General features: G+C 71.1%; 54 protein-coding genes and 1 tRNA gene (1 of these 55 running past the window's edge). 34 read left to right on the top strand and 21 right to left on the bottom strand.

What is annotated here, in order from left to right:
• The 6 genes from ABZ671_RS21275 to ABZ671_RS21250 form a co-directional block, all read left to right on the top strand.
• On the top strand, positions 1-265 hold the final stretch of the coding sequence (locus ABZ671_RS21275; RefSeq protein WP_357860666.1) for a YdeI/OmpD-associated family protein. The gene continues 341 nt to the left of window position 1, outside the view; 265 of the gene's 606 nt are visible here — the last part of the coding sequence; its start codon lies off the left edge, out of view; its stop codon occupies positions 263-265.
• Positions 266-635: 370 nt separating this feature from the next.
• Entirely contained in the window at positions 636-899 is a 264-nt protein-coding gene (locus ABZ671_RS21270) for a DUF6244 family protein (RefSeq protein ID WP_357860663.1), read from the top strand.
• 318 nt (positions 900-1217) lie between these two features.
• Complete coding sequence (locus ABZ671_RS21265) at positions 1218-1664, top strand: hypothetical protein (protein ID WP_357860660.1); 447 nt, start codon at positions 1218-1220, stop codon at positions 1662-1664.
• Positions 1665-1669: 5 nt separating this feature from the next.
• A complete protein-coding gene (locus ABZ671_RS21260; protein WP_357860657.1) occupies positions 1670-2101 on the top strand; it encodes a hypothetical protein in 432 nt (143 codons plus the stop codon).
• A 170-nt stretch (positions 2102-2271) separates the two neighbouring features.
• A complete protein-coding gene (locus ABZ671_RS21255) occupies positions 2272-2448 on the top strand; it encodes a hypothetical protein (RefSeq protein WP_357860654.1) in 177 nt (58 codons plus the stop codon).
• 343 nt (positions 2449-2791) lie between these two features.
• Positions 2792-3601: an alpha/beta fold hydrolase gene (locus ABZ671_RS21250; protein ID WP_357860651.1), complete on the top strand. Its 810-nt coding sequence runs from the start codon at positions 2792-2794 to the stop codon at positions 3599-3601.
• Positions 3602-3704: 103 nt separating this feature from the next.
• Here the strand turns inward: ABZ671_RS21250 and ABZ671_RS21245 are convergent, their stop codons facing one another.
• On the bottom strand, positions 3705-4922 hold the full coding sequence (locus ABZ671_RS21245) for a low temperature requirement protein A (RefSeq protein WP_357860647.1): 1218 nt from the start codon (positions 4920-4922) through the stop codon (positions 3705-3707).
• A gap of 203 nt (positions 4923-5125) precedes the next feature.
• Positions 5126-5749 carry a hypothetical protein gene (locus ABZ671_RS21240; protein WP_357860644.1) on the bottom strand — a complete coding sequence of 208 codons (624 nt, stop codon included), beginning with the start codon at positions 5747-5749 and terminating at the stop codon, positions 5126-5128.
• A gap of 32 nt (positions 5750-5781) precedes the next feature.
• Between ABZ671_RS21240 and ABZ671_RS21235 the strand changes: the two genes are divergently transcribed.
• The 4 genes from ABZ671_RS21235 to ABZ671_RS21220 all read left to right on the top strand — a co-directional run bounded on the left by ABZ671_RS21235 (position 5782) and on the right by ABZ671_RS21220 (position 9128).
• Positions 5782-5946 (top strand): hypothetical protein, encoded by a 165-nt coding sequence (locus ABZ671_RS21235; protein WP_357860641.1) that lies wholly within the window; start codon positions 5782-5784, stop codon positions 5944-5946.
• Positions 5947-6196: 250 nt separating this feature from the next.
• Positions 6197-7645, top strand: coding sequence for a pyruvate kinase (gene pyk / locus ABZ671_RS21230; RefSeq protein ID WP_357860638.1), 1449 nt, complete (start codon positions 6197-6199; stop codon positions 7643-7645).
• Positions 7642-8523 carry an acyl-CoA thioesterase II gene (locus ABZ671_RS21225; RefSeq protein WP_357860635.1) on the top strand — a complete coding sequence of 294 codons (882 nt, stop codon included), beginning with the start codon at positions 7642-7644 and terminating at the stop codon, positions 8521-8523. The genes pyk and ABZ671_RS21225 overlap by 4 nt, the downstream gene beginning before the upstream one ends.
• An 89-nt stretch (positions 8524-8612) precedes the next feature.
• A complete protein-coding gene (locus tag ABZ671_RS21220) occupies positions 8613-9128 on the top strand; it encodes an Rrf2 family transcriptional regulator (protein WP_357860632.1) in 516 nt (171 codons plus the stop codon).
• Between the two features lie 139 nt (positions 9129-9267).
• Here ABZ671_RS21220 and ABZ671_RS21215 read toward each other — a convergent pair whose 3' ends face one another.
• Positions 9268-10701 (bottom strand): pyridoxal-dependent decarboxylase, encoded by a 1434-nt coding sequence (locus ABZ671_RS21215; RefSeq protein WP_357860629.1) that lies wholly within the window; start codon positions 10699-10701, stop codon positions 9268-9270.
• A 206-nt stretch (positions 10702-10907) separates the two neighbouring features.
• Here ABZ671_RS21215 and ABZ671_RS21210 point away from each other — a divergent pair, with 206 nt between their 5' ends.
• Positions 10908-13172, top strand: a complete 2265-nt coding sequence (locus ABZ671_RS21210; RefSeq protein WP_357860626.1) for a cellulose binding domain-containing protein — start codon at positions 10908-10910, stop codon at positions 13170-13172.
• A gap of 183 nt (positions 13173-13355) precedes the next feature.
• On the opposite strand, the gene ABZ671_RS21205 is transcribed toward ABZ671_RS21210, so the two are convergent.
• Positions 13356-14366 carry an LLM class flavin-dependent oxidoreductase gene (locus tag ABZ671_RS21205; protein WP_357860622.1) on the bottom strand — a complete coding sequence of 337 codons (1011 nt, stop codon included), beginning with the start codon at positions 14364-14366 and terminating at the stop codon, positions 13356-13358.
• 37 nt (positions 14367-14403) lie between these two features.
• Positions 14404-14883, bottom strand: a complete 480-nt coding sequence (locus ABZ671_RS21200; RefSeq protein WP_357860618.1) for an Lrp/AsnC family transcriptional regulator — start codon at positions 14881-14883, stop codon at positions 14404-14406.
• Between the two features lie 102 nt (positions 14884-14985).
• On the opposite strand from ABZ671_RS21200, the gene ABZ671_RS21195 reads away from it, so the two are divergent.
• Entirely contained in the window at positions 14986-16143 is a 1158-nt protein-coding gene (locus tag ABZ671_RS21195; RefSeq protein WP_357860615.1) for an aminotransferase class I/II-fold pyridoxal phosphate-dependent enzyme, read from the top strand.
• 47 nt (positions 16144-16190) lie between these two features.
• On the opposite strand, the gene ABZ671_RS21190 is transcribed toward ABZ671_RS21195, so the two are convergent.
• Together ABZ671_RS21190 and ABZ671_RS21185 are read right to left on the bottom strand one after the other, a co-directional pair.
• Entirely contained in the window at positions 16191-16691 is a 501-nt protein-coding gene (locus tag ABZ671_RS21190) for a hypothetical protein (RefSeq protein ID WP_357860612.1), read from the bottom strand.
• A gap of 281 nt (positions 16692-16972) precedes the next feature.
• Positions 16973-17049: transfer RNA gene (locus tag ABZ671_RS21185), tRNA-Leu, on the bottom strand.
• Between the two features lie 93 nt (positions 17050-17142).
• Here ABZ671_RS21185 and ABZ671_RS21180 point away from each other — a divergent pair.
• The 11 genes from ABZ671_RS21180 (at position 17143) to polA (ending at position 29660) form a co-directional block, all read left to right on the top strand.
• The gene (locus ABZ671_RS21180; protein ID WP_357860609.1) at positions 17143-17763 is read left to right on the top strand and encodes a response regulator; all 621 of its coding nucleotides are present in this window, start codon (positions 17143-17145) and stop codon (positions 17761-17763) included.
• A gap of 53 nt (positions 17764-17816) precedes the next feature.
• A complete protein-coding gene (locus ABZ671_RS21175; protein WP_357860606.1) occupies positions 17817-19016 on the top strand; it encodes a hypothetical protein in 1200 nt (399 codons plus the stop codon).
• Between the two features lie 262 nt (positions 19017-19278).
• Positions 19279-20439 carry a branched-chain amino acid ABC transporter substrate-binding protein gene (locus tag ABZ671_RS21170; RefSeq protein WP_357860603.1) on the top strand — a complete coding sequence of 387 codons (1161 nt, stop codon included), beginning with the start codon at positions 19279-19281 and terminating at the stop codon, positions 20437-20439.
• A gap of 101 nt (positions 20440-20540) precedes the next feature.
• Positions 20541-21491: a branched-chain amino acid ABC transporter permease gene (locus tag ABZ671_RS21165; protein ID WP_357860599.1), complete on the top strand. Its 951-nt coding sequence runs from the start codon at positions 20541-20543 to the stop codon at positions 21489-21491.
• Positions 21488-22597, top strand: coding sequence for a branched-chain amino acid ABC transporter permease (locus ABZ671_RS21160; protein ID WP_357860596.1), 1110 nt, complete (start codon positions 21488-21490; stop codon positions 22595-22597). Before ABZ671_RS21165 ends, ABZ671_RS21160 begins: the two co-directional genes overlap by 4 nt.
• A gap of 7 nt (positions 22598-22604) precedes the next feature.
• Positions 22605-23423, top strand: a complete 819-nt coding sequence (locus ABZ671_RS21155; RefSeq protein ID WP_357860700.1) for an ABC transporter ATP-binding protein — start codon at positions 22605-22607, stop codon at positions 23421-23423.
• Complete coding sequence (locus ABZ671_RS21150; RefSeq protein ID WP_357860594.1) at positions 23413-24123, top strand: ABC transporter ATP-binding protein; 711 nt, start codon at positions 23413-23415, stop codon at positions 24121-24123. The genes ABZ671_RS21155 and ABZ671_RS21150 overlap by 11 nt, the downstream gene beginning before the upstream one ends.
• A gap of 30 nt (positions 24124-24153) precedes the next feature.
• On the top strand, positions 24154-25047 hold the full coding sequence (locus ABZ671_RS21145) for an ABC transporter substrate-binding protein (protein ID WP_357860591.1): 894 nt from the start codon (positions 24154-24156) through the stop codon (positions 25045-25047).
• A 6-nt stretch (positions 25048-25053) separates the two neighbouring features.
• A complete protein-coding gene (locus tag ABZ671_RS21140) occupies positions 25054-26031 on the top strand; it encodes an amino acid ABC transporter permease (RefSeq protein WP_357860588.1) in 978 nt (325 codons plus the stop codon).
• Between the two features lie 53 nt (positions 26032-26084).
• Complete coding sequence (locus tag ABZ671_RS21135; RefSeq protein ID WP_357860697.1) at positions 26085-26837, top strand: amino acid ABC transporter ATP-binding protein; 753 nt, start codon at positions 26085-26087, stop codon at positions 26835-26837.
• A gap of 123 nt (positions 26838-26960) precedes the next feature.
• Positions 26961-29660 carry a DNA polymerase I gene (gene polA / locus ABZ671_RS21130; RefSeq protein WP_357860585.1) on the top strand — a complete coding sequence of 900 codons (2700 nt, stop codon included), beginning with the start codon at positions 26961-26963 and terminating at the stop codon, positions 29658-29660.
• 33 nt (positions 29661-29693) lie between these two features.
• Here the strand turns inward: polA and ABZ671_RS21125 are convergent, their stop codons facing one another.
• From ABZ671_RS21125 to ABZ671_RS21105, 5 genes are all read right to left on the bottom strand, one after another.
• Entirely contained in the window at positions 29694-30110 is a 417-nt protein-coding gene (locus ABZ671_RS21125) for a MerR family transcriptional regulator (RefSeq protein WP_357860582.1), read from the bottom strand.
• Between the two features lie 105 nt (positions 30111-30215).
• Positions 30216-30965: an SDR family oxidoreductase gene (locus tag ABZ671_RS21120; protein ID WP_357860579.1), complete on the bottom strand. Its 750-nt coding sequence runs from the start codon at positions 30963-30965 to the stop codon at positions 30216-30218.
• Between the two features lie 44 nt (positions 30966-31009).
• A complete protein-coding gene (locus ABZ671_RS21115; RefSeq protein WP_357860577.1) occupies positions 31010-31489 on the bottom strand; it encodes a DUF3140 domain-containing protein in 480 nt (159 codons plus the stop codon).
• Positions 31476-31697, bottom strand: coding sequence for a DUF2945 domain-containing protein (locus tag ABZ671_RS21110; RefSeq protein ID WP_357860574.1), 222 nt, complete (start codon positions 31695-31697; stop codon positions 31476-31478). Before ABZ671_RS21110 ends, ABZ671_RS21115 begins: the two co-directional genes overlap by 14 nt.
• Positions 31698-31768: 71 nt before the next feature.
• On the bottom strand, positions 31769-32572 hold the full coding sequence (locus ABZ671_RS21105; RefSeq protein WP_357860571.1) for a class I SAM-dependent methyltransferase: 804 nt from the start codon (positions 32570-32572) through the stop codon (positions 31769-31771).
• 367 nt (positions 32573-32939) lie between these two features.
• Here ABZ671_RS21105 and rpsA point away from each other — a divergent pair, with 367 nt between their 5' ends.
• The 4 genes from rpsA to ABZ671_RS21085 all read left to right on the top strand — a co-directional run bounded on the left by rpsA (position 32940) and on the right by ABZ671_RS21085 (position 39251).
• Positions 32940-34424 (top strand): 30S ribosomal protein S1, encoded by a 1485-nt coding sequence (gene rpsA / locus ABZ671_RS21100; protein WP_357860568.1) that lies wholly within the window; start codon positions 32940-32942, stop codon positions 34422-34424.
• Between the two features lie 194 nt (positions 34425-34618).
• Entirely contained in the window at positions 34619-35797 is a 1179-nt protein-coding gene (gene coaE / locus ABZ671_RS21095) for a dephospho-CoA kinase (protein ID WP_357860565.1), read from the top strand.
• 305 nt (positions 35798-36102) lie between these two features.
• The gene (gene uvrB, locus ABZ671_RS21090; protein ID WP_357860562.1) at positions 36103-38211 is read left to right on the top strand and encodes an excinuclease ABC subunit UvrB; all 2109 of its coding nucleotides are present in this window, start codon (positions 36103-36105) and stop codon (positions 38209-38211) included.
• Positions 38212-38312: 101 nt separating this feature from the next.
• The gene (locus tag ABZ671_RS21085; RefSeq protein ID WP_357860559.1) at positions 38313-39251 is read left to right on the top strand and encodes a helix-turn-helix transcriptional regulator; all 939 of its coding nucleotides are present in this window, start codon (positions 38313-38315) and stop codon (positions 39249-39251) included.
• Between the two features lie 111 nt (positions 39252-39362).
• Here the strand turns inward: ABZ671_RS21085 and ABZ671_RS21080 are convergent, their stop codons facing one another.
• Positions 39363-39656: an antibiotic biosynthesis monooxygenase gene (locus tag ABZ671_RS21080; protein ID WP_357860556.1), complete on the bottom strand. Its 294-nt coding sequence runs from the start codon at positions 39654-39656 to the stop codon at positions 39363-39365.
• Positions 39657-40067: 411 nt separating this feature from the next.
• On the opposite strand from ABZ671_RS21080, the gene ABZ671_RS21075 reads away from it, so the two are divergent.
• Entirely contained in the window at positions 40068-41066 is a 999-nt protein-coding gene (locus ABZ671_RS21075) for a TerC family protein (RefSeq protein ID WP_357860553.1), read from the top strand.
• Between the two features lie 39 nt (positions 41067-41105).
• Here the strand turns inward: ABZ671_RS21075 and ABZ671_RS21070 are convergent, their stop codons facing one another.
• From ABZ671_RS21070 to typA, 4 genes are all read right to left on the bottom strand, one after another.
• The gene (locus ABZ671_RS21070; protein ID WP_357860550.1) at positions 41106-42035 is read right to left on the bottom strand and encodes an NlpC/P60 family protein; all 930 of its coding nucleotides are present in this window, start codon (positions 42033-42035) and stop codon (positions 41106-41108) included.
• Positions 42036-42078: 43 nt separating this feature from the next.
• A complete protein-coding gene (locus ABZ671_RS21065) occupies positions 42079-43176 on the bottom strand; it encodes a dipeptide epimerase (protein ID WP_357860547.1) in 1098 nt (365 codons plus the stop codon).
• A 56-nt stretch (positions 43177-43232) separates the two neighbouring features.
• Positions 43233-44099, bottom strand: coding sequence for a serine hydrolase (locus tag ABZ671_RS21060; RefSeq protein ID WP_357860544.1), 867 nt, complete (start codon positions 44097-44099; stop codon positions 43233-43235).
• A gap of 119 nt (positions 44100-44218) precedes the next feature.
• Positions 44219-46087, bottom strand: a complete 1869-nt coding sequence (gene typA, locus ABZ671_RS21055; protein WP_357860541.1) for a translational GTPase TypA — start codon at positions 46085-46087, stop codon at positions 44219-44221.
• Between the two features lie 478 nt (positions 46088-46565).
• Here typA and ABZ671_RS21050 point away from each other — a divergent pair, with 478 nt between their 5' ends.
• Positions 46566-47444 carry a lytic transglycosylase domain-containing protein gene (locus tag ABZ671_RS21050; protein WP_357860539.1) on the top strand — a complete coding sequence of 293 codons (879 nt, stop codon included), beginning with the start codon at positions 46566-46568 and terminating at the stop codon, positions 47442-47444.
• On the opposite strand, the gene ABZ671_RS21045 is transcribed toward ABZ671_RS21050, so the two are convergent.
• The gene (locus ABZ671_RS21045) at positions 47438-49525 is read right to left on the bottom strand and encodes an efflux RND transporter permease subunit (protein WP_357860536.1); all 2088 of its coding nucleotides are present in this window, start codon (positions 49523-49525) and stop codon (positions 47438-47440) included. The genes ABZ671_RS21050 and ABZ671_RS21045 overlap by 7 nt on opposite strands.
• 138 nt (positions 49526-49663) lie before the next feature.
• Here ABZ671_RS21045 and ABZ671_RS21040 point away from each other — a divergent pair, with 138 nt between their 5' ends.
• The 3 genes from ABZ671_RS21040 (at position 49664) to ABZ671_RS21030 (ending at position 52154) form a co-directional block, all read left to right on the top strand.
• On the top strand, positions 49664-50203 hold the full coding sequence (locus ABZ671_RS21040; protein WP_357860694.1) for a MarR family transcriptional regulator: 540 nt from the start codon (positions 49664-49666) through the stop codon (positions 50201-50203).
• A gap of 92 nt (positions 50204-50295) precedes the next feature.
• A complete protein-coding gene (locus ABZ671_RS21035) occupies positions 50296-50865 on the top strand; it encodes a metalloregulator ArsR/SmtB family transcription factor (RefSeq protein ID WP_357860533.1) in 570 nt (189 codons plus the stop codon).
• Positions 50862-52154, top strand: a complete 1293-nt coding sequence (locus tag ABZ671_RS21030) for an MFS transporter (RefSeq protein ID WP_357860530.1) — start codon at positions 50862-50864, stop codon at positions 52152-52154. The genes ABZ671_RS21035 and ABZ671_RS21030 overlap by 4 nt, the downstream gene beginning before the upstream one ends.
• An 84-nt stretch (positions 52155-52238) precedes the next feature.
• On the opposite strand, the gene ABZ671_RS21025 is transcribed toward ABZ671_RS21030, so the two are convergent.
• Positions 52239-52442, bottom strand: coding sequence for a cold-shock protein (locus tag ABZ671_RS21025; protein WP_357860527.1), 204 nt, complete (start codon positions 52440-52442; stop codon positions 52239-52241).
• 169 nt (positions 52443-52611) lie between these two features.
• On the opposite strand from ABZ671_RS21025, the gene ABZ671_RS21020 reads away from it, so the two are divergent.
• Positions 52612-53298 carry a 50S ribosomal protein L11 methyltransferase gene (locus ABZ671_RS21020; protein WP_357860524.1) on the top strand — a complete coding sequence of 229 codons (687 nt, stop codon included), beginning with the start codon at positions 52612-52614 and terminating at the stop codon, positions 53296-53298.
• A 39-nt stretch (positions 53299-53337) separates the two neighbouring features.
• Here ABZ671_RS21020 and ABZ671_RS21015 read toward each other — a convergent pair whose 3' ends face one another.
• Together ABZ671_RS21015 and ABZ671_RS21010 are read right to left on the bottom strand one after the other, a co-directional pair.
• Entirely contained in the window at positions 53338-53991 is a 654-nt protein-coding gene (locus tag ABZ671_RS21015; RefSeq protein WP_357860521.1) for an MBL fold metallo-hydrolase, read from the bottom strand.
• 7 nt (positions 53992-53998) lie between these two features.
• Complete coding sequence (locus ABZ671_RS21010) at positions 53999-54715, bottom strand: maleylpyruvate isomerase family mycothiol-dependent enzyme (protein WP_357860518.1); 717 nt, start codon at positions 54713-54715, stop codon at positions 53999-54001.
• Positions 54716-54890: 175 nt separating this feature from the next.
• Between ABZ671_RS21010 and rsgA the strand changes: the two genes are divergently transcribed.
• The coding region (rsgA, locus tag ABZ671_RS21005) for a ribosome small subunit-dependent GTPase A (protein WP_357860515.1) at positions 54891-56018 on the top strand (1128 nt) is incomplete at its 3' end.

Below are 56018 nucleotides of genomic sequence, written 5' to 3'. Positions count from 1 at the left end.
GGCGGACGGGCGGTGGGCGGCGGCCTACGCCCCGCCGTCGGAAGCCGAGGTGCCGGCCGACCTACTCGCCGCCATCGCCGCCGACCCCGCCGCGCAGGCCATGTTCGACGTACTCACCAAAACCAACCGGTTCGCCCTCATCTACCGCGTCAATGCCGTCAAGCGGGCGCAGACCCGCGAGCGGAAGATCGGCGAGTTCGTTTCCATGCTGGCGCGTCACGAGACGATCTACCCGCAGAAGGCCAAGCCTCCGAACTCGCCGTAATCGGCATCATCATGATCCAGTGCGCTGATCTGGCCGTGATCCGCGCGAAGGCCGTCAAGATCGGTGAGGTCTGTCGCCAGCATGACGTCTCCGCCATCGCTATGCGGCAGGAGATCAACGCGCTCAAGATTGAGGCTTGGTCGAGGGCGTCAGCGGCGTGGGCGTCTTCGTCGCGGAGCGCTGATCTTCGCTTGGCCGACCGCAGATCTTGGAGACTTACCGTTCGCCGCTGACGGTTTCTCTCCAAGATCTGCCGATGTTTGCGTGATCATGTGGTCGCGGGGCGTGCGCAGGTTTCGTAAGCTCCTCTGTGGCCGGCGCCAGTGCGGTGGCGCGGGCCGATCGACGCGGGCGACCCGGGGGAGGCTGTGTGAGCGCGGCGGAAATGATCGCGAGGCTGGCAGCGGCGGCACAGAAGCTGGACGAGGCAAAGGCCAAGACCGCCGCTGCCGCCCAAGACGCCGCCGAGGCGCGAATGCTGGTGGCCGGCGCGCTGGAGGGTGTGGCAGCCGGGCCGCTGATCGGCATGATCGACGCCTACCGGCAGGCGCTGGCCCAGGCCGCCCAGGGCGGGGACCCGGCCAAGCAGCACGTCCAGGAGACGATCGTCAAGGTCCAGGCCCTGGGAAACTGAGCACGGGTGGTGGTAGCGCAACCCACCATTCACCCGGGATACCGGCAACCGCGGCGGTGACCCGCCACAGGCGGAGGCCGTTCAGCCGCGAGAGCAGAGCGACCAACAGGAATGAAGCTCCGCCACCTACTCGACGCGAGAAGTTGAGTTCGGAGGCCATCGCCGCTGGCGGCTCGGCAGCCGCGATGGCGTAGGCGAGCATTGTGGAGTTTCTGCCGGTTCTGCCAAAGACCATCGGTGGCGTAGTACTCGGGGGCGTCGCAACATGGAGTGCCATCAAGGCTTGGCGTGCGAAGAGGAGAGGGAGAGGATCGCAAGTTGAAGATCGATGATCAGGTCGAACAGCCGGTCAGGGATGCGCTGCACTGGATCGTCAAGGAGCAGGAGGACGAGTTCAATGCCGCTCTACAGGCGTTCCCTGACGACGCCTCCCGGCAAGCCGCGCTCGAACTGCTTGTTACCATCGCGCGCTACGTGATCATCGAGGCGTACAGCGGCCCACCGTCGGTCGACGAGGTGCGGGAGCTGGCTGGCGTGATCGTTGAGGCCGAGAGCTGGCTTCCACTGTCCCACTCTGAGGTGGAGCGGTACCTGCAAGCCGTTCTCGCAGGTACGCCGCTGATCGAGCATCTTGAGCCGGAGACAGCCGTTGTGTTGGCTTTTGCCGTCGCGGGGTGTCTGCTTGCCTCCCGTCCCCAGCCGAGCGGTGAGTGGTGGTTCAACTACCTGGACAAGGTGGAGGCGGCGATTGAGGCGGCGGGGTGAGCGACATGGAGACCGTTGAACGCGACGGTGGCGAGCTGGACGGGTTCCACATCGGTCACGTGCCGGACGGCGTCGGCAGGGAGGTGTCGGACTTCGCCACCGAGTGGGAGGACGTCACCTGTGCCACCCGGGTCTGGGAGCGTCAGGTCGACGACGGCTGGCAGGTCGACCTGCGGGTGCACGTACTGCGGGGCGATCGGCTGGCCGACCTTGCCGCGCTGCACGACTTTCTCATCGAGTTTCACGAGCGTGACCCCGCCGGCTGGGAGCTGGCCGAATTCGCGCACCCCGATGGCCCCGGCCTGATCGGCGAGTTCGAGGCGTTCTGGGTGGTCGAGCCGGGCGTCGCGGTCGACGTGCTGGTCAACCCGGCGGACCCTGACACCCAGGCACTGAAGGCCACAGCCGAGGCGGTAACCAGAACACCTGTCGGGTAGCCGATAGTTCCCGGCAACGGGCGGTGAGGCGCGGCTGCGGCCCATGTCCTGACCCGTTCGAGGTCCGGGCGAGGGCGTGGAGAACGTGGATTGGGCAAGGACCGGTCCGAGCGGGTCGAGACCGAGCGGTTCCGCGCCGTCGGCTACGACGAGCTGATCGCCCGCGACAGGTGAACCTCGACATCACCTGGCTCGAGGACGCCTCCCTGGAGGATGCCGACGCGCTGCTGCCACCCGAGGTCATCGCGCAGGAGATCGTGGAGGACCTGGAGGCGGCGCTGCGCGAGTTCGCCGCGATCGCGGAGGCGCTCGGCACCGTCACCAAGGCCGAGGCAACTGACGGGTAGCAGCCGCAAAGCAACGCCGACGAGTCGATCCCGTACGGGGGCGTATCACTGATGAGTGTTATGCCTGAAAGTCATGAATATGCCTCCCAGGCATAACGCTTCTTCATCTTGTCCCTGCCGACTCCCTCGCGCAGCGTGACTTTCGCCGTCCGGCCGCCCGCCCGTCCCGCCAAGGCGCTGCCCGGTATGCCGGATTGCGCGTTTGATGGAACAAGAGTTACCGGCGCGTAACTTTCCATTGACCTACGTGAAATCGGTCACGCATCATCGTTCCCACGATCGATCGGATCCCCCTCGCCCGCTCCCGCCCGGCCTGCCGGGTGCCCCGACCGGAGGTGCAGCCATGCTGCTCCGAAAGATCCTCATTGCTACCACCACCGTTGCCGCACTGCTCGTCCCGGCCGCCGCCGCCCAGGCCGCCACCCCGGCCGGCACCGCCACCGCTCCCGCGGTCACCACCGCCGCCACGGCCGACAGCACTTTCGCGGCCGCTTCCTCGGCCAACCCGGTCATCGTCGTCGGCGGGCTGATCGGCCTCTCCATCGCGTACGAGCCGATCGCCGCCCGGCTGCGCGCCGACGGCTACCGGGTGTCGATCTACCAGTTGCCCGGCCTCGGCACCGGCGACATCCGCGACTCGGCCCGCGCCCTGTCGTCGTACGTGGACCAGGTTCGCGCCAGCACCGGCGCGGCCAAGGTGGACCTGGTCACCCACTCCGAGGGCGGCCTGGTCTCCCGCTGGTACGTCAAGTTCCTGGGCGGCGGCGACAAGGTGGGCCGCTACATCAGCCTGGGCACCCCGCAGTACGGCACCTACGTCGCCAACATCATCAACTTCGTCGGGCTGGGCAGCTGCGTCGGCATCGTCGCCTGTCAGCAGATGACGATCGGCTCGGACTTCCTCGCCACCCTCAACAGCGGCACCCAGGCCCCCGGCCCGGTCCGCTGGACCACCATCCGCACCTGGGAGGACGAACTGGTCCGCCCGGTCGACAACGCGGTGCTCTCCGGCGCCACCAACGTGCTGGTCCAGTCGTGGTGCCCGCTGCGGGCGGTCGGCCACGTCGGCCTGGTCCTCGACGGTACGACGTACACCATCGTCCGACAGGCGCTCACCGACGCGGCCATCCGACCCAACTGCTTCGCCCTCTGACCCGCGTACGCCGACGGGCGGCCACCCCGCCGCCCGTCGGCAATGCATGTCCTACCGGGCCTCCGCCCGACCGGGACCGCGTTGACAGCACCTGCGCGACGCCTCACATCGGTGGTGCTGGCGGCTCGGGCGGCTTGCCTCGTGCCCGTCGCGCGTCGGCGAGGGCGACCCCGGTCAGCACAAGTCCGGCCGAGGCCAGGGCGACCAGCGGCGGTGCCCAGAGCAGCGCGGGAATGAGCGTGAGCAGCAACCCGATGGCGACCAGGCGAGATGGGGAGACCCGGTTGAACACTTCGTGTTCGAACCGGGAGCGGCCCACCAGGTAGACCACGGGCCCGCCGAGAATCACCACGAGCCAGGGGACCGGAGTGTGCCCGGTGGGATGAGTGATCGCCAGTTCGAAGCCGATCGCGGTGATGATCACACCGGAGGTGATCAACAGGTGTGAGTCGGCTGCGGACGAGCCGATGCGGGCTGGTCGGCGGCTCTGCCGGACCGCCTCGGCGAGGATCTGGCCGGCCCGGTAGAAGTAGATCCGCCAGATCAGGATCGACATGGCGATGGTGACCGTGAAGGCGGCTGCCGACGCCGGATTCCGCTGACCGTTGGCATAGGTCAGGCCGGTGACCAGCACCGCCTCGCCCAGGGCCACGAGGAAGAACTGCTGGTAGCGCTCGGCCAGGTGCTCACCCGCGATGGGCCCGCTGTCGGGGACCGAGCGCCCGAGGCCGGGAACCGGCCAGCCGGACCGGTAGGCCACGTACTCGATACCCAGGGCTGGCAGCCAGAAGACCAGCCGGGTGCCGGACCACGCGAAGAAGACGCCGAGGATCCACAAGCTCGCCATCGCCGAGTGCGTGATCAACATTCTCAGCTCGAGCCGCTGCCGCTCGTGGCCGCGAAGCGCGATCGCGAGCAGCAGTGGTCTGCTGAGCTGGGCGATCAGGTAGCCGGCGACGAACAAATCCGCATCGGTGCTGAAGGCGCGGGGGGCCGCCACTCCCATCACCATGCTGGCCACCAGCGTGACCAGCACGATGAGCTGCACGAGCGGCTGGTAGGGGTCGTAGCGGCTGGTGGTCCAGGCGGTCGACTGCCAGACCGCCCAGAGGGTGAGCAGCAGAAATACGGTCTTGGCGGCGCCAGCGAAGACAGCCTCGGGCTGGTGTATGGCGGCCCTGCCGGTGAGATCCTCCACCGCCCGGGCCACCACCCGGGTCAACGCGAAGACAAGCACCAGATCGAAGAAGAGCTCCAGGAACGACGCCCGTCGCGTCGCCTCGCCCTTGTGCAGCAGGCTGCTCGGATCTTTCGGCCACATGGTCCACCTGTCCGCGGTGTTCCCCGCCCGTGCAGTCTTCCCGCACCTCCAGGCCGGCGCAGCCGCAACCGGCAAATTCCGGGCCCGCTTCCCGTCCAGTCCGTGATCGGTGGCAGCTCAGCTGAAGTTGCCCCGGCGTGTCGACTTGCTCAGCCGTCACCGATTCAGGGATTGGCGGAGGTTGAGAACCTGCAGCCGGGCGGTCAGGGTGCGATGTGGACCGCGTGGGGAAAGTCAGCCGGGTCGAAGTGCCGGAACGCCTCGGTGAGCGGGTGGATGTCGAGGTTGAGGGCCGCCAGGATCGCCGCGTGCTGCCGCTCGGCGAACAATCGTGGCGCGTCGTCGAACGGGACCTCGCCACGCAATGCGGCGCCCAGCCGCGCCGGGTCGACCTCGCCGACGCCGACCGGCGCGAACGCGACCGGATCGGCCCCGTCCGGCCCCGGCGGTGGCGGGGCGTCGACCGGGTACAGCGTGCCGTCGAAGCCGGCCAGGAACTCGTTGTCGTCGTTGTCCCAGTATTCCGAGACATAGGACCGGTCGGAGACGTACCCGTGGGTCGCCGCGCCGTCGACGAAGATCCGGGCGCGCAGCACATCCGAGTCGAAGATGTCGAAGGAGACTGCGGGGCTCCCTGTGCTTCTACTGACCAACTCGGCCACCGCGTCCCTGTCGGCCCATCCGAAGTCGTTCTCCTCGCGCGGGACGACCGCCCAGCGCTGTGCGCCGGCCGGGGCGACGTACGCCTCCCACCGGGCCTCCTCCAGCGCGGCCCGGATCCGCGCCAGCTCGCCGGTGGCGAGGACCGTCTGATAGCTCGTGCCCATGGCCGGCGAGACTAGGCAGGGGGTACGACGGAATGAACGCCCCGCCCGCCAACGGCAGGGCGTCATCCTGCTCCGTCGACGATCTGCGCAGCGCCGTGGAGGCCGACCCGGCGGTGCAGGCCGGGCTCTACCGGGTGGACGTGTTGACCTTCCTCTGTCCGGCCGGCTCGCTGGAGTTCCCGCTCGCCAGGACGTAGAGCTGACGACGGTCGATCGGTGGTCGAGCTGGCGGCGAACCGCGCTCCCGGGACGGCCGAGAGCACCTCCGCCAGGGAAACACGGCAAGGGGTACGATTTGCGCCGCGCGGTCGCCGATGCCCGCCGCACACGACGCCCCGAGTGCCGTCCCGCACCGCCCGCTGCGCGGGAAACACGCGTCGTTGGACAAATGTTCCGCAGTCCGCAAGGGGACGGCCGGCCGGTCGACCCGGAGAAGAGACTACCCTCATGACCGTGACACGCCGCGCGAAAATCGTCTGCACCCTCGGCCCCGCCACCTCGTCCCCGGAGCGCATCCGGGGCCTGGTCGAGGCAGGCATGAACGTGGCGAGGCTCAACTTCAGCCACGGCAGCCACGCCGACCACGAGGCGGTCTACCGGCTCGTGCGGGAGGCGGCCGAGGAGTCCGGGCGGGCCGTCGCGGTCCTCGCCGACCTGCAGGGCCCGAAGATCCGGCTCGGCCGGTTCGCCGACGGCCCGCACGAGTGGCGCACCGGCGACTCCGTGGTGATCACCGGGGACGACATCCTCGGCACCAAGGACCGCGTCTCCTGCACCTACCGCAGGCTGCCGCACGAGGTGAAGCCGGGCGACCGGCTGCTGATCGACGACGGTCGGGTCGCGGTCGAGGTCAGCGACGTCACCGGCAACGACATCCGGTGCCTGGTCACCGAGGGCGGCGCGGTCTCCAACAACAAGGGCGTCTCGCTGCCGAACGTGGCGGTCAGCGTGCCGGCCCTGTCGGAGAAGGACGCCGAGGACCTGCGCTTCGCCCTCGGCCTGGGCGTCGACATGATCGCGCTGTCCTTCGTCCGCTCGCCCGACGACATCAAGCTGGTGCAGGCGATCATGGCCGAGGAGGGCGTGACCCGCCCGGTGCTGGCCAAGGTCGAGAAGCCCGAGGCGGTCGACCACCTGGAGGCGATCGTGCTCGCCTTCGACGGCGTCATGGTCGCCCGCGGCGACCTCGGCGTGGAGTTGCCGCTGGACCAGGTGCCGCTGGTGCAGAAGCGGGCCGTGCAGCTCTGCCGGGAGAACGCCAAGCCGGTCATCGTGGCCACCCAGATGCTCGACTCCATGATCGAGAATTCGCGGCCGACCCGCGCCGAGGCCTCGGACGTGGCCAACGCGGTGCTCGACGGCGCGGACGCGGTGATGCTCTCCGGCGAGACCAGCGTCGGCAAGTACCCGGTGCTCACCGTCAGCACCATGGCCAAGATCGTCCAGACCACCGAGGCCGGCTCGATCCGCGTGCCGCGCCTGCAGCACGACCCGCGTACGCACGGCGGCGCGCTCACCATCGGCGCCTCCTCGATCGCGCGGGCCATCGGCGCCAAGGCCCTGGTCGCCTTCTCGCAGACCGGAGACACCGTCAAGCGGCTCGCCCGGCTGCACTGCGACCTGCCGCTGCTGGCGTTCACCCCGGTCCCCGAGGTGCGCAACCAGCTCGCCCTCTCCTGGGGCGTCGAGACCTTCCTGATGCCCTTCGTCGCGCACACCGACGACATGTTCCGCCAGGTCGACCAGGCGCTGCTCGGCCTCAACCGGGCCAACCCCGGCGACTACGTGGTGATCGTGGCGGGCAGCCCGCCCGGCACCCCCGGCTCCACCAACACCCTGCGGGTGCACCAGCTCGGCTCGCTGGTCGACGCCGCCTCGGCGCGGGCCCTGCAGTGAGCCAGCCCGGGGCGACCGGCCAGGCGGCGGTCGACCAGCTCCTGTCCGTGCTCGACCTGGACCACACCGGCGAGCAGACCTTCCGGGGGATGAGCCCGCCGGTCGGCCCGCAGCGGGTGTACGGGGGCCAGGTCGCCGGTCAGGCCCTGGTCGCCGCCGGCCGCACCGTCGCCCCGGAACGCCTCGTGCACTCCCTGCACGGCTACTTCGTCCGCCCCGGCGACCCGGCCGAGCCGATCGAATACCAGGTGGAGAACGTTCGGGACGGCCGCTCCTTTTCGGTGCGTCGATCGGTCGCGCTCCAGCACGACAGGCCGATCTTCTTCATGTCGGCGTCGTTCCAGCGGCAGGAGGAGGGGCTGGACCATCAGGCCTCAGCCCCCCTCGACGTGCCCGGCCCGGACGAGGTTCCGACGATGACCGACCGGCTCTCCCGCTACCCGGAGCGGCTCGGCATCTGGGGGCAGATCCCGCGCCCGATCGACGTTCGCTACGTGGGCGAGCCCGGCTGGGTACGCCCCGGCGACCGACCCGCCGAACCGCACCAGCGGGTCTGGATGCGTATCGACGGCAAGCTGCCCGACGATCCGCTGCTGCACGCCTGCGCCCTGACGTACGCCTCGGATCTGACCCTGCTCGACTCGGTGCTGTCGGTGCACGGCGAGGTCTGGGGGCCCGGGGGTGTGGTGGGCGCGAGCCTGGACCACGCGCTCTGGTTCCACCGGCCCTTCCGCGCCGACGAGTGGTTCCTCTACGACTGCTGGAGCCCGTCCGCCTCCGGCGCCCGTGGGCTGGCTGCCGGACGGATGCTCACCACCGATGGCCGGCACATCGCCAGCGCCGTGCAGGAGGGGCTGCTGCGTCGGGTCGGTGCCTGACCATCGGCGCGCCGTGACTGTTCGGCCGAGGGTCGGACGGCCGAGGGCCGGGCAGCCGGCTGGCCGATCAGCGGACTAACCTTGCCGGCATGCGTCTCTCCGCCCGGGTCGACTACGCCCTCCGCGCGACCGCCGAGCTGGCCGCGGCGGCCGCCAAGGCGGTGCCGGCCAGCGCGGTGCCAGCCAGTGCGGTGCGGGCTGGCGCGGCGGCCGGGCGGACCCGGCCGGTGACCGCCGAGCAGATCGCCCGCGCCCAGGAGATTCCGCCGAAGTTCCTGGAGAGCATCCTGCTTCAGCTGCGCCGGGGCGGGATCGTGCACGCCCAGCGTGGCCCCGAGGGCGGCTACTGGCTGGCCCGGCCCGCCGGGGAGATTTCCCTCGCCGAGGTGATCCGGGTGATCGACGGGCCGCTGGCGCACGTCCGTGGCCAGCGCCCGGAGCAGCTCGGCTACCAGGGCGCGGCCCGGGCCCTGCAGGACGTGTGGATCGCGCTGCGGGCCAGCGAACGGGAAATCCTCGAACTGGTCACCATCGCCGACGTGGCCGGCGGCACGCTGCCCGGCCGGGTCAACGAGCTCGCCGCCGACCCGAAGGCCTGGAGCTGACCGGCCTCGCCCGGCGATCCTGAGTCTGCAGGCGTCACCCACCGTAACGTCACATTCCGTGACGGCCGGAGCGGTGTTCACAGCGTTCGATCGTGCCCGTTGGCCCCGCGCCGGCGGGCACGGCGCGAGCGGGTGACGGTCAGGCCGCCAGCAGGTCGTCGGCGGCGGCGGAAAACAGCTCCCAGGCCTCGTCGATGTGCCGCTTGGTGGTCAGCGGCGAGCCGACCGCCAGGCGCAGCGTGTACCGCCCGCCGACCCGGGTGTGCGTCAGCAGCACCCGTCCGGTGGCGTTGACCCGGCGCAGCAACTCGGCGCTCGCCTCGTCGCCGGCCCGCAGCCGGAAGCAGACCAGCGAGAACGGGTGCGGCGCGGCCAGCTCGAACCGGTCGTCGGCGACCACTCGCGCGGCGAACCGGTCGGCGAGGGCCACCCCGGAGCGGATGTGCGACCGCAGCCCCTCGACGCCGTACCAGCGCAGCACGAACCAGAGCTTCAGCGCCCGGAACCGGCGGCCGAGCGGCACCTGCCAGTCCCGGTAGTCGATCACCGCGCCGGACTCGGTCGCCGCGTTGCGCAGGAACTCCGGCATCACCGTCAGCGCCTCGATCAGCTCGCCCCGGTCGGCCACCCAGAACGCGTCGCAGTCGAAGCCGGTGAGCAGCCACTTGTGCGGGTCGAAGCAGTACGAATCGGCGTACTCCAACCCGGCGTGCGACCAGCGTAGCTCCGGGCAGACCGCCGCCGCGCCCGCGTACGCGGCGTCGACGTGCAGCCAGACGCCGTGCTCGGCGCAGATCGCGCCGAGCTCCGGCAGCGGGTCGATCGCGGTGGTGGACGTGGTGCCGATGGTGGCCACCACGATCGCCGGCACCACACCGGCCGCCAGGTCCGCCTCGATCGCCGCCCGCAGCGCCGCCGGGTTCATCGCCTGCGTCGCCGGGTCCACCTCGATCGTGCGTACCCCGTCGGCGCCCAGCCCGGCGATGCGGGCCGCCTTCTCGATCGAGGAGTGCCCCTCGGTCGAGGTGTACGCCCGATAGCGGCGGTCGATGCCGTCGGTCCGCCAGCGTCCCTTGCTGGCCCGGTGCAGCGCGCCCAGGGTGGCGACCAGCGTCGCCGAGGAGGCGGAGTCCTGGATCACCCCGCCACCACGGCCGGTCGAGCGGAACCGTTCCGGCAGGTCGAGCAGGCCGGCGAGCCAGTCCAGCAGCACCGTCTCCAACTCGGTGCAGGCCGGGCCGGTCGCCCAGAGCATCCCCTGCACCCCGAGACCGGAGCTGACCAGGTCACCCAGCACGCTCGGGCCGGAGGTGTTGGCCGGGAAGTAGCCGAAGAAGCCCGGGTGCTGCCAGTGGGTCAGCCGAGGGGCGACGACCCGGTCCAGGTCGGCCAGGACCGCCTCGACCGGCTCGCCGTGCTCGGTCGGCCCGGCGGGCAGCGCGGCGGCCACCGCGCCCGGCGGGTCCTGTGAGGTCACCGGCCGCTGCTCCAGCGTCGTCCAGTAGTCGGCGATCCAGTCGACCACGGCGTGCCCGGCGCGGCGGAACTCCTCCGGATCCATGTGCTCAGCCATCTCTGAAGTTGATCAGGAGGGGGCCGGCCGGGGCAAGAGGCGGCCGTGGTGGTTGTGCCGGCCGAAAGTGTCGTCCTACGATGCCCGTACGCGGAGCTGATTTACGAACGTCAATTGACTGTCGGTCAGTGTGGCGTACGTTCTCCGCCGGCCCGGGCAGGCCGGCGTCCCTCGCCGCCTGCCCGACCTCCGCGAAAGGCAGCCTCGTGCACCTCACCATTCGCCGCCGCCGGACCGCGCTGCTCGCTGCGGCCTCGGCGGCCACCCTCCTCGCCGGCACCCTCACCACGGTCACCGCCGCAGCGGCCACCGTCGCCTGCCGGGTCGACTACCGGGTCACCAACCAGTGGAGCGGCGGCTTCGGCGCCGACGTCACCGTCACCAACCTCGGCGACCCGGTCAACGGCTGGGCGCTGACCTGGTCCTGGACCGCCGGCCAGCAGGTCACCCAGGCGTGGAACGCCACCGTCACCCAGTCCGGCGCCCAGGTCACCGCCCGCGACGCCGGCCACAACGCGGCGATCGGCACCGGCGGCACCGCCGCCTTCGGCTTCAACGGCTCGTGGAACAACACCAGCAACCCGGCCCCGACCAGCTTCGCGCTCAACGGCACCACCTGCACCGGCACTACCCCACCCACCACCGCGCCGCCGGCCACCACCGCCGCACCGACCAACGCCCCGCCGACCACCGCGCCACCCACGACCCCGCCGCCTCCGGGCGGCGGGCTGCAGATGGAGAAGCTCGACCGAGGCTTGATCAGCGTCCGCTCCGGCAACGGCAACCTGGTCTCCTGGCGGCTGCTCGGCACCGAAGCCTCCGGCGTGTCGTTCAACCTCTACCGGGGCTCCACCAAGGTCAACAGCACTCCGATCACCGGCGCCACCAGCTACCTCGACAGCGGCGCGGCGGCCGGTACGGCGTACACGGTGCGGGCCGTGGTGAACGGCGCCGAGCAGGCGGCCTCCGCCCCCGCGCTGCAGTTCCTCAACGGCTACCTCGACGTGCCGATCCAGCCGCCGCCCGGCGGCACCACCCCGACCGGGGAGGCCTACACCTACTCGGCCAACGACGCCAGCGTCGGCGACCTCGACGGCGACGGCCGCTACGAGATCGTGCTCAAATGGGACCCGTCCAACAGCAAGGACAACTCCCAGTCCGGTTACACCGGCAACGTCTACGTCGACGCGTACACCCTGACCGGCACCCGCCTGTGGCGCATCGACCTCGGCCGCAACATCCGCGCCGGCGCCCACTACACCCAGTTCCAGGTGTACGACTACGACGGCGACGGCCGCGCCGAGGTGGCCATGAAGACCGCCGACGGCACCCGCTCCGGCACCGGCCAGGTCATCGGATCCGCGACCGCCGACCACCGCAACAGCAGCGGCTACATCCTTGCCGGCCCGGAATATCTGACCATGTTCGACGGTCGCACCGGCACCGCCCTCTCCACCGTCGACTACGACCCGCCGCGCGGGACCGTCTCCTCCTGGGGCGACTCCTACGGCAACCGGGTCGACCGGTTCCTCGCCGCCACCGCCTACCTCGACGGGCAGCGCCCCTCGCTGATCATGGCACGCGGCTACTACACCCGGGCGGTCATCGCCGCCTGGGACTTCCGCGACGGCATTCTGCGCAAGCGGTGGACCTTCGACTCCAACACCGCCGGCAACGGCGCCGCCGCCGGCCAGGGCAACCACAACCTCTCCATCGCCGACGTCGACGGCGACGGCCGCCAGGAGATCGTGTACGGCGCCGCCACCATCGACGACAACGGCCGGCTGCTGTACTCCACCGGCAACGGGCACGGCGACGCCCTGCACGTCGGCGACCTCGACCCGTCCCGGCCCGGCCTGGAGGTCTTCAAGGTCGACGAGGACGGCACCAAACCCAGCTCGTACTTCGCCGACGCCCGCACCGGCCAGGTGCTCTGGCAGACCACACCCAACGGCGACAACGGCCGAGGCGTCTCCGACGACATCTGGGCCGGCAGCCCCGGCGCGGAATCCTGGTCCGCCGCCGCCGACGGCCTACGCAACACCAAGGGGCAGAACATCGGCCGCAAGCCGTCCTCGCAGAACTTCCTCATCTGGTGGGACGGCGACCCGGTCCGCGAACTGCTCGACGCCACGAAAATCGACAAGTACGGCACCGCCGGCGAGACCCGGCTGCTCACCGCCAGCGGCGTGGCCGCCAACAACGGCACCAAAGCCACCCCGGCGCTCTCCGGCGACATCCTCGGCGACTGGCGCGAAGAGGTGGTCTGGCGCACCAGCGACAGCACCGCGCTGCGCATCTACAGCACCCCGACGCCCACCAGCCTGCGGCTGCACACCCTGATGCACGACCCGCAGTATCGGGTCTCGATCGCCTGGCAGAACACCGCCTACAACCAGCCGCCGCACACCGGATTCTTCCTCGGCGACGGCATGGCCACCCCGCCCGCGCCAAACATCTACCTGGGCTGAGAATTTACCTGCGCCGAGCGGAGACGCACCGGGCCGCCAGCCGCGAACCCGCAGCGCCGGCGACCCGGTGCACCACACCGCGGCATTCCCGGCCCGTCCCGACCGGGAATGCCGTACCACCACCGGCCACCAACCTAGAGCCGCTACACGACCGCCGGGTGACGTCGCTATGAAAAGCGTGTTTCAGCCGTTCCGACGCAGGCCACCGGCCACCCGCTCGGCGATCAGCTCGAACGAGCGGACTCGGTCGGCCACGTCGTACACCATCGTGGTCAACATCAGCTCGTCCGCGCCGGTGCGTTCCCGCAGCGCGCCGAGCTGCCGGGCCACCGTCTCCGGCGAGCCGATCGCCTGCCCATCCCGCCGCTGGGCCACGAACTCCCGCTCCAGCTCGGTGTACGGGTAGGCCGCCGCCGCCTCCGGCGTGACCAGGGGCTCCGGCCGCCCCGAACGCAGCTTCAGGAACGACAGCCCGGCCGGGCCGGACAACCACTCCGCCCGCTCGTCGGTCTCCGCGCACACCGCGTTCACCGCGACCATCGCGTACGGCCGCTCCAGCCACTGGGACGGGCGGAAACTCTGCCGGTAGAGCTGCAGCGCGGGCAGCGTGTTCTGCGCGCTGAAGTGATGTGCGAATGAGAACGGCAGCCCCAGCAGCCCGGCGAGCTGGGCGCTGAACCCGCTCGACCCGAGCAGCCACACCACCGGCGACTGGCCCCGGCCCGGGGTGGCGGTGATCGGGCCCGGCTCGGCGCCGCTGAAATAGTTCATCAGATCGGCCAGCTCCCGGGGGAAATGCTCGGCCGAAAGCCCCTCCATGCTCCGGCGCAGCGCCAGCGCGGTCACCTGGTCGGTGCCCGGCGCCCGGCCGATCCCCAGGTCGATCCGGCCCGGGTGCAGCGCCTCCAGGGTGCCGAACTGCTCGGCCACCACCAGTGGCGCGTGGTTGGGCAGCATTACCCCGCCCGAGCCGAGCCGGATCGTGCTCGTCCGCGCCGCCAGGTGCGCGAGCAGCACGGCCGGCGCCGACGAGGCGATCGAGGGCATGTTGTGGTGCTCGGCCACCCAGAACCGGTGATATCCCAGCTCCTCGGTGCGCCGCGCCAGCTCGGTGGTGTGCCGCAGGGCCTCCCCGACGCTGCCGTCGGCGGCCACCGGAGCAAGATCAAGAACAGACAACGGTACGTCGATCACGCCTTTGATCAACCTGCCGGGCGTCGGAATTGTTCCCCTACCCCATGCCGCGCGCCTGCTCGAAGATCAAGCTCGTCTGGGTGTGCTGCACCGCCGGATCCACCGCCAGATGATCCAGCACGAAATCCCGCAGCGCATCCCCGGACGCCGCCCGCACGTGCAGCACGTAATCCTCCGCGCCGGCCACGTGGAACACCGACACCACCCCGGGCAGCCGCACCGACCGGGCCCGGAAGGCGTCCACCGCCGCCCGCTCGTGGGCGGCCAGGCGCACCGACACCAACGCCTGCAACGGCAACCCCACCGCCGCCGGGTCCACCTCGGCATGGAACCCGCGGATCGCCCCGCACTCGCGCAGCGCCCGGGTACGCGCCAGGCAGGTCGACGGCGCCACCCCCACCCGCTCGGCGAGGGCATTGTTCGGCAACCGGCCATCGGCCGCCAACTCCGTCAGGATCGCGCGATCGGTGTCGTCCAGCGCCGCGAACGGCCGTACATCATTCGGTGCGAGGGGCATGCGGGCATCATCCCCCGAATCCTGCGATGAAGATAGGGGCTGCGGCAGAATTTTCTGCGCCCCTATTGCCCCACAGCATCCTTATGTTCGACCCTTCGAACCATGACCGCCGTGGACACCACCGCCGTACACGCCGGGCGCGACGACCTCACCGGACTCGGCGTGCACGTCCCGCCCATCGACCTCTCCACCACCAACCCACTGCCGTCGGTCGACAGCGGCGGCGACTCGTACGAAACCCTCGCCACCGGCGGCACCCTCCCGCCCGGCGGCAGCGCCGTCTACCAGCGGCTCTGGAACCCCACCGTGGCCCGCTTCGAAACCGCCCTCGCCACCCTCGAAGGCACCGCCGAAGCCGTCGCCTTCGCCAGCGGCATGGCCGCCCTCACCGCCACCATCCTCGCCGCCACCCGCGACGGAAAACGCCACATCGTCGCCGTCCGCCCCCTCTACGGCGGCACCGACCACGTCCTCGCCACCGGCCTGCTCGGCACCGACATCACCTGGGCCCGCGCCGACGAAGTCGCCGCAGCCATCCGCCCCGACACCGCCCTGGTCGTCGTCGAGACCCCGGCCAACCCCACCCTCGACCTGGTCGACCTCGCCGCCCTCACCAAAGCCGCCGGCGACGTCCCGCTGCTCGTCGACAACACCGTCGCCACCCCGGTGCTCCAGCAACCCGCCCGACACGGCGCCGCCCTCGTGCTGCACAGCGCCACCAAGAGCATCGGCGGCCACGGCGACGTCCTCGCCGGCGTCGTCGCCTGCGACCCCGCCTGGGCCACCCGGCTGCGCCAGGTCCGCGCCGTCACCGGCGCGATCCTCCACCCCCTCGGCGCGTACCTGCTGCACCGCGGCCTGCAAACCCTCCCGCTGCGGGTCCGCGCCCAGCAGGCCGGCGCCGAGAAACTCGCCGCCTGGCTCGCCGGCCACCCGGCCGTCGAGCGGGTCCACCACCCCTCGCTGCACGACCCGGCCGGCCTGATCGGCCGCCAGATGTCCGGCCCCGGCAGCCTCCTCGCCTTCGAGGTACGCGGCGGCGCCCCCGCCGCAGCCACCGTCGCCGGCGCCTGCACGCTGATCACCCACGCCGTGTCACTCGGCGGCGTTGACACGCTCATCCAGCACCCGGCCTCGCTCACCCACCGGCCCGTCGAAGGCGACGCCAAGCCGGGCGGTGCCCTGCTGCGGCTCTCCGTCGGCCTGGAGGACCCCGAGGATCTGCGGGTCGACCTGGCGCAGGCGCTCGCCGCGATCTGACCACCTCGGCTGCGTCTCGGGCGTTCGGCTCGGGGCGCAGCCCCACGTCAGGACTTCGGGCCGACGTGCCGGTCCAGCGCGGCGACCGCCTCCCGCCGCGCCACCGAGAGTGAGTTGCGGCGGTTCATCCGCCACGCGATGCCCAGCAGGTCCAGGCCCCACTGGCAGAGACCCATGATGTCCACGGATTCGTTGGTGAACATGTAGCGCGGGTAGACGTACTGCCGACCCCGAACGGTGACCCGGTTGCTGAATCGGCAGCCGTCCGAGTGGAATAGGCCACGGACGAAGCCTGCGGGATGGCTTTCGACAATGTTGCGCTGCCAGTCGGCGAGGACGATGGGACGCTCGTGCTTCTTGCCTGGGCCGTGTTGGGGTAGCAGACACGGCCAGTGCCTTCCGCTGCTCTCCACGGAGATGCACCCCTTCTTGGGTATGCGCTGAACCTTCAGCGCCAGGGTGGCGAGCATCGCGTCGGCGCATGCGTCGACCAGGTCCGGATAGATGTCGGTACAGGCGACGCGAAGAACTGGAACCTTCGGGGACATCGCGAGGTGACCGTCGCCGAGGTAGAGACCGAGCAGGTAGGCGTAGGCTGAGGATTGTGTCGGATTGTTGACGCCGGGTGAGCATCGGAAGCAGCGTAGGGCGGTGCCTACGACGGCGGGCTCTGGCCGATCGACACACCAATGCCACACGGTTGTGTAGGGCAGGGACAGGACCCGGGCCACTGACCGGATGCTGCCGCCCCGAGAGTGGAGTTCGCGGGCCCGCGCCCGCATACGGGTTGGATGCACACGGGCATTTTCGAACGCCCGTACGACAGTTTTGGTGCCCCCGGTGGGACTCGAACCCACACTGTCGGAGGTTTGAGCTCCGTCTCTCTTCCGGTTGGAGTACAGGGGCTTCCGTGATTCGGCGTTGACAGAGTACCCACTACGCTAGGGGCGGCGACACCCGGGACGGCGGGTGTCGGGTTCGAACTGGTGGGAGAGGCTCGTGGCCGAGACGCAGACGGACGCCGAGCGCCGGCGGGTGCTGATCGCCGAGGATGAGGCGCTCATCCGGCTGGACCTGGCCGAGATGTTGGCCGAAGAGGGCTACGAGGTGGTCGGCGAGGCCGGTGACGGCGAGACCGCCGTCAAGCTCGCCGAGGAGCTCAAGCCGGATCTGGTCATCCTCGACATCAAGATGCCGATCATGGACGGGCTGGCCGCCGCCGAGCGGATCGCCGCCGCCCGGATCGCCCCGGTGATCATCCTGACCGCGTTCAGCCAGCGTGATCTGGTGGAGCGGGCGCGGGCGGCCGGCGCGATGGCATACCTGGTCAAGCCGTTCCAGAAGAGCGACCTGGTCCCGGCGGTGGAGATCGCGCTGTCCCGCTACTCGGAGATCGCCGCGTTGGAGGCGGAGGTCGCCGGCCTCACCGACCGGCTGGAGATCCGTAAGACCGTCGAGCGGGCCAAGGGCGCGCTGATGACCGCGTACAACATGTCCGAGCCGCAGGCGTTCAAGTGGATCCAGCGGACGGCGATGGACCACCGGCTGACCATGAAGGAGGTCGCCGAGCGGATTCTCGCCGAGACCTCCGGCGGTGAGGTGGCGCAGCCGACCGCCTGACGTGACCGGTTCGCCGACGCGCCGGGGCGGCGGTCATCGATAGAGTGTGATCCGTGGCGGCGCGGCGGCTGGTGGTGGTGTTCGGCGTCATCGCCGTGTTGCTCGCCGGCTGCGTGCGATCGTCGGCGTCTGTCGAGTCCGCGCCGCTCCGCCCGCAGTGGCGGGCGTTGACGTTGCCGGTGCCCCCGGGCGCGCCCGGCCGGCTGCTGCCGCGTGATGTGGTGGCCTGCGCCGGGCGCTGGTTCGTGGTGGGCGCGGTGGCCGACCCGGCGGGGGAGACCCGTCCGGCGGCGTGGGCCAGTGCGGATGGTCTGTCGTGGTCGTCGGTGCCGGTCGCGGCGTCGAGCTTCTATGGCCGGCGGCACGTGCTGTACGCGGCGGCCTGCCGGCAGGGCCGGCTGGGGGCGCTGGGGGCCAGGGGCGGAGGGTCGCACGGCAATCCGCGTCCGGGTACGTGGGTGCAGGCCGCCGACGGCACGCTGCGGGAGGTGACGGCCCCGTTCGAGTTGTACGCGGGGCCTCGGGCGGTGAGCGTGTCGCGGCTGGTCGCCGGGGCGGACGGGTGGGTGGTGGTCGGCTCGCGGGCCGACGGGGCGGCGGTCTGGACCTCGCCGGACGGGGAGCGGTTCACGCTGCGCGAGGGCGTGCCGGAGTTGGCGGGGGACGGGCGGGGCAGGACGATCGGGCTCGACGGGGTGGCCGTACCGCCGGGGTGGCTGGTGGTGGGGGCGGTGCTGCCGCCGCGCGCGACGGCGACGTCGCCGCTGGCCTGGTTTTCGGCGGACGGGCGGGCCTGGCGGCGGTTGGCGCTGCCGGCGTCGGACGGGCGTAGCCAGGCGCAGCGGGTGGCGCTGGTGGGTGGCGCGATGGTGGCGGCGGGTCCGGTGCGGGACGGTTTCGGGGTGTGGCGGGCGGCGCTTCCCGATGGTGGTGCGGGGTGGGTCGGGGACGCCGGCTGGCGGCGGGTGGGTGGTTTCGGCGTGGCCGGTGCGGGGGTGTCGTCGGTGCGCGCGCTGGTGTCTGTGGGTGGTGGCGGGCTGGTGGCGGTGACCAGCGATGGGCGTGGCCACGCTTTGTGGTTCTCGGTCGATGCGGGCGGTTCGTGGCGGCCCATGGTGTTGCCGGTTGCGGTGCCGGATGGCGGTGACTCGGCGGCGGCGGTGGCCTTCGATGGAGGTCGACTGGTGTTGGTCACCGATGACGGCGCGGGGTCCCGTGCCTGGTGGGCGGGGTTGCCGGCCATCCATCGGTAGCTGGCGAACTGACCTCTGGTGCTTACCGGGGAGGCGCGGGTGATGCGCTTCCGTGCATGTAGATCTCTTACAGCGATCGCGCTAAATCCGCCACGGCGTGTAACGGTTCGGTCAACGCGTCTTCCTGGGACTTACGTCACGCTCCCCAGGTGGGATAACGTCCCGCCCCAGACCGGCGACGACGGTCTGGTTCGTTGGCCCCCCGCAATGGCCAATCGGCGGCGGGTGGTTCGAACCATGCGGACGGAGGAGGGTTCGGGCCTTGAGGCAGAAGCTCGCACGGGTGCTCGGCGGGGTCGCCGCGATGGCGCTCGCCGTTGGTGGTGCCGCGGCTTGCAAGAGCGACAGCGGCAATGAGGCGTCCGGTGACGCGTGTGGTTACAAGATTGCGTTCTTCGGGGCGCTGACCGGCCCGGACGCGGCGCTGGGCATCAACGAGAACAACGGCGTGAAACTCGCGCTTGACCAGTACAACAAGGCCAACAAGGACTGCGAGGTCACGCTGCTTCCGCTGGACTCGCAGGGCAGCCCGGACCAGGCGCCGCAGCTGGCCCAGCAGGCCATCGACGACGCGAAGGTCCTCGGGATCGTCGGGCCGGCCTACTCCGGTGAGTCGGAGGCGGCGAACCCGCTCTTCTCCGAGGCGGGCCTGGTGCACATCACCGCGTCCGCGACCCGGCCCAGCCTGAGCGACCAGAAGTGGAAGACCTTCTTCCGGTCGGTCGGCAACGACAACGCGCAGGGCCCGGCGGCCGCGAAGTTCATCAAGGAAGAGCTGAAGGCCGAGAAGGTCTTCGTCATCGACGACCAGTCGGCGTACGGCATGGGCCTGGCCGACGAGGTCAAGAAGGCGCTCGGCGGCGCGGTCGTCGACACCGACAAGGTCCAGGGTGGCGGCAAGCAGACCGAGTTCTCCGGCACCGTCACCAAGGTGAAGGCCTCCGGCGCCACGGCGATCTTCTTCGGTGGCTACTACCCCGAGGGTGGCCTGATCCGCAAGGCGCTGACCAACGCCGGCGTCAAGGCCACGATGGTCGGTGCCGACGGCATGAAGGACCCGGCCTTCATCGACGGCGCGAGCAAGACGGCCGCTGAGGGCACCATCTTCACCTGCCCGTGCCTGCCGTCCAGCGAGGTGAAGGGGAGCTTCCCGCAGGACTACAAGGCGATGTTCAACACCGAGCCGGGTACCTACAGCGACAACGCCTTCGACGCGGCGAACATCCTGCTGAGCGGCATCAAGGCGGGCAAGAAGACCCGTACCGACCTGCTGGCGTACGTGAAGGGCTACACCGGTGAGGGTGTCGTCGGGTCGTACAAGTTCACCGAGACCGGTGAGCTGGACCCGTCGGCCGTCCAGATCTGGGCGTACGAGGTCAAGAACGGCGAGATCGTGCCGGTGAAGCGGGTTCCGCTGACGTAGTGCCACGACGGTTCTGACCGTCAGGAAATCGCTGCGGGTGCGGTCGGGAGCACCTTCCCGACCGCACCCTGGCTTCTCTTCAAGTCGCTGGAGCACCCTTCTTGAACGTCGACGGACTGATCTCCAACTTTGGAGCGCTCACGACGACCGGCCTGACCGTGGGGGCGATCTACGCCTTGGTCGCGCTCGGTTACACACTGGTCTACGGTGTATTGAGACTTATTAACTTCGCTCACTCCGAGGTCTTCATCTCGGGAGCGTACGCCGCGCTGTTCACCTGGGCCGCGTTCGGCCTGACCGGCAACTCTCGGGTCAGCGGTGTGGGTTCGATCGTGCTGTACCTCCTGGTCGCGATGCTGGTGGCGGCGCTGGCCTCGGCGACGGTGGCGACCGTGGTCGAGCGGGTGGCCTACCGCCCGCTCCGCAAGCGCAACGCGCCGCCGCTGGCCTTCCTCATCACCGCGATCGGCTCGTCCATCGTCATCTCGGAGGCCTTCGGCGTCTACACCCGACGGTTGTCACGGGGAGCGCCGACGGTGGTGCCGCCCGAGCCGCTGTTCCGGATCGGCAAGGCGGAGATCGGCTGGGTGGAGCTGCTGATCGTCGGCTCCGCGCTGGTGATGATGATCGCGCTCGACCAGTTCATCAACCGCAGTCGGATCGGTCGCGGGATCCGGGCGGTGTCCCAGGATCCGAACACCGCCGCACTGATGGGGGTGAACAAGGACCGCATCATCATGATCGTCTTCATCGCCGGCGGCCTGATGGCCGGCGTGGCGGGCGTGCTGTACAACGTGCGGATCGGGGCCCTGGCCTACAGCGTCGGATTCCTCCTGGGACTCAAGGCGTTCACCGCCGCGGTGCTCGGTGGCATCGGCAACCTGCGCGGCGCGCTGCTCGGCGGCCTGCTGCTCGGCTTGACCGAGAACTACGCCTCGGGCCTGTTCGGTGCGCAGTGGAAGGACCTGACCGCCTTCGTGGTGCTGGTCATCCTGCTGATGTTCCGGCCGACCGGTCTGCTGGGCGAATCACTGCGGGGAGCGCGGGCATGACGAGCGTGATGGAAAAGATTCGGGCGGGCCGGCAGGAGGTCGGCGAGCGCTGGCGTGCCCTGCCGCGCTGGGTGCACTGGATTGCCCTCGCGGCAGTCATCGCCTTCTTCTACGCCCTGCCGAACAAGGAGTTCTACCAGTGGCTCGGGCCGATCCCGACCACCGGGTCCAACTTCGGCCAGGTGCTGTTCATGATGTCGATCTACGTGCTGCTGGCCGTGGGTCTCAACATCGTGGTCGGTTTCGCCGGCCTGCTCGATCTGGGCTACTTCGGCTTCTTCGCCGTCGGCGCCTACACGGTGGCGGTGCTGACCTCACCCAGCAGCGACCTGAAGACGGTGTGGCCGTGGCTGACCGTGCTGCCGGTCGCGGTCGCCCTGGCGATGGTGTCGGGCGTGCTGCTGGGTCTTCCGACGCTGCGGTTGCGCGGCGACTACCTGGCGATCGTGACGCTGGGCTTCGCGGAGATGATCCGGCTGACGGCAACCAGCGCAGGGTTCCTGAAGGGACAGCGCGGCTTCAACCAGATCCCGCACCCGCCCGGCAAGTACGCGGACGGGACGCCGGTCTTCGGCGTGCTGGACCCTCGGCCGTACTACTGGCTGGTGCTCACCTTGATCATCCTGGTGGTGCTCGGGGTGCGGAACCTGTCCAACAGCCGGGTCGGGCGTGCCTGGATCTCCATTCGGGAGGACGAGGACGCGGCGCAGCTGATGGGTGTGCCGACGTTCAAGTTCAAGCTGTGGGCGTTCGCCGCCGGTGCCGCCATCGGTGGCTTGGCCGGGGCGCTGTTCGCCGGCAAGCAGAACTTCGTCAACAACCAGAGCTTCGAACTGCTCAACTCGATCATCATCCTGGCGGCGGTTATCCTCGGCGGTTCCGGCAACATCCTCGGCGCCATCGTCGGCGGCGGCTTCGCCTACTACCTGATCGAACGGTTCCGGGGCGTCGAGTTGTTCGGCTTCGAGTTGTACGAGTATCGCTTCATGTTCTTCGGTGCGGCCCTGATCATCATGATGATCTACCGGCCGCAGGGTCTGATCGCCAACCGGCGTCGAGCTGCCGAGTTCAAGGATCGGCGCAAGGAGGTGATCGTCGGTGGCTGAGAAGACGGTGCAGAACGTTCCCGCGCAGCGGACCGCGTCGGTCGAGGTCGAACGGGAACCGCTGCTGGAGGTCGACCACGTCACGCTCCGCTTCGGTGGCGTGGTGGCGCTCAACGATGTGGACTTCACCCTCTACAAGGGGGAGATCTTCGGGCTGATCGGGCCCAACGGCGCGGGCAAGACCACGTGCTTCAACGCGATGACCGGCATCTACCGCCCGAGCGACGGGGAGATCCGGTTCCGTGGTGAGCGGATCAACGGCAAGAAGCGGCACCAGATCACCCAGATGGGTATGGCCCGCACCTTCCAGAACATCCGGCTCTTCCCCGAGATGAGCGCGCTGGAGAACGTGCAGGTGGGCGCGGACGCGCACCACAAGACGAGCGTGATCTCGGCGCTGCTGCGGCTGCCGCGGCACTGGCGGGAGGAGCGGGAGGGGCAGGAGAAGGCCCGCGAGCTGCTCGACTTCGTCGGAATCGGCGGGCGGATGCACGAGACGTCCCGCAGTCTCTCGTACGGCGAGCAGCGTCGGCTGGAAATCGCTCGGGCGCTGGCCACCGATCCCGTGCTGCTGTGCCTCGACGAGCCGGCGGCCGGCTTCAACCCGGCGGAGAAGGAAGAGCTGCTGCAGCTCATCCGCAAGATCCGCGACCGGGGCATCACCGTGCTGCTCATCGAGCACGACATGAAGCTGGTCATGGGCGTCACCGATCGGATCGCGGTGCTGGAATTCGGAAAGAAGATCGCGGAAGGGCTGCCGGCGGAGGTACGGGAGAACCCGAAGGTGATCGCCGCCTACCTGGGAGTGCCCGACGATGCTGCTTGAGATCGATGACATGAGCCTGCTCTACGGGCGGATCCAGGCGCTGCACGGCATCAGCCTGACCGTGGCCGAGGGTGAGATCGTCGCGCTGATCGGCGCCAACGGCGCCGGCAAGTCGACCACGATGCGGGCGATCTCCGGGATCCGGCCGGTGGCAGCCGGGCGGATCCGGTTCGACGGCGAGGACATCACCAAGCTCCGGGCGGACCTGCGGGTGCGGCGCGGGCTGTGCCAGGCCCCGGAGGGGCGGGGCATCTTCCCGGGCATGACCGTGCTGGAGAACCTGGACATGGGCGCGTACACCCGGCGGGACCGGGCGGGCATCGCGCAGGACCTGGACCGGGTGATGGAGCTCTTCCCCCGGCTGGCCGAGCGGCGCAAGCAGACCGGCGGTACTCTTTCCGGCGGCGAGCAGCAGATGCTCGCAGTCGGCCGGGCGCTGATGAGCCGGCCGAAGCTGCTGCTGCTCGACGAGCCGTCGATGGGTCTCGCGCCGATGTTGATCCAGCAGATCTTCAACATCATCGTGGAGATTAACCAGCAGGGCACCACGGTTCTGCTGGTGGAACAGAACGCGCAGCAAGCGCTGGCCCGGGCGCACCGGGCGTACGTGCTGGAGACCGGCCGGATCGTGAAGAGCGGCACCGGTGCGGAGCTGTTGCACGACTCGGCGGTCAAAGAGGCCTACCTCGGCGTGGCCTGAGCGGCCGTCACCCCTCAAAGGAGTTCAACCATGCGCAACCTCAATGGTGGCCGAAGGGCGGCGATGGGCGTCGCCGGCGCGGCCGTCCTGCTGCTGTCCCTCGCCGCCTGCGGCGAGAAGGAGAACGCCGGTGGCCCCTCGGTGACGGCGTCGGCCGACGCCGAGCTGGCCGCGAAGGTGCCCGACGCCATCAAGGCCGACGGCAAGATCCTGGTCGGCAGCGACACGTCGTACGCCCCGGCCGAGTTCCTCGACAACGACGGCAAGACGGCGATCGGGTTCGACGTCGAGCTCTTCACCGCGGTCGCCGCGAAGCTGGGGCTGAAGGCGGAGTTCGTCTCCGCGGACTTCGGCGCCATCATCACCGGGGTCAACTCGGGCAAGTACGAGGTCGGTGTTTCGTCGTTCACCGTCAACGACGACCGCAAGGCCCAGGCCAACATGGTCAGCTACTACCAGGTCGGCACCCAGTGGGCGACCAAGAAGGGCAACCCGGCCGGGGTCTCCATCGACAACGCCTGCGGCAAGAAGATCGCCGTGCAGAAGGACACCGTCCAGGTCGAGGACATCGAGGCGAGGTCGAAGGCGTGCACCGACGCCGGCAAGCCGGCGATCACCATCGAGCAGTTCCCCGGCCAGGACGCGGCGACCGCGGCCGTGGTCTCCGGCAAGGACGACGCGATGCTCGCCGACTACCCGGTCGGGGTGTACGCGGTGACCCAGTCCGAGGGCAAGCTGGAGCTGCTCGACAAGATGTACGAGGCGGCACCGTACGGCTACGTGGTGGCCAAGGACCAGACCGCGTTCGCCGAGGCCGTCCGGGACGCGACGAAGGCGCTGATCGCCGACGGGACGTACCAGACCATCCTGGACAAGTGGAAGGTCGGGGACGGCGCGATCACGGACCCCGCGATCAACCCGTAACGCGACATGACAACCGACGAAGCGACAACCGAACGGGCGCGGCCTGAACCGATCAAGGCCGTGCCCGTGCGGCATCCCGGCCGTTGGGCCGCCATCGCGGTGCTGGCGGTCCTGGCGGCGATGTTCGTGCATCTGCTGGTCACGAACGACGAGTTCAAGTGGTCGTTCATGGTCGACAACATGTTCCGGCCACCGATCATCGAGGGAGTGCTGCGCGGCACGGTGCTGATAACCGTCTGCGCGATGCTGCTCGGCGTCTCCCTGGGCATCGTGGTGGCGATCATGCGGCTCTCGACCAACCCGATCCTGCGGGTGGTGGCCTGGCTCTACACCTGGGTATTCCGGGCGGTGCCGAGGCTGGTGCTGCTGGCCGTCTTCGGCAACCTCGGCATCCTGTGGAGCCGGCTGGAGTTCGGTGTGCCCTTCGACACCCAGATCGGCCAGCTCTTCGGGATCGACAACCTGCACCTGCGGGTCTTCGGGTTCAAGGCCACGGACGTGCTGACCGGCTTCGTAGCCGGCCTGCTCGGGTTGGCGCTCTCCGAGGCGGCCTACATGGCGGAGATCGTGCGGGCGGGCATCCAGTCGGTGGACGAGGGGCAGAGTGAGGCGGCCTCGGCGCTGGGCATGAGTCGAGCGCAGATCCTGCGCCGGATCGTTCTGCCGCAGGCGATGCGCGTGATCATCCCGCCGACCGGCAACGAGACCATCGCGATGCTGAAGGACACCTCGCTGCTGCTGGCCGTGCCGTACAGCATGGAGTTGTTCTTCCAGCTCGACCGGGTGGGCAAGCGGACGTTCCAGATCTTCCCGATGTACGTCGCGGCCGTCTTCTGGTACCTCTTCCTGACCAGCATCCTGCTCGTCGGGCAGTACTTCCTGGAGCGGCACTTCGCCAAGGGTTACGGGCGGACCGAGCGGGCGCGGATCCGGCTCCGCACGATCGCCGCAGAGTACGGCGGCGGCGGAGGGGACACACATTGACCGGGCAGCTCATTCCCCAACAGGCAGGGGCGCCGACGGCGGAGTCCGGCCTGATGGTCCGGGCCGAGCAGGTGCACAAGGCGTTCGGGCCCCTGGAGGTGCTCAAGGGCATCGACCTGGAGGTGCGCGCCGGCGAGGTGTGCTGCCTGCTCGGGCCCTCCGGCTCCGGCAAGTCGACGTTCCTGCGCTGCATCAACCACCTGGAGAAGATCAACGCCGGCCGGATCTGGGTGGACGGCGACCTGATCGGCTACCGGGAGCGCGGCGGCAAACTGCACGAGCTGCGGGACAAGGAGGTGGCCGCGCAGCGCCGGGCGATCGGCATGGTGTTCCAGCGGTTCAACCTGTTCCCGCACATGACCGTGCTGCAGAACATCGTCGAGGCACCGGTGCTGCTCGGCCAGGCCAAGAAGGCCGAGGCCCGGGACCGGGCGGCGCAGCTGCTGGAGCGGGTGGGGCTGAGCGACAAACTCGGCGCGTACCCGGGTCAGCTCTCCGGCGGCCAGCAGCAGCGGGTGGCGATCGCCCGGGCCCTGGCCATGCAGCCGAAGCTGATGCTCTTCGACGAGCCGACCAGCGCGCTCGACCCAGAGCTGGTCGGCGAGGTCCTCGACGTGATGAAGGACCTGGCCCGTGACGGCATGACGATGATCGTGGTGACCCACGAGATCGGCTTCGCCCGGGAGGTCGGCGACTCGCTGGTCTTCATGGACGGCGGCGTGGTCGTCGAGCAGGGCAACCCGCGCGAGGTGATCGCCAACCCGCGCCACGACCGGACGAAGGCGTTCCTGGCCAAGGTCCTCTGACCGGGGGTCCGGTGCGGCGCGGGCCGCACCGGACCCCGACAGACCGCCCAGGGCGGGCAGATCGTGGCGGCCGCGCCGTGCCGGAGGCCGGGCCTGTCGGCGGTACGGACTAGAGTCGCTGCCGTGACAGCTACGACGCCGCGCCTGCTCCTCGTCGACGGACACTCCCTGGCATACCGGGCCTTTTTCGCCCTGCCGGTGGAAAACTTCTCCACCACCACGGGGCAGCCGACCAACGCCGTCTACGGCTTCACCTCGATGCTGATCAACGTGCTCCGCGACGAGCAGCCCACCCACATCGTGGTCGCCTTCGACGTCTCCCGCCGCTCCTTCCGCACCGAGAAGTACGCGGAATACAAGGCCGGCCGCAGCGAGACCCCGACCGACTTCAAGGGCCAGGTGAGCCTGGTCAAAGAGGTCCTCGCCGCGCTGCGGGTCCCGGTGGTCGAGAAGGAGGGCTACGAGGCCGACGACGTCATCGCCACCCTCGCCTGCCAGGCCCGCGACCAGGGCATGGAGGTGTTGATCACCTCCGGCGACCGGGACGCGTTCCAGCTCGTCGGCGACCGCGTCACCGTGCTCTACCCGCGTAAGGGCGTCTCCGATCTGGCCCGGATGGACCCGGCCGCGGTCGAGGCGAAGTATGGCGTCGGCCCGGAGCGCTACCGCGATCTGGCCGCCCTGGTCGGTGAGACCAGCGACAACCTGCCCGGCGTCCCCGGCGTCGGCCCGAAGACCGCCGCCAAGTGGATCAACCTGTACGGCGGGGTGGAGGGCGTGGTCGCCCGCGCCGACGAGATCAAGGGCAAGGCCGGCGACAGCCTGCGCGAGCGGCTCGCCGACGTGATCCGCAACTACGACCTCAACTGCCTGGTGGCCGATCTGGAGCTGCCGGTCCGCCCCGAGGACGCCCGCTGGCAGGGCTGGGACCGGGAGGCCGTGCACCAGGTCTTCGACACCCTCCAGTTCCGCATCCTGCGCGACCGGCTCTATCAATATCTGGAGGCCGTCGAGCCGGAGGCCGAGGCCGGCTTCGAACTGGCCGGTGAGGTGCTCACCGAGCCCGGCGCCCTCGCCGGCTGGCTGGCGACCCACGCCCCGGCGGGCGCCCCGGTCGGCGTGGCCGTCAAGCTCGACACCGGCCCCAACCGGCGGCACACCGCCGCGGTGACCGGGATGACGCTGGCCACCGCGGCCGGTGCGGCCGTCTGGTTCGACCCGGCCGCCCTCGACGCCGCCGACGAGGCCGCCCTGGCCGGCTGGCTGGCCGACGACGGGCGGCTCAAGGTGCTGCACGACAGCAAGCCGGCGGTGCTGGCGTTCGCCGCGCGCGGCTGGGAGCTGCGGGGCATCGCCCGCGACACCCAGATCGCGGCCTACCTGGCCCGCCCCGACCAGCGCTCCTACGACCTGACCGACCTGGCGCTGCGCTACCTGCACCGGGAGCTGCGGGCCGACGCGCCGGAGACCGGCCAGCTCACCCTCGACGTGCTGGGCAACGACGGTGAGGCCGAGCAGAACCTGATGCTTCAGGCCCGGGCCACCCTCGACCTGGCCGACGCGATCGACGCCGAGCTGTCCCGCGACGGCGAGCAGTCGGCCCGGCTGATGGCCGGCGTGGAGCTGCCACTGATGCGGGTTCTCGCGACCATGGAGCGCACCGGCATCGCCGCCGACACCAACTACCTGTCGGAGTTGGAGGCGCACTTCGCCGCCGAGGTGAAGGCCGCCGCGCAGGGCGCGTACGCGGCGGTGGGTCGGGAGTTCAACCTCGGCTCGCCCAAGCAGCTCCAGGAGATCCTCTTCGGTGAGCTGGGCCTGCCCAAGACCAAGAAGATCAAGACCGGCTACACCACCGACGCCGACGCCCTCCAGTGGCTCTACGCGCAGCAGCCGCACCCGGTGCTGGAGTTCCTGCTGCGCCACCGGGACGTGGCCAAGCTCAAGTCGACAGTGGACGGGCTGCTCAAGTCGGTCTCCGACGACGGACGGATCCACACCACGTTCAACCAGACCGTGGCGGCCACCGGCCGGCTCTCCTCGACGGAGCCCAACCTGCAGAACATCCCCATCCGCACCGAGGAGGGGCGGCGGATCCGCCGCGCCTTCGTGGTCGGCCAGGGCTACGAGTGCCTGCTCACCGCCGACTACAGCCAGATCGAGATGCGGATCATGGCGCACCTGTCGTCGGACGACGCGCTGATCGAGGCGTTCAATTCCGGGCACGACTTCCACGCCGCCACCGCCTCCTCGGTCTTCGGCGTACCGGTCGATGAGGTCACCGCCGACCAGCGGCGCAAGATCAAGGCAATGAACTACGGCCTGGCGTACGGGCTGAGCGCGTTCGGCCTCTCCCAGCAGCTCGGGATCAGCGCCGAGGAGGCGCGCGGGCTGATGGAAAACTACTTCGCCGGCTTCGGCGGGGTCCGCGACTACCTGCAGGAGGTGGTGGCCCGGGCCCGCCAGGACGGCTACACCTCCACCATCCTGGGCCGCCGCCGCTACCTGCCGGATCTGGTCAGCGACAACCGGCAGCGCCGGGAGATGGCCGAGCGGATGGCGCTCAACGCCCCGATCCAGGGCTCGGCGGCCGACATCATCAAGGTCGCCATGCTGCACGTCGACACCGCACTGCGCGAGGCCGGGATGCGCTCCCGGATGCTGTTGCAGGTGCACGACGAGCTCGTCTTCGAGGTCGCCCCCGGCGAGCGGGCGCCCCTGGAAGCCCTGGTCCGCACCCAGATGGGCGAGGCATACCCCCTGTCAGTGCCCCTAGAGGTCTCCCTGGGCGAAGGCCCCAACTGGCACACCGCCGCCCACTAACCCCCACCCCCGCCCATCTTGTCGATCATGAGGTTAGCGGCGATATGGATCTCCATGACCGCCGCTAACCTCATGCTCAACGGGAGGGGGTGGGGGGAGGGGCACTGTGGCCTGGCGGAGGGCGGCGGCTAGGCGGTTTCGGACCGCCACCTGGGCGGCGATCCGGGCGTCGAGGGCGGCCAGCCGATCCAGGCCGACCCGGACGGCGGTGGGGGAGGGCGTGGCGGCGGCCATGTCACCGTCCAGACAGGGCAGGAAGATCCGGACGTCCTCCAGGGTCAGCCCGGCGCCGAGCAGGTTCCGGATGTTGCGGACCCGGGTGACGGCGGTCTCGGCGTACTCGCGGTAGCCGTTCGCCGCCCGCTCCGAGGCGATCAGGCCCTGCTCCTCGTAGTGGCGCAAGGCGCGGGGAGTGCAGCCACTCGCCCTGGCCAGCTCGCCGATCCGCACGTGCTCGTCCTCCGTACCGTCGCCGTGATCGACCCCGCTTCGCCGGCGTTGCGCCTGCGCCGGGCTGGGACGCCGCGATATCGGGCATCCGGTACGGGCGGCCGGTCAGGCGACCACCGCTCCGCCGTCGACCGGCAGCACCACGCCGGTGACGAAGCCCGCCGCCGGGTCGCAGAGCTGCCGGATCGCCCACGCTACGTCCTCGGGGCACCCGATCCGGCCGAGGGGGGTGTGCGCGAGCTGCCAACGGCGTACCGCCGCGCGCTGCTCCGGGGTGAGGCCCTGGTGCTCGCCGATGGGCGTGTCGATCGCACCCGGGGCGACCGCGACCACCCGGATGCCGCGCGGGGCCAGTTCCACCGCCCAGCTGCGGGTCAGCGAGTCGAGAGCGGCCTTGCCCGCCGCGTACACCGACGAGCCCGGCCAGGCCCGCTGGCCGACGGACGTGGTGACGTTGACGATCACACCCCGGGTGTCGGCCAGGGCTGCCACCGCGGCGTGGGCCAGCCGAACCGGGGCGAGCAGATTCGTGTCGAGCTGGCGCCGGGCGGCGGTCTCGTCCAGCTCGGCGAGGGGGCCGCCGCCGGCGATTCCGGCGTTGTTGACCAGCACGTCCAGCCGTCCGTACCCGTCGAGGGCGGCACCGACCAGCCGGTCCGGCCCGTCGGAAGCGGTGACGTCGACGGTCAGCGGGGTGATCAGCGGGTGGCCGGCGGCCGTCTCGGCCAGCGGCGCGGCGCGGCGGCCGACCGCGAGCACGTGGGCGCCTTCGGTGCTGAAGGCACGGGCGGTGGCCCGGCCGATGCCGGTGCCCGCGCCGGTGACGATGACGACCCTGGGTTGCACATTGTTCATGCCGCCGATGGTCCGACCCTGCCGTCAGCGGCAGGGTCAAGCGGTCACCGTCCGCCCGATTCGTGTTGGTGCTTCGAACGGCGGGTTGCGGGGCCACGTCCCGGTCCCCCGCGCTTCTCCGGCGGGGCGCCGTGCCGCTCCAGGGCCTTCCGGGACGGTCCGCCGGGCGGCGGAAGCGGTGCCTTGACGGGGTCGTGACCCCAGTTCATCAGGGAGTATCGCCAGCGGGTCGCTCGTACGTCGCCGCTGGGGCGCTGCGCCATGTGCCGCCGGACGTAGCCGACGACCTTGCGCATGTGCTTGTAGTCGGCCTCGGAGAGCTGGTCGCGCTTGCGGCGCAACAGTTCGATGATCTTTCGGCCGGACTCGTGGCCGACCGACTCACCGCCCTTGCTGCCCTTCTTGTGCCAGCCGACGTGCTTCGACTCGTCCGTCTCCAGCCACTTCCGCAGCTCACCGGGTTTCATGTTCACCGCCTCGGTGAACTCGCGATAGGTGTCCCCGCCGTCCTTACTGTGACTCACGGCGCAGCACCTCCGGTCGGTGGGCGACGTCCCGGCCCGAGTGGTCGTTGCGGATCCGGTACTGCGGCTCCTCCGGCGAGGCGTTCACGGCGTGGCCGCGGACATGGGTCCGGTCAACCAGCTTCTCCTTGACCACGCCGTACCCCCGGCCGCTGTGGCTGGCCCAGGAGACGTGGTCGCCCCGGCGGAACTCCTCCTTGTCGGCCATGCCCACCGGGTACCCGGGGCCGCCAGGCGGAAACGACGCGGTTGCTCAGTCGCACCGATTGTCCGGCTGGTTCATCCGGCCGGCTTCTCCGCGACGAAGATCGCCGTGCCGGGAAAGAGCCGGCCGCGTAGCGGGCTCCACTGCCCCCAGATCCCCTCGTGGCCCTCCGGCCACTCCGGCTCCACCACGTCCAGCAGCCGGAACCCGGCCCCGACCAACTCGCGGATCCGGTCGCCGAGGGTGCGGTGCTGCTCGACGTACGTGGCCACCCCGTGCTCGTCCTGCTCCACGTAGGGGGAGCGGTCGAAGTACGAGTGCACGGCGGTCAGCCCGCCCTCGCCCGGGTCGTCGAGGAAGATCCAGCGCATCGGGTGGGTGACCGAGAAGACCCAGCGACCGCCGGGGCGCAACACCCGGGCCACCTCCCGCATCACCGCCGCCGAGTCGGCCACGAACGGGATCGCGCCGAACGCCGTGCAGACCGTGTCGAAGGCGGCGTCGGCGAACGGCAGGGCGAGCGCGTCGCCCTGCACCAGCGGCACGCGTACGCCGGTGCGAGCGGCGGCGGCCGCGGCGTGCCGCAACATGCCGGCGGAGAGATCCAGGGCGACCGGCCGGGCCCCCTGGGTGGCCAGCCAGCGGGCGACGGACGCGGCTCCGCAGCCGAGTTCGAGGATCCGGCGGCCGGTCAGCTCGCCGAGCAGCCGGGCATCGGCCTCGCGTAGCCCCTCCGGGCACCAGACGAAGTCCACCTCGCCCAGGAACGCCCCGTGCTCGGCCTGGTAGTCGTCGGCGTCGGCGTCCCACCAGCCGCGGTTGGCCCGGCGGACCTCGGCGGCACCTACCCGGCGCCGGGTCACCCTGTCGTCGTCCATCCGCCCACGCTAGGCCTCGGCCCCGCGACGCCCGTCGCGGGGCTGACCGAGGCGTCGATGAGCCGCTTGGGGCAGATGTGACAGACGAGACATGCGGGGCCTCGCACCACGCGAAATCTCCGCTTTCGCAGCTGACGCGCTCGTCGAGAGACGGGAGGGCTTGCACGCTGTGGTAATGCAGCGGGTAGGCTAGACGATGCGCTCGCGGATCGTGTGCCTCGGCAGGGAGCAGGTGTGCGGTCACCGGAGCCACTAATGATCTTCTGATGGCGATCGTTCGGTGTGCCCGGCGACGGATCCGTTGGCGCGGACGAGTCACCGCGACGCCATTGCTGTGACAACCCATCCGACCGGAGCAACCGCCCACATGACGAGCAGCATCGAGGCCCCCTCGAGCGCCACCAAGGTCACTCACGACGATCTCGGTTCCGAGGAAGCTTTCCTCGCCGCGATTGACGAGACCATCAAGTACTTCAACGACGGCGACATTGTCGAAGGCACCGTCGTCAAGGTCGATCGGGACGAGGTCCTGCTCGACATCGGCTACAAGACCGAGGGCGTCATTCCCTCTCGGGAGTTGTCGATCAAGCACGACGTGGACCCGGCCGAGGTGGTTTCGGTCGGCGACCACATCGAGGCCCTTGTCCTCCAGAAGGAGGACAAGGAGGGGCGTCTGATCCTCTCGAAGAAGCGGGCGCAGTACGAGCGGGCCTGGGGCACGATCGAGAAGATCAAGGACGAGGACGGTGTCGTCCGCGGCTCGGTCATCGAGGTCGTCAAGGGTGGTCTCATCCTCGACATCGGCCTGCGCGGCTTCCTGCCCGCGTCGCTGGTGGAGATGCGGCGGGTGCGCGACCTGCAGCCGTACGTCGGCCGTGAGCTCGAGGCCAAGATCATCGAGCTGGACAAGAACCGCAACAACGTGGTTCTGTCCCGCCGGGCCTGGCTGGAGCAGACACAGTCCGAGGTGCGCACCGAGTTCCTCAACAAGCTGCAGAAGGGCCAGGTCCGCAAGGGCGTCGTGTCCTCGATCGTCAACTTCGGCGCGTTCGTCGACCTGGGCGGCGTGGACGGCCTGGTGCACGTCTCCGAGCTGTCCTGGAAGCACATCGACCACCCGTCCGAGGTCGTCGAGGTCGGCCAGGAGGTCGAGGTCGAGGTCCTGGACGTCGACCTGGACCGCGAGCGGGTCTCGCTGTCGCTGAAGGCGACCCAGGAGGACCCGTGGCGTCAGTTCGCCCGGACCCACGCGATCCAGCAGATCGTGCCGGGTAAGGTCACCAAGCTGGTGCCGTTCGGCGCCTTCGTCCGGGTCGACGACGGCATCGAGGGTCTGGTCCACATCTCCGAGCTGGCCGAGCGCCACGTGGAGATCCCGGAGCAGGTTGTCCAGGTCGGCTCCGAGGTCATGGTCAAGGTCATCGACATCGACCTGGAGCGTCGCCGGATCTCGCTGTCGCTCAAGCAGGCCAACGAGGGCTTCGTCGAGGGCGAGGAGCACTTCGACCCGACCCTCTACGGCATGGCCGCGACCTACGACGAGCAGGGCAACTACATCTACCCGGAGGGCTTCGACCCGGAGACGGGCGAGTGGCTCGAGGGCTACGACAAGCAGCGGGAGACCTGGGAGAACCAGTACGCCGAGGCACGTCAGCGCTGGGAGGCCCACACCAAGCAGGTGCAGACCTCCCGGGCCGCCGACGCCGAGGCCGCTGCCAACCCGGCTCCGGCCGTGTCCGGCACCACCACCTCGACCTCGGCCCCGAGCCGGCAGGCCGAGGAGCCGGCCGGCACCCTGGCCACCGACGAGGCGCTCGCCGCGCTGCGGGAGAAGCTCGCCGGCGGCAAGTGACCCCTGCGGCAACTCCACCCCGGCGCACCTGACGCCGAGGGCGACCACAACGGGCCCCGTCCCCGCGATCCGGTTCCACCGGACCGCCGGGGGCGGGGCCCTCGCCTGTGCGGCCGGCCCTCGCCTATCCGGGGCCGGGCGCTGCTGGGAGGGGCGGGGTTGGGGGCAGGGTGGGGGTGGGGTTGACTGGGGCGGTGCTGAGGGTGGGACTGACCGGAGGGATCGGATCCGGTAAGAGCGCGGTGGCGAGTCGGCTGGTCGCACTCGGCGCGGTGGTCATCGACGCCGACCGGATCGCCCGCGAGGTGGTCGCTCCGGGCAGCGAGGGGCTGGCCGAGATCGTTGCCGCCTTCTCCGACGGGGTGCTGGACGCGCACGGCGCCCTCGACCGGGCGGCGCTGGGCGCGATCGTCTTCGCCGACGAGGCGGCCCGCCGCCGGCTGGAGGCGATCACCCATCCCCGGGTCCGGGCGCGGACCGCCGAGCTGGCGGCAGTTGCGCCCCGGGACGCGATCGTGGTCAACGATGTGCCGCTGCTGGTCGAGGTGGGGCTCGCGCCCACGTACCACCTGGTGGTCGTGGTGCAGACGGCGGTGACCACCCGGGTGGAGCGGCTGGCGCGCGACCGCGGCATGGACCGCGCGGAGGCCGAGCGGCGGATCGCCGCGCAGGCCGACGACGCCCGCCGGGAAGCGGCGGCCGACGTGTTGCTCACCAACGACGGCACCCGGGACGAGTTGCACGCTGCGGTGGACGCGCTCTGGCGCGAGCGTCTGGTGCCCTACGAGCGCAACCTCCGTGAGCGTCGCGCGGTCCGGCCCCGGCGGCTGGTGCTCACCGAACCCGACCCGACCTGGCCCCGGCAGTACGCCCGGCTGGCCGCCCGGATCCGGCATGCGGTCGGCGCCGACGTGCGGGTGGACCACGTCGGTTCCACCGCCGTGCCCGGGCTGGCCGCGAAGGACGTCATCGACATCCAGCTCACCGTGCCGTCGCTGGCGCAGGCCGACGGAGCGCTCGCCGAGCGGCTCGCCGACGCCGGGTTCCCGCGACTGCCCGGCGACTGGTGGGACAACCCTCGCCGGCCGGGCGGCGCCCGGTGGGAGAAGCGGCTGCACGGCAGCGCCGACCCGGCCCGCCCGGTGTACCTGCATCTGCGCCAGGCCGGCTCGCCCGGCTGGCGGTACGCGCTGCTGATGCGCGACCACCTGCGCGCCGATCCGGACCAGCGGGCCGCCTACCTGCGGCTGAAGCGGGAACTGGCCGCCGCGGCTCCGGACAGCGTCGCGTACGGCATGCTCAAGGAGCCCTGGTTCGACGAGGAGCACCGGCGCGCCGAGGAGTGGGCCGCGCGGACCGGCTGGCTACCCTGACCCGGCCCTGGTGAGGCGCGGCGGTGGGGATCGGCGACGAGTAGGGGCGCTCGCGGCGGCCGGTCTGCGCGTGTGCCGCGCGACCACGTCGGTGCGCACGCCGGTCGTCCCGGGTGCTGCGACCGTCGGTGCCGGGGGCGGCCGGGCCCCGAAGGGGCGGCCACCGGCCCGGACGGCCGCCGCGAGCGGCCTACGGTGAGAGCGTAGCCGGGCGGGTTGGGGCACACAATGGGAATATCGAAGCAGGTCTCGGAGCTGCGGTGGGTGGCCCGAAACTGTCAGGCCTCGGGCGTACCGTTGAGGTCATGGCGCTCGACATTCCCCGGCTCGACGGCCGTTTTCAGGTCGTCAGCGAGTTTCAGCCGGCCGGTGACCAGCCGGCAGCCATCGACGAGCTTGAGCGTCGCGTGCGGCGTGGCGATCGTCACACGGTACTGCTCGGCGCGACCGGCACCGGCAAGAGCGCCACCACGGCATGGTTGGTGGAGCGGCTGCAACGGCCGACCCTGGTGCTCGCGCCGAACAAGACGCTCTGCGCCCAGTTGGCCAAGGAGTTCCGGGAGCTGCTCCCGCACAACGCGGTGGAATATTTCGTCTCCTACTACGACTACTACCAGCCCGAGGCGTACATTCCGCAGACCGACACCTATATCGAGAAGGATTCCTCGATCAACGAGGAGGTCGAGCGACTGCGGCACGCCGCCACCATGTCGCTGCTCACCCGGCGGGACGTGATCGTGGTGGCCACCGTCTCGGCGATCTACGGCCTGGGCACCCCGGAGGAATACCTGGACCGCGCGGTCCGGGTCGCGGTCGGGCAGGAGTTCGACCGCGATCAGCTGCTGCGCCGGCTGGTCGAGATCCAGTACACGCGCAACGACATCGCCTTCCAGCGGGGCACCTTCCGGGTCCGGGGCGACACGTTGGAGATCATTCCGGCGTACGAGGAGCTGGCCGTCCGGATCGAGCTCTTCGGCGACGAGGTGGAGAAGCTCTACTATCTCAACCCGCTCACCGGGGACGTGGTCCGCGAGGTCGACCACCTGTTGATCTTTCCGGCCACGCACTACGCGGCCGGCCCGGAGCGGATGGAGCGGGCGATCCGCGACATCGAGACCGAGCTGGGCGAGCGGCTGGCCGAGCTGGAGCGGCAGGGCAAGCTGCTGGAGGCGCAGCGGCTGCGGATGCGCACCACGTACGACATCGAGATGATGCGGCAGGTCGGCTTCTGCTCCGGCATCGAGAACTACTCCATGCACATCGACGGGCGTCAGCCGGGTGATCCTCCGCACTGTCTGCTCGACTATTTCCCCGACGACTTCGTCACCGTCATCGACGAGTCGCACCAGACGGTCTCGCAGATCGGCGGCATGTACGAGGGCGACGCGTCCCGCAAGCGGATGCTGATCGACCACGGCTTCCGGCTGCCCAGCGCCGCCGACAACCGGCCGCTGCGTTTCGACGAGTTCCTGGATCGGGTCGGCCAGCTGGTGTTCCTCTCCGCCACCCCGGGCTCCTGGGAGTTGGAGCAGGCCCAGGGCGAGTATGTCGAGCAGGTCATCCGGCCGACGGGCCTGGTCGACCCGGAGGTCGTGGTGAAGCCCACGAAGGGGCAGATCGACGACCTCATGCACGAGATCAGGCTGCGCACCGAGCGGGACGAGCGGGTGCTGGTCACCACGCTGACCAAGAAGATGGCCGAGGACCTCTCCGACTACCTCCTGGAGAACGGCATCCGGGTGCGCTACCTGCACTCCGAGGTCGACACGCTGCGTCGGGTGGAGCTGCTGCGCGAGCTGCGTAAGGGCGACTACGACGTGCTGGTCGGCATCAACCTGCTCCGGGAGGGCCTCGACCTGCCCGAGGTCTCCCTGGTGGCGATCCTCGACGCCGACAAGGAGGGCTTCCTGCGCAGCGGTCGGTCGCTGATCCAGACCATCGGCCGGGCCGCCCGTAACGTCTCCGGCCAGGTCCACATGTACGCCGACAAGATCACCCCGTCGATGGCGAACGCGATCGACGAGACCGACCGGCGTCGGGCCAAGCAGATCGCGCACAACGAGGCGCGCGGCATCAGTCCCGAGCCGCTGCGCAAAAGGATCCACGACATCCTCGACGACATCTACCGCGAGGCGGAGGACACCGAGAACACCCGCGTGGGCGGGGCCGCCCGGCAGCTCTCCCGGGGCAAGGCGCCGGTCAAGGAGACCCGCAGCCGGGCTCGTGGCGGCGCCGCCACCCCGTCCCGGGAGGGGATGGCCCGGGCCGACCTGGCCAACCTCATCCAGGAGCTCAACGAGCAGATGCTCGCCGCCGCACGGGAGCTCCAGTTCGAGCTGGCCGCCCGGATCCGGGACGAGGTCGCCGATCTCAAGAAGGAGTTGCGCGGGATGGACGTCGCCGGCGTGAAGTGACGGCCGGCCGGAAGCTGACGCGACATCTCGATAGCACTACGCAATCAAGGTATTGCCGTCTGTGACTGTCCTGCGTAGTCTCCCTCGGTGGGGAGGGACGCATGCCGATGTCAGCAAGTCCTGTCGTCCGGCGGGTGCGACTCGGCGCGGAGCTGCGCCGGATCCGCCGCCGGCAGTCGCTCACCCTGGAGGCGGTCTGTGGCCGGCTCGGTTGGGCGTCCACGTCCAAGTTGTCCCGCATCGAGCTTGGCCAGAGCCGGCCGGACCTGGCCGACGTGCTCGACCTGCTCGACGTCTACGAGGTGCCGCCCGGTCAGCGGGACGAGTTGATCGTCATCGCCCGGGATGCCGCCACCGGCCGGGGCTGGTCCCGGGCGCTGAGCGAGATGGGGGAGCGACAGCGGGCATACGCGGAGCTGGAGGCGGGCGCCGCCCGTATCGTCGAATACCAGCCCGCCGTCGTGCCCGGGCTGCTTCAGACCCCGGCGTACGCCCGCCTGCGGGTCACCGCCGGCGCGCTGCTACACGAGGGCGTGGACGTGGGTGCGGACGTACGGGCCCGGGCGATGCGTCAGGAGGTGCTGCGCCGGGCGGACCCGCCCCGCTACACGGCCCTGCTCGACGAGCGGGTCTGCGACCCGGGCGGCGCGCCGGCCGACGTCTGGCGGGACCAGCTGCGGCACCTGGTCGCCCTCGCCGAGCGACCGCACATCACCGTCCGGCTGTTGTCGCGAGACGCCGCTCCCCACGGCGGCGTCCACCCGCTGGCCGCCTTCTCCTACTACGCCTACCCGGACCCGGCGGACCCCCGCACGGTGCTGGTGGAGACACTCACCACCGATCTGCGGCTGGTCGCCGAGGCCGACCTCGCCTGCTACGAGCGGCTGATCGACTGGCTGCTGGCGGCGGCGCTGTCGGAGGACGAGAGCGTGGAGCTGCTGGCGCGCCGGCTCGGGTCGGCCCTCGTGCCCCGCCCCCGCGAGCCGCGGCACGCTCTGGCGGCCGAGTCGCGCGAGGCCGTGGCCCCGGAGCCGCACTGAGCGGCGGCACGGCCGGGTTGCCTCGCGCGGCCACCAGGCCCGGCGCCCCCGATCGTCGTCGGGACCGGTGGCCGGCGCGTCACGCGCAATCTATGCGACGGGTACGACAGGTCAGGCCGCTACGTCGATGAAGTGCTCGACCAGTGGCGGGTTGGCGAAGTACGGGCCGATGAGTGCCCGCCACTGCGGGAACCGCTCGCTCTGCCGGAAGTTGACCTCGTGCGCCTCGACCGAGTCCCACTCGACCAGCAGCACGAACCGCGACGGCGACTCCACGCCCCGGGTCATCCGCACCGAGCGGCATCCCTCGGTGCCGCTGAGGATCGGGTGCGCCTGCGCGTACGCGGCGGCGAAGTCGTCCTCGTGTCCGGGCATCACATCGATCAGTGCAACCTCAAGAACCATGCCGGGAGCCTCGCACGCCGGGTGTGAACCCGTGGGCGCCGGGGGCGGCGTCCCGGATAGCGGACCGCCGCAGCAGAACGCCTAGCCTCCTAGGACGTGCTGCGGAGCGAGTTCCGTCTCACACCGGAACCTGATTCCCTGAACCAATCTGGGATCCCGGGATGCGCTCATCGGGTCTGATGGTGAATGATGGCGGCCAAGGAGGGGAGTATTCCCCCGCGACGGAGTCGTCAGCACGGAAGAGCACCGGGCCCCCGGTGATACGACCCGGCTCCGTTGGTCAGCGGCTCGGCACCTCGAGTCGGTGGCGGAAGAGACCTCCGACAGTCACCCAGAGTCAGCGTAGGCGCACCCCGGACCGCCGCTCGGCGTACGGTGTGCCCGACGCTGCGTGTCTGCCGGAGGAGCGAATTGAACGTGTCCGGACTGGTGTGGGCCGTGACCCTTGTCGTGTTGATCGGGGTCCTGCTCGTCGACCTGTTCATCACCGGTCGGCGCCCGCATGAGCCCAGCGTCCGTGAGTCGAGCATGTGGGTCGGCTTCTACCTCGGGCTGGCTCTGCTCTTCGGCGCCGGGCTCTGGCTCGCCGCCGGGCCGAGCATCGCCGGCCAGTTCTACACCGGCTGGCTCACCGAGTACAGCCTCTCGGTGGACAACCTCTTCATCTTCGTGATCATTATGGGCCGCTTCGCGGTGCCCCGGCCGTACCAGCAGAAGGTGCTGCTCATCGGCATCGTGCTGGCGCTGGTCATGCGGGGCGCCTTCATCGCCGCCGGCGCCGCGTTGCTGGCTCGATTCTCCTGGGTCTTCTACCTCTTCGGCGCGTTCCTGATCTACACCGCGATCAACCTGGCCCGGCAGGGCGAGCCGAACGAGGGCGAGTTCAGCGAGAACGTGTTGATCCGCTGGAGCCGCAAGGCGCTGCCGCTGTCCCGAGACTTCGACGGCGCGCGGATGACCACCCACGAGAACGGGCGGCGGCTGTTCACCCCACTGCTGGTCGTGATGATCGCCATCGGCACCACCGACCTGATCTTCGCCCTCGACTCGATCCCGGCGATCTTCGGCATCACCAAGGAGCCGTACCTGGTCTTCACCGCGAACGTGTTCGCGTTGATGGGGCTGCGGCAGCTCTATTTCCTGCTCGGCGGGCTGCTGGACCGGCTGATCTACCTCAGCTACGGCCTGGCCGTGCTGCTCGGCTTCATCGGCGTGAAGCTGATTCTGGAGGCACTTGCCGACAACAACCTGCCGTTCGTCAACGACGGTCGGCCCGTGGCCTGGGCACCGCACATCCCGATCTGGCTGTCGCTGGTCGTTGTCCTGGGCACCCTGGGCCTCGCGACCGTGGCCAGCCTGATGAAGTCGTCCTGGGACCGTCGTCGCAAGCTGGGCGAAGCCGAGCGCTGACCGCGCCGAGGGGCGCTTCCAGGGCCGGAAGTACGGGCGTCAGACACGGTGGACGCCGACCAGCGTCGCCTCCCGGTCCGGGGGAAGTGACTCCTCCACCACCCGGCGCTGGAGGTAGCAGGCGTGCAACATCCGCCGGATCGCACCGTGCGGCTCACTGCTGACGATGCCGACGTGGTGGATCCGGCGGCCGGGCCGGGCGAAGAAGTAGAGGTCGCCGGGGCGCTCCTCGCCGAGGGTCAGGGGGGTGGTCGCGTCGGCCTGGTCGTGGGCGTCGCGGGGGAGGGTCACCCCGTGCCGCCGCCAGGCCAGGCGCACCAGACCGGAACAGTCGATGCCGTGGGTGGAGACGCCGCCCCAGAGGTAGACCAGGTCGCGCAGCCGTTCGGCGGCGGCGAGCACCTCCTTGGCCTCCGGCCGATGGGCGGGCAGCGGCAGGACGTCGCCCTCGGGCGCCCAGAGCGGGTCGGCCCGGCCGGGCACGTGGACCGGCCGCCACCCGTGCACCGGCCGGCCGGCCGGTGCGAGGAGGGTGCCGAGGACCACGGCGGGCAGCGCCACCGGGCCGTCCGGGGCGGCGCGCAGCGTGGTGAGCATGGCGTCCACCACCAGTGCGCCGGCGGACGGGTCGGTCTCCGGCGCGGCGGCCAGCTGGGCGGCGGGCAGCCAGCCGGGGTAGCCGCGGGGGTCGAGCCGGGGGGCGGGCTGCTCCAGGGCGACCACGTGCGCCCAGCCGTCGGCGCGCACCTCGGTGACGAGCACCCGTTCCCCCAGCAGCAGTTGGCTGAGCACGCAGTCGCCGACCCGCTGGTCGCGGTCCATGCCGCCGATCCAGGCGGTGATGTCCGGCGGGTCGGCCAGGGCGGGGCGGTCGACCGGGCGGATTGCCTCCGGGGCGGTCCAGAGGGTTGCCACCGGGACCCGGACGACGGCCTCGCGGCCCGGCTGCAGCTCCACGTCCACTCCCACCTCACGTCCTTTCCGGCGAGCCTAGGAAAGATTCCGCCGGCCCTCAACCGCGCGGCTGGACCTTAGTTTCAGCCACCTCGGAGATGCCGAGGCCGGGTGCGTGGGGCAGCACAACGTTCGCGCCGTCGTACCGGATGCCGCCGCGTACCGGCGACCAGGCCAGCCACCAGGCGGCGTCGAGGTCGGAGACGGCGCTGGTGCCGTACGCCGCGACCAGGCTGGCCGCGGCGCCCACGCCCACCGGGCTCTCCATCATCGAGCCGACGATGGTGCCCATGCCGTGGGCGGTGGCCAGGTCGAGCAACGTCCGGGCGGTGTGCAGGCCGCCGCACTTGGCCAGCTTGACGTTGACCATGTCGGCGGCCCGGCGGCGGATCACCTCGACCAGGTCGCGGACGTCGTAGACCGACTCGTCGGCGAGGATCGGCAGGTCGACCCGGTCGCTGACCCACGCCAGGCCGTCCAGGTCCCGGCGGTGGACCGGTTGTTCGACCAGTTCGATGTCGAGCCCGGCGTCCTCGATGCCCCGGATGACGCGGACCGCCTCGCGCGGCGTCCAACCTTGATTGGCGTCCAACCGGATGCGTACGTCCGGGCCGACCGCGGCGCGGACCGCGCGGACCCGGTCGAGGTCGCCTCGGGCGTCGGTGCCGACCTTCAGCTTGAGCACGGTGAAGCCCTCGTTCCGGCGCTGCTTCGCAGCGGCGGCCAGGTCCACCGCGTCGCCGGCGGCCAGGGTGACGTCCGTCGGCACCCGCAGCGCGGTGCCGCCGAGCAGCCGCACCAGGGGTACGCCGAGCCGCCGTGCGGCCAGGTCGTGCAGGGCGACGTCGACGGCTGCCTTGGCGGATTCGTTGCCGACCACCGCGCGGCGTACCGCGGCGCAGCGGGCCTGAAGGTCGTCGGCGTCCCGCCCGGTCAGCGCGGGCGCGAGGAGGTCCCGGACGCATGCCTCGGCGCCCGCGATGGACGCCCCGGTGACCTGCCAGACCTGCGGTGCCTCGCCGAACCCGGACCGCCCGTCGGCGTCGACCACCTCGACGACCAGGGTGTCCACCGTGGTCGTGCGGCGCAGCGCGGTGACGAACGGGGTGTGTAAGGGGGCGGAGAGCCGGTGGGTGCGTACCTCGGCGATGGTCATTGCGGCACTCTATCCAGGGCGGCCCGCCGGCGTGCGGTGTCGGCGGGCCGGGCTGGTCAGTCGGTCAGGTCGTGGCGGGACGCCCACACCCGGGCGGAGATGTTCGCGATCAGGCGGCAGGCGTCGTCCTCGGTCTCCTCGCCGCTCGGGCCGCCGTCGGCCAGCTCGGTGGTGGTGCAGACGACGATCGTGTACGGCGGGGCGTCGGCCGGGTAGACCACGCCGGCGCCGTGTCGGATGCCGCGTATCCAGCCGTTCTTGTGCGCGATCCGGGTGCCGTCGGGCAGCCCGGCGGCGAGGTCCTCGCGGTGTTCCTGGGCGAACAGGACGTCGAGCATGGCGGCGCATCCGGCCGGGGAGGCCAGCGGGCCGGGCCGGCGGGCGCCGAGGGCCAGTTCGCTGAGGAGGGCGGCCAGGTCGGCGGCGGTGACCAGGTTGTCGATGTTGGTGTCGCGGGCCGCGTAGTCCTCGATGCCCCGGCCGGTGACGCTGTGTCGCGCTCCGGCGAGCGCCCACGCCTCGGCCACGGCGGGTAGTCCGACGTGGCCGATGATGATGTTGGTGGCCAGGTTGCTGGACCGGATGATCATGCGTTCGGCGAGCCAGCGCAGCGGTGCGGTGCCGCCGACCCGCGCCCAGACCGCGTCGTCGTTGTCGTAGTTGCGGTCGTTGGTGAACCGGGGTGCGCCCGGCGCGGCGGAGTCGAAGCTGTTGCGCACCGGGGTCGGGTCGTCCAGGTCCAGCCGGCCGGCCTCGGCGGCGCGGTACAGCGCCACCAGCACGGCCGCCTTCATGGTGCTGGCCGCGTAGTGGGTGGCGTCGCCCAGCCGGGCCCAGGTCGGTGGGGCACCCAGCCGCCCCACATACGCGGAAACAGTGCCTGGCACCCTGTCCAAATGCGCGTCGAGATCCTCCCAGATCATGCGCTGACCGTAGCCGATCCCCGCCCCCACGGTCGCCCGCCTGACCCGCGTTGATCATGAGGTTGGCGGCGATGTCGATCTCCGAATCGACCGCCAACCTCATGATCAACAAAGGCGGGTCAGCCAGCGTGCTTGCGGCGGGCGGCGAGGCGGCCGCGCTGGGTCTGGTCGAGGATGACCTTGCGGATGCGTACGGCGGCGGGGGTCACCTCGACGCACTCGTCCTCGCGGCAGAACTCGAGGGCCTGCTCCAGCGACAGCTTGCGCGGCGGAATCAGCTTCTCGGTCTCGTCCGCCGTGGACGAGCGCATGTTGGTGAGCTTCTTCTCCTTGGTGATGTTGACGTCCATGTCGTCGGTGCGGGAGTTCTCCCCGACGATCATGCCCTCGTACACCTCGGTGCCCGGCTCGACGAAGAGTTGGCCACGTTCCTGGAGGTTGGTCATGGCGAACGCGGTGACCGAGCCCGCCCGGTCAGCCACCAGCGAGCCGTTGTTGCGGGTACGCAGCTCGCCGAACCACGGCTCGTACGACTCGAAGACGTGGTGCAGGATGCCGGTGCCCCGGGTCTCGGTGAGGAACTCGGTGCGGAAGCCGATCAGGCCGCGGGCCGGGACCAGCCACTCCATCCGGATCCAGCCGGTGCCGTGGTTGACCAGCTGCTCCATCCGGCCCTTGCGGGTGGCCAGCAGCTGGGTGATCGCGCCGAGGTAGTCCTCCGGGGCGTCGATGGTCAGCCGCTCGACCGGCTCGCAGGTCCGGCCGTCGATCTCCCGGGTGACGACCTGCGGCTTGCCGACGGTCAGCTCGTAGGACTCGCGGCGCATCTGCTCGACCAGGATCGCCAGGGCCAGCTCGCCGCGGCCCTGCACCTCCCAGGCGTCCGGGCGCTCGGTGGGCAGCACCCGCAGCGAAACGTTGCCGATCAGTTCCTTGTCGAGGCGGTCCTTGACCATGCGCGCGGTGACCTTGGCGCCCTTGACCCGGCCGACCAGGGGCGAGGTGTTGGTGCCGATGGTCATCGAGATGGCCGGCTCGTCGACGGTGATCAGCGGCAGCGGGACCGGGTTGTCCGCGTCCGCGAGGGTCTCGCCGATCATGATTTCCGGGATGCCGGCGACGGCGATGATGTCGCCCGGCCCGGCCGACTCGGCCGGCTTGCGCTCCAGCCCCTCGGTCATCAGCAGCTCGGAGATGCGGACCCGCTGGGTGCTGCCGTCGGTGCGGCACCAGGCCACCGTCTGGCCCTTGCTGATGGTGCCCTGACGGACCCGGCACAGCGCCAGCCGGCCGAGGAACGGCGAGGCGTCGAGGTTGGTGACGTGCGCCTGCAGTGCCGCGCCCTCCTCGTACGCGGGCGGCGCGATGGTGTCGAGCAGGGTGCGGAACAGCGGCTCCAGGCTGTTGCTGTCCTGCGGCACCGCGCCGTCGGCCGGCTGGGTGAGGGTGGCGATGCCGTCGCGGGCGCAGGCGTAGACGATCGGGAAGTCGATCTGCTCCTCGTCGGCGTCCAGGTCGAGGAAGAGCTCGTAGGCTTCGTCCACGACCTCCTTGATCCGGGCGTCGGGGCGGTCCACCTTGTTGATCACCAGGATGATCGGCAGCCGGGCCTTGAGGGCCTTGCGGAGTACGAACCGGGTCTGCGGCAGTGGGCCCTCGCTGGCGTCGACCAGGAGAATCACCCCGTCGACCATGGTCAGGCCGCGCTCGACCTCGCCGCCGAAGTCGGCGTGGCCGGGGGTGTCGATGATGTTGATGGTGACCGGCTCGGACCCGTCCGCCGGCAGGTATCGCACGCCGGTGTTCTTGGCGAGGATGGTGATGCCCTTTTCCCGCTCGAGGTCCATCGAGTCCATGACCCGCTCGGTGACCTCACCGCGGGCGCCGTAGGCGCCGGCCTGCCGCAACATGGCGTCGACCAGGGTCGTTTTGCCGTGGTCGACGTGGGCGATGATGGCGACGTTGCGGAGGTCGGTGCGTAGCTGCATACCCTCCATACTCCTGTCTGCGGTTGTCGTGGGACGCCGCGGGGTCACCCCCGAGGCCGCCCGGATCTCTACCGAAACTGCTGTCCCGACCGGTTCGGCGACTGGCCGGCCGGCCCCACACGGGGACCGTGCCCGAGCCGTTGACATGGCTGTCGGGCCCACCGGCCCCGCCGATCTACCTGGTCGCCGCGATGATCGGCGCGGGCGGAACCGCGTGATCGTCGGGCTGCTGATGTCGGGCGAGGTGACCGGTGCTGCTGGTCGGCTTCCAAGCGTACGCGGGGACGCTACGGCTCGTCCCGACGCTGTCGGCGATGACCGCTGGCGCCGTGATCGGAGACACACTCGCCGACCACCGGTCCGGCCCCCGACTGCGCCCGCCCGCCGGGGCCGCAGCCGGGTCGGACGGCGACGGGCGTCCCCCTGGAATCCGTCGATCCTTGTTAGGGTGCGGCGGACAACCGCGGGGAGGGGCCTGATGCGACGGGGAATCGGCCGATGGGCCACAGCGACCGCCGCGCTGACGCTGGCGGTCGTGATCACCGGGTGCGGAGGCGAGAAGCCCCTGCCTCCGGACGTGGCAGGGGAGCTGCCCACGCAGGTGCCCGTCGACGCCCCGGCCGCCAAGTCGACCGAGGAGCCACCGGCAGCGGTCGAGGGCATGGGCGTGGCGCCCAGCGCCAGACCCAGCCCGAGCGCCACGCCGACGGTCAAGCCCAAGCCGAAGCCGAAGCCCACCCGGACGGCCGCCGGGCCGCTGCCCAAGCCGAAGCCGCCGATCGAGACCAAGCTTCCGCCGCCGCCGCCGAAGCCGGCGCCCGCCGGGTGCAAGCCCAGCCACCAGGGCACCAAGGCGACCAACAGCCAGGTGAAGGCGGCGTTGTCGGATGCGGCCGCGAGGACGTACTGGCCGACCTCGGCCCCCGACATCAAGATCCCGCTCAGCCTGATGAAGGCCACGGCCTGGCAGGAGAGCGGCTGGCAGTCCGACATCGTGGCCTGCGACGGTGGCATCGGGCTGATGCAGGTGATGCCTGCCACCGCTGACTGGATGAACCAGCGCTTTGGCCAGTCGTACGACATCAACGCCTACCGGGACAACGCCTACCTGGGCGCGAACTATCTCGCCTGGCTCACCAAGTACATCGGAGACATGTACTTCGAGTCGGACTACCGGCTGGACGCCTCGCTGTGCACCGCTGAGCTGAACTCATGCCTGCTCAACGCGGTCATCGCCGCGTACAACTACGGGCACAACGCGGTGGCCCGGGAGGACCAGCCCCTCGCCATCCCGAACCCGCAGTACGTGCGGAACGTGCGGGCATTGATGACCGAGTGTGAATGCCTGAGCTACTGAGCGGGTTCGCGTCGGATCCGACCCGGCCACCAGAACCGGTCGCCGAGCACGAACGCCAGCGCCGGCACCAGCACCGTCCGGACCAGCAGGGTGTCCAGTAGCACGCCCACGCAGACGATGATCCCGATCTGGGTGAGAGTGATCAGCGGAAGCACGCCGAGCACGGCGAAGACCGCCGCGAGCAGCACACCGGCGCTGGTGATGACCCCGCCGGTGACCCGCAGCGCGGAGAGCATGCCGGCCCGGGTGCCGGTGCTGCGGGCGTCCTCCCGGGCCCGGGTGACCAGGAAGATGTTGTAGTCCACGCCGAGGGCCACCAGGAACACGAAGGCGAGCAGCAGCACGCCGCTGTCGAGTGCCGGGAAGCCCAGCAGGTGGTCGAAGACCAGCCAGGCCGCGCCGAGGCTGGCGAAGAACGAGGCGATGACGGTGAGTACCAGCAGCGCCGGGGCGAGCAGGCCGCGCAGCAGCAGCACCAGCACCGCCCCGACGAGCAGCAGGATGATCGGCAGGATCAGCCGTAGATCCTCGGTGTTCGCCTGCTCCGCGTCGTAGGTGGCGGCGACCGTACCGCCGACCAGCGCGCCCGTCGGGGCGTCGGCGCCGGCGACCGCAGGCGGCGCCGAGTCCGGCACGGCGGCGACGGCGTCGCGCAGCGCCGCCACGGCCCGGTCCGAGGCGGCGCTGCCGGGCTCGGCGGCCAGCACCACGTCGACCTGGGCGACGCGGTCCCCGGCGGGCCCGGGCCGGGCGGAGGCGACCCCGTCGACCGTGCTGGCCGCGGCCGGCACGGCCTGCGCCGCAGCGGGATTGGTGAGCACGGCGACCGGTTGGGTGGTGCCGGCCGGGAAGGCCCGGGCGAGGGTCTCTGCCCCGGCCACCGCCTCCGGCTTCACCCGGAACTGCTCGGTCTCCGACAGGCCGCTGCGCACGCCAAGGCCGCCCAGGGCCAGGCCGGCGAGGAGCAGCGTGGCGAGCGCCGCGACCGGCGCCGGCCGGCGGACGACGGCGGCGCCGAGCCGGCCCCACAGGCGGCCCTCCCGCGCCGGGCTGCCGAGCCGGGGTACGAACGGCCAGAACAATCCCCGTCCGAAGATCACCAGGATGGCGGGGAGCACGAGGAGCGCGGAGAGCATGGCGAACACCACGCCGGTGGCGCAGGCGACCGCGAGCGCCCGGTTGGTCTCCTGCTGCGACAGCAGCAGGGTGAGCACGCCGAGGACGACGGTGCAGCCGCTGGCGAGGATCGGTTCGGCGGTGCGACGCAGGGCGGCCCGCATCGCGGTGAACCGGTCCTGCTCGCGGCGCAGTTCCTCCCGGTAGCGGGCGATCAGCAGCAGGGCGTAGTCGGTGGCGGCGCCGAACACGAGGACGCTCGCGATGCCGGTGACCTGGCCTTCCTGGAGGTGGATCCCGAGTGCCGGCACGATCGTGGCGACGGCGCGCTGGGTGAGTTGCTCGGTCGCGGCGACCACCAGCAGCGGCACGAGCCACAGGAACGGGCTGCGGTAGGTGACGAGCAGCAGCAGCGCGACGACGGCGGCGGTCACCGCGAGCAGCGTCACGTCGGCGCCGTCGAAGACCTTGGTGAGGTCGGCGGTGAAGGCCGGCGCGCCGGTGACCGCCACGGTCAGCGCGTCGGGCAGGTCGGTGACGGCGGCGCGCAGTTGGGCGACCTCGTCGACCACGGCCTGCTGACCGCCGGCGGTGGACAGCGGTACGGCGACGAGGGCCACGGTGCCGTCGGGGGAAATCTGCGCCGGGCTGACCTGACCGCCGACGGCGAGTCGGGCCAGCGCGGCCGACCGGTCGGCGAGGGCGGCCCGGTCGGACTCGGTCAGCGGGGCCCGGTCGGCTCGGCTGACCGCGACGACGGCGGGCTGGACCTCGCTGGACGGCAGTTGCTTCTGCAGGCGTTCGACCTGGGTCGACTGCCACTGCGCGGAGAGGCCGGTGGCGGAGACGGGGGCGGGGTTGTCGGGCCGGGGGAGTCCGAAGATGACCGCACCGGCGACGAGCGCGACGGCCACGGTGAGCCAGGCGGCCAGCCGGCCCCGGGCGACGCGGGTGAACAGTGACATCGATGCCCTCATGTGATCGTTGCGGGGATTAATCTTGCCAGTCGAGTATCTTGATGGACGAGATTATCGAGGTCTGCTCTATGCTGCAACCGACAGCGAACGGGCAGGGGGCATCGACGAGACGTGGCAGCGCAGAGCATGTATCGGCGGCGGGACGACCGGCGTGGGCAGATGGTCGCGGATATCACCCGTGACCTGCGGCGCTACTCCGTGGAGGCGCAGCACATCGGTCACGCTTTCGCCGGCCTGCACGGGCTCAACGCCACCGATCTGCACGCGCTGATCGCCGTGATGGACGCCGAACTGCTCGGTGACCCGATCACCCCGGGGCGTCTCGGGGAACAGCTCAACCTCTCCTCCGGCTCGGTGACCGCGCTGATCGACCGGCTGGAACGGGGCGGCCACATCCGGCGCGACCGGGACACCGCCGACCGGCGCAAGGTGTTCCTGCACTACGCCGACCCGGGTGCCGCCCTGGCCCGCAGCTTCTTCGCCCCGCTCGGGCGCCGCAACGACGAGGTGATGGCCCGGTTCAGCGACGAGGAACTGGAGGTCGTGCACCGGTTCATGGCCGAGATGGTGATCTCGATGCGGGAACATCGCGACGCCATCCGGGCCGCTCGCGGCGAGCCGGCCCGGCGGACGGCCGGCACCGACCCGGACAACGCCACGCGCTGACCGTGAACCGCGACTCTCGGCCGTGAATCGCCCCGCGATATTTCGGCAAGAGTTATTGCGCAACAGCTCTTGCCGATGTCAGGCTCTCTGGCATGGAGAAGCCCGACGTCCGGAACGTCACCGACTCGCGCGTCCTCGCCGCGCTCGCCCATCCGCTGCGCCGCCGGCTCATGGACGTGCTCAAGGTCTACGGCCCGTCGACCGTCGGCCTGCTCGCCGAGCGGACCGGCCAGGCCCCGGCGAACGTCAGCCACCACCTGAAGGTGCTGGCCGCCGCCGAACTGGTGGACGAGGCACCCGAACTGGCCCGGGACCGCCGAGAGCGCTGGTGGGGGTTGCGCACCCGCGCCGTACGCTGGTCCAACGCCGACTTCGACGCCGATCCCGCAGCCCGGGCGGTGGCCGACGCCGCCACCTCGCTCAACCTGGACCGGCACGTCGCCCTCGTCCGCGCCTGGCAGGCCGCGACCGAGGACGCCCACGCGGCCTGGGGCGACGGGCCGTTCAGCACCGACAGCTGGGTGCACCTGACCCCGGAGGAACTGGCCGAGCTGAGCCGCGAGATGATCGAGCTCTTCGCCCGCTGGGCGAACCGGCCGGACGACGGACGGGAACGCCAGCCGGTCTTCCTGTTCGCGCACGGCGTCCCGGGCCAACCGTGACCGGGCCGTCGACCGTGGCCGCGCCGCTGCGTACGCCCGCGGCGGTGCCGCCGCCACCCGGCGGCCTGTTCCGACACCGCGACTTCCGGCTGCTCTGGCTCGGGCAGACGGTCAGCGCCGTGGGCAGCAACGTGACCGCGGTGGCGTTGCCGCTGGCCGCGGTGGCGGTGCTGGACGCGACCACCTTCCAGGTGGCGGTCCTCACCGCAGCCGCCTGGCTGCCGTGGCTGCTGGCCGGTCTGCCCGCCGGCGCGTGGGTGGACCGGGTGCGTCGCCGTCCGGTGATGATCGCCTGCGACCTGGTGTCGGCGGCGCTGTTCCTCAGCGTGCCGGTGGCCGCCGTGCTCGGCGTACTCACCATCGGCCAGCTGCTCGTCGTGGCGCTGGGCGCCGGCCTGGCCCGGGTCTTCTTCGAGACCGCGGGCCAGGTCCACCTGCCCACCCTGCTGCGGCCCGAGCAGGTGCCGGAGGGCAACGCGAAGCTGCACGTGACGCAGACCGCGAGCTATCTGGTCGGTCCCGGGCTGGCCGGGCTGATCGCCCAGCTCGCCGGCGCGGTGACCGCGGTGCTGCTGGACGCGGTCACCTTCCTGGTCTCGGCCGTCTGCCTGGGGCGCATCCGGACGGTCGAGGCGCGACCCGGCCGGCCCGCCGGACCGTCCTCGCTGGCCGGGGAGGTGGCGGACGGGCTGCGGTTCGTCCTGCGGGACCGGTACCTGCGGGTGCTGACCGTGTTCGGCGCGGCCAGCAACATCGGGCTCACCGGCTACCAGGCCGTCCTGGTGGTCTTCCTGGTCCGCTCCGCCGGGCTGCCGGCGGGCCTGGTCGGCCTGCTGATCGGGCTGGCCAGCGTGGGTGGAATCGTCGGCGCCGGCCTGGCCACCGTCCTCGCCCGACGGTTCGGCTCCGCCCACGCGCTGCTGCTCGCCGCCGCGGCCACCGGGCCGCCCGCACTGCTCATCCCGCTGGCCGGCCCGGGCCTGCGAGTGGGGTGGCTGGTGCTCGGCGGAGCGCTGGTCAGCCTGGGCGTCGCGGTGGGCAACGTGGTCAAGGGCAGTTTTCGGCAGACGTACACCCCGCACGTCCTGCTCGGGCGGGTGACGGTGAGCATGCAGCTGTTGAACTACGGAACCATCCCGTTGGCGGCCGTGCTGGCCGGCGCGTTGGGTGCCGCGTGGGGCCCGGCCGGGGCAATCCGGGTGATGACCGCGTGGCTGGCGTTGACCCCGCTGATCCTGCTGGTCGGGCCGCTGCGGCGGCGCCGTGACCTGCCGGCGTCGCCGGCCTGAGCGAGCCGTTCACCTGCTGCGGAGCACGATGAGCATGGGCTGCGGCGGCGGTCGGAGCCCCCAACCGCCGCCGCCGGCACGGAACTACAGCGGGCGGACGTTGTCCGCCTGCGGGCCCTTCTGTCCCTGGGTCACGTCGAACTCGACCTTCTGACCCTCCTGCAGCTCACGGTAGCCGCCGCTCTGGATGGCCGAATAGTGGACGAACACGTCCGGCCCCCCGCCGTCCTGCTCGATGAAGCCGAAGCCCTTTTCCGAGTTGAACCACTTGACCGTGCCGGTTGCCATGCGTCTCTCTCCCTGTTCAAAGCGGGTGAGCACCGGCCGCGGCCGATGATCGCCCTGTACCGCTCCGACACTAACCGTCCAAACCGCAATCTGCTGGCGGAAGTGCCGGCGTGCCTCCGTAATACGCCCCGAGTGGGGAATATCCCTGCGCGACGGGTCGGCACCCGGCATGCTTGCCCCGGTGAGGGAGCCGACGGCGCTGGAGGACCTGGAACGGGAGATCGCCGCGCCCGGGGCCGGTCTGGATCGCCTCCGGCTCGTCGCCGCGCCGTTCGTGCCCGAGGTACGCCTGCACCTGGCGGAGGACGCGATCCTCTGGTGGGCCCGGATGGAGGCGGCGGCCGGCCACCGGCTGGCACCGCCGTACTGGGCCTCGGTGTGGGCGGGCGGTCAGGCGCTGGCCCGCCACCTGCTCGACCACCCCGAGCTGGCCGCCGGTCGGCGGGTGGTCGACCTGGCCGCCGGCTCCGGGCTGGTGGCCATCGCCGCCGCGCTCGCCGGCGCCGAGCGGGTGGTCGCCAACGACATCGACCCGTACGCGGTCGCCGCCGTCACCGTCAACGCGCGCGCCAACCGGGTGGCCGTGGCGGCCACCGACGCGGATCTGCTGGACGCCACGGTCCGCGCCGATCTGCTGCTGGCCGGCGACGTGCTCTACGACGCCGCACTGGCCGAGCGGGTGCTGCCGTTCCTGCAGCGGGCCGCCGAGCGGGGCGTCGAGGTGCTGGTCGGCGACCCGGACCGGGGACACCTGCCACCCGACCGGTTGGAGGTGGTGGCCAGCTACCCGGTGCCCACCACCGAGCCCTCGGTCGACTCCCCGGTACGCCGGGTCCAGGTGCTGCGCCCCCGGTGAGCGGTGCGGCGGCTCGGGCCGAGGCCCAGGACCGGCGGCCTACCAGCCGCGGGCCCGCCACTGCGGCAGCGCGGGCCGTTCGGCGCCCAGCGTGCTGTCCTTGCCGTGCCCCGGGTAGAACCAGGTCTCGTCCGGCAGCCGGTCGAAGAGCTTACGTTCGACGTCGTCGATGAGCGACGCGAAGGCGGCCGGGTCCTGGTGCGTGTTGCCAACCCCGCCGGGGAAAAGCGAGTCGCCGGTGAACAGATGCGGGACGCCGGACGGGTCCCGGTAGAGCAGCGCGATCGAGCCCGGGGTGTGTCCCTTGAGGTGGATCACTTCCAGGGCGCAGTCACCGACCGGGACGGTGTCGCCGTCGCGCAGCGGCTCGGCGTCGATCGGCAGCCCCTCGGCGTCGTCGGCGTGCACCAGCGGGCGGGCGCCGGTCTTGGCGACCACCTCCGCCAGGGCCACCCAGTGGTCCCTGTGCCGATGCGTGGTGACCACCGCGGTCAGGCCGCCGTCGCCGACCAGGTCGAGCAGGCGGGACGCCTCGTTCGCGGCGTCGATCAGCACCTGCTCGCCGCTGTCCCGGCAGCGCAGCAGGTAGGCGTTGTTGTCCATCGGCCCGACCGACACCTTGGTGATGGTGAGCCGGTCGAGCTCGCGGACGGCCGGCGCGCCGCCAGGCGTGACGTCTCCGGTGTAGGTCATGGCGCTGTCAGATCCATTCTGGTGGGGTCGGCAGGGGACCGTCGGGGGTGACGGTGAGCACCTCGCCGGCGCTGCGACCGATCAGCCAGGCGGCCAGGTCCGGGGCCGCGCCGGTGATCGTGGGCGCCCCCGCCGGCTCACCCACGACGATCTCGTGGCGGACGCCGTCGAAGCGCAGCACCATGGCCGGCGCCTTGGGATTGTCGGCCAGCCCGGTCGTCACCTCGTGCAGCAGCCGCTGGGCGAACGCCTCCGGCCAGTCGGCCGGTCGGTAGCCGGCGGCCAGGTCGACGTGGTGCACCTCGACCTCCCGCAGCCGCGCCCAGACCAGCAGCGCCGCCGGCCAGGGGCCACGGCGGGTCTGCACGGTGGCCGCCCAGGCCTCGACCGGCATCGCGTCGACCGCCGCGGCGAACCGCTCCGCTCCGCGGCGCAGGTCGTCGCGGAGGTCGTCCGGCGTACGGCCTGCCCCGGCCTCGATGTCGGCGACCCGGGCCTCGGCGCTGGCGTACATCGGGATGGGCTCGCCGGTGCGGGCGGCGGTGAGCAGGTTGACGAGGCCGTCGGAGTTGCGGGCCAGGTGGGTCAGCACATGACCACGGCTCCAGCCCGGTAGCAGGGACGCGGCGGCGACGTCCGCGGCGTCGAAGCCGGCCACGGTACGCAGCAGCCGGGCCGTGGCGTCGCCCACCTCGCCGGTCAGCAGCAGCGGATCACTGGTCACGCCCCGACCCTAGTGGGTATGGGACCGCCGCGTCGCCGGGGAAATCGCTTTCCGCGCGTCGGCCGGCCGCCTACCGTCGCAGAACGCGGCACCGGAAGTCGAAGGAGGTGGTCGAGCATGCCGCTGGTAGCACGCGTGTTCCGCCCTGATGCCCCTCGACACCGATGAGGATGCCATGACACTCGACCTGACCGCCCTCGGCTGGGATGCCGACCGGGCGGCGCACGTACGACGACACACCGACCACCGTCCGGGCCGGGTGGCCCGGGTCGACCGCGGGATCTGCACCGTCCTGCGGCCGGAGGGACCGGTCCGGGCCAGCCTGGGCGGCGCGGTGCTGGCCGCTGCGGCCCGGGACCTGTCCGCCCTGCCCTGCGCCGGCGACTGGGTGCTGCTGGCCACCTGGCCGGACGGGCCGGTCACCGTCGAGACGGTGCTGCCCCGGCGCACCGCGCTGATCCGGCGGACCGCCGGCAAGGACGCCAGCGGGCAGGTGCTCGCCGCCAACCTCGACGCCGCCGCGGTGGTCGAGCCGGTGCATCCCGAGCCGGACGCCGCGCGGATCGAACGGCTACTCTCCCTGGCCCACGAGTCCGGCGCGGAGCCGCTGGTCGTGCTCACCAAGGCGGACCTGGCGGCCGACCCGGCGGCCGTCGCCCGCCAGCTCGCCGCGCTCGCGCCGGGGGTGCCGGTGCTGCCGGTCAGCGCCGAGCGGGGCACCGGGCTTGACCCGCTGCGCCGGTACGTCGCGCCGGGGCGGACCCTCGGCCTGCTGGGGCCCTCCGGGGCGGGCAAGTCGAGCCTGGTCAACGCCCTCGCCGGGGCCGAGGTGATGCGGACCCAGGCGATCCGCCGGTCCGATGGCAAGGGCCGGCACACCACCACCTGGCGGGCGCTGGTGCCGATCCCCGGCGGGGGCGCGGTGCTGGACACCCCCGGGGTGCGGGCGGTCGGGCTGCTGGACGGTTCGGCCGGGCTGGACCGGGCCTTCGCGGACATCACCGACCTCGCCGCCGGCTGCCGGTACGCCGACTGCGCGCACGAGGCCGAGCCGGCCTGCGCGGTGCGGGCGGCCCTGGAGAGCGGCGAGCTGCCCGCCCGGCGCTGGGAGAGCTGGCGCCGGCTTCAGCGGGAGCTGGCGTACGAGAGCGGGCGCCGACAGACCCGGCTGGCCGCACAGCGGCGGGGCAGCTGGCGCGGCGAGCGGCGGCGCTCGGCCCGCCCGGCGTCGCCGCCGTCGCCCGGCGGCCCGCCGTACGCGCCGCCGGCGACGGCCAGCAGCCGCGCCCGGGTGTGCTCGTCC

This window comes from Micromonospora sp. NPDC006766, assembly GCF_040636055.1.
GTDB lineage: Bacteria > Actinomycetota > Actinomycetes > Mycobacteriales > Micromonosporaceae > Micromonospora.
The sequence above is the reverse complement of the archived record's forward strand: the minus strand, read 5'-3'. Positions and strand labels throughout refer to the sequence as shown.

Coding starts and splice junctions, on each gene's coding strand:
- rpsA (WP_357860568.1), top strand. CDS start 32,940: ATGACGAGCAGCATCGAGGCCCCCTCGAGCGCCACCAAGGTCACTCAC.
- ABZ671_RS21140 (WP_357860588.1), top strand. CDS start 25,054: ATGACAACCGACGAAGCGACAACCGAACGGGCGCGGCCTGAACCGATC.
- ABZ671_RS21025 (WP_357860527.1), bottom strand. CDS start 52,442: ATGGCAACCGGCACGGTCAAGTGGTTCAACTCGGAAAAGGGCTTCGGC.
- ABZ671_RS21085 (WP_357860559.1), top strand. CDS start 38,313: ATGCCGATGTCAGCAAGTCCTGTCGTCCGGCGGGTGCGACTCGGCGCG.
- ABZ671_RS21190 (WP_357860612.1), bottom strand. CDS start 16,691: ATGTCCCCGAAGGTTCCAGTTCTTCGCGTCGCCTGTACCGACATCTAT.
- ABZ671_RS21035 (WP_357860533.1), top strand. CDS start 50,296: ATGGAGAAGCCCGACGTCCGGAACGTCACCGACTCGCGCGTCCTCGCC.
- ABZ671_RS21150 (WP_357860594.1), top strand. CDS start 23,413: ATGCTGCTTGAGATCGATGACATGAGCCTGCTCTACGGGCGGATCCAG.
- ABZ671_RS21215 (WP_357860629.1), bottom strand. CDS start 10,701: ATGGCTGAGCACATGGATCCGGAGGAGTTCCGCCGCGCCGGGCACGCC.
- ABZ671_RS21015 (WP_357860521.1), bottom strand. CDS start 53,991: ATGACCTACACCGGAGACGTCACGCCTGGCGGCGCGCCGGCCGTCCGC.
- ABZ671_RS21195 (WP_357860615.1), top strand. CDS start 14,986: ATGACCGCCGTGGACACCACCGCCGTACACGCCGGGCGCGACGACCTC.
- ABZ671_RS21260 (WP_357860657.1), top strand. CDS start 1,670: ATGGAGACCGTTGAACGCGACGGTGGCGAGCTGGACGGGTTCCACATC.
- ABZ671_RS21160 (WP_357860596.1), top strand. CDS start 21,488: ATGACGAGCGTGATGGAAAAGATTCGGGCGGGCCGGCAGGAGGTCGGC.
- ABZ671_RS21250 (WP_357860651.1), top strand. CDS start 2,792: ATGCTGCTCCGAAAGATCCTCATTGCTACCACCACCGTTGCCGCACTG.
- ABZ671_RS21110 (WP_357860574.1), bottom strand. CDS start 31,697: ATGGCCGACAAGGAGGAGTTCCGCCGGGGCGACCACGTCTCCTGGGCC.
- ABZ671_RS21145 (WP_357860591.1), top strand. CDS start 24,154: ATGCGCAACCTCAATGGTGGCCGAAGGGCGGCGATGGGCGTCGCCGGC.
- ABZ671_RS21220 (WP_357860632.1), top strand. CDS start 8,613: ATGCGTCTCTCCGCCCGGGTCGACTACGCCCTCCGCGCGACCGCCGAG.
- ABZ671_RS21245 (WP_357860647.1), bottom strand. CDS start 4,922: ATGTGGCCGAAAGATCCGAGCAGCCTGCTGCACAAGGGCGAGGCGACG.
- uvrB (WP_357860562.1), top strand. CDS start 36,103: ATGGCGCTCGACATTCCCCGGCTCGACGGCCGTTTTCAGGTCGTCAGC.
- pyk (WP_357860638.1), top strand. CDS start 6,197: ATGACCGTGACACGCCGCGCGAAAATCGTCTGCACCCTCGGCCCCGCC.
- ABZ671_RS21045 (WP_357860536.1), bottom strand. CDS start 49,525: ATGTCACTGTTCACCCGCGTCGCCCGGGGCCGGCTGGCCGCCTGGCTC.
- ABZ671_RS21020 (WP_357860524.1), top strand. CDS start 52,612: ATGCTTGCCCCGGTGAGGGAGCCGACGGCGCTGGAGGACCTGGAACGG.
- ABZ671_RS21040 (WP_357860694.1), top strand. CDS start 49,664: ATGTATCGGCGGCGGGACGACCGGCGTGGGCAGATGGTCGCGGATATC.
- ABZ671_RS21065 (WP_357860547.1), bottom strand. CDS start 43,176: ATGACCATCGCCGAGGTACGCACCCACCGGCTCTCCGCCCCCTTACAC.
- ABZ671_RS21240 (WP_357860644.1), bottom strand. CDS start 5,749: ATGGGCACGAGCTATCAGACGGTCCTCGCCACCGGCGAGCTGGCGCGG.
- ABZ671_RS21235 (WP_357860641.1), top strand. CDS start 5,782: ATGAACGCCCCGCCCGCCAACGGCAGGGCGTCATCCTGCTCCGTCGAC.
- ABZ671_RS21135 (WP_357860697.1), top strand. CDS start 26,085: ATGGTCCGGGCCGAGCAGGTGCACAAGGCGTTCGGGCCCCTGGAGGTG.
- ABZ671_RS21050 (WP_357860539.1), top strand. CDS start 46,566: ATGCGACGGGGAATCGGCCGATGGGCCACAGCGACCGCCGCGCTGACG.
- ABZ671_RS21120 (WP_357860579.1), bottom strand. CDS start 30,965: ATGAACAATGTGCAACCCAGGGTCGTCATCGTCACCGGCGCGGGCACC.
- ABZ671_RS21060 (WP_357860544.1), bottom strand. CDS start 44,099: ATGATCTGGGAGGATCTCGACGCGCATTTGGACAGGGTGCCAGGCACT.
- ABZ671_RS21105 (WP_357860571.1), bottom strand. CDS start 32,572: ATGGACGACGACAGGGTGACCCGGCGCCGGGTAGGTGCCGCCGAGGTC.
- ABZ671_RS21200 (WP_357860618.1), bottom strand. CDS start 14,883: ATGCCCCTCGCACCGAATGATGTACGGCCGTTCGCGGCGCTGGACGAC.
- typA (WP_357860541.1), bottom strand. CDS start 46,087: ATGCAGCTACGCACCGACCTCCGCAACGTCGCCATCATCGCCCACGTC.
- ABZ671_RS21080 (WP_357860556.1), bottom strand. CDS start 39,656: ATGGTTCTTGAGGTTGCACTGATCGATGTGATGCCCGGACACGAGGAC.